Origin of the sequence: Hymenobacter sp. GOD-10R (genome assembly GCF_035609205.1) — a bacterium.
Taxonomy (GTDB): Bacteria; Bacteroidota; Bacteroidia; order Cytophagales; family Hymenobacteraceae; genus Hymenobacter.
In genome coordinates, this window is record NZ_CP141184.1 from 5,243,776 (window position 1) to 5,301,446 (window position 57,671).

51 protein-coding genes (1 of these 51 running past the window's edge) are annotated in these 57,671 nt (G+C 54.8%); 26 read left to right on the forward strand and 25 right to left on the reverse strand.

From position 1 onward, the window contains the following. A protein-coding gene (gene typA, locus SD425_RS20900; protein WP_324672002.1) for a translational GTPase TypA crosses the window boundary here: on the forward strand, positions 1-549 show its end. The gene continues 1,260 nt to the left of window position 1, outside the view; the window shows 549 of its 1,809 coding nt (coding positions 1,261-1,809); its start codon lies beyond the left edge, outside the window; its stop codon occupies positions 547-549. 76 nt (positions 550-625) lie between these two features. Here typA and SD425_RS20905 read toward each other — a convergent pair whose 3' ends face one another. From SD425_RS20905 to SD425_RS20925, 5 genes are all read right to left on the reverse strand, one after another. After that, positions 626-1,654 carry a cytochrome d ubiquinol oxidase subunit II gene (locus SD425_RS20905; RefSeq protein ID WP_324672003.1) on the reverse strand — a complete coding sequence of 343 codons (1,029 nt, stop codon included), beginning with the start codon at positions 1,652-1,654 and terminating at the stop codon, positions 626-628. 9 nt (positions 1,655-1,663) lie between these two features. Next, on the reverse strand, positions 1,664-2,995 hold the full coding sequence (locus SD425_RS20910; RefSeq protein ID WP_324672004.1) for a cytochrome ubiquinol oxidase subunit I: 1,332 nt from the start codon (positions 2,993-2,995) through the stop codon (positions 1,664-1,666). A gap of 178 nt (positions 2,996-3,173) precedes the next feature. Then, positions 3,174-3,449, reverse strand: coding sequence for an acylphosphatase (locus tag SD425_RS20915; protein WP_324672005.1), 276 nt, complete (start codon positions 3,447-3,449; stop codon positions 3,174-3,176). A 156-nt stretch (positions 3,450-3,605) separates the two neighbouring features. Further along, positions 3,606-4,424: a peptidoglycan-binding protein gene (locus tag SD425_RS20920; protein ID WP_324672006.1), complete on the reverse strand. Its 819-nt coding sequence runs from the start codon at positions 4,422-4,424 to the stop codon at positions 3,606-3,608. A gap of 365 nt (positions 4,425-4,789) precedes the next feature. Then, positions 4,790-5,617, reverse strand: coding sequence for an RNA methyltransferase (locus SD425_RS20925; protein WP_324672008.1), 828 nt, complete (start codon positions 5,615-5,617; stop codon positions 4,790-4,792). Between the two features lie 159 nt (positions 5,618-5,776). Here SD425_RS20925 and SD425_RS20930 point away from each other — a divergent pair, with 159 nt between their 5' ends. Together SD425_RS20930 and SD425_RS20935 are read left to right on the forward strand one after the other, a co-directional pair. After that, positions 5,777-7,264 carry a sensor histidine kinase gene (locus tag SD425_RS20930; protein ID WP_324672009.1) on the forward strand — a complete coding sequence of 496 codons (1,488 nt, stop codon included), beginning with the start codon at positions 5,777-5,779 and terminating at the stop codon, positions 7,262-7,264. 66 nt (positions 7,265-7,330) lie between these two features. Beyond that, positions 7,331-7,741: a response regulator gene (locus tag SD425_RS20935; protein ID WP_324672010.1), complete on the forward strand. Its 411-nt coding sequence runs from the start codon at positions 7,331-7,333 to the stop codon at positions 7,739-7,741. An 87-nt stretch (positions 7,742-7,828) separates the two neighbouring features. On the opposite strand, the gene SD425_RS20940 is transcribed toward SD425_RS20935, so the two are convergent. Continuing rightward, positions 7,829-9,076 carry a tol-pal system protein YbgF gene (locus SD425_RS20940; RefSeq protein WP_324672011.1) on the reverse strand — a complete coding sequence of 416 codons (1,248 nt, stop codon included), beginning with the start codon at positions 9,074-9,076 and terminating at the stop codon, positions 7,829-7,831. Positions 9,077-9,656: 580 nt separating this feature from the next. On the opposite strand from SD425_RS20940, the gene SD425_RS20945 reads away from it, so the two are divergent. The 4 genes from SD425_RS20945 to SD425_RS20960 all read left to right on the forward strand — a co-directional run bounded on the left by SD425_RS20945 (position 9,657) and on the right by SD425_RS20960 (position 11,950). Beyond that, positions 9,657-10,556 carry a hypothetical protein gene (locus SD425_RS20945; RefSeq protein ID WP_324672012.1) on the forward strand — a complete coding sequence of 300 codons (900 nt, stop codon included), beginning with the start codon at positions 9,657-9,659 and terminating at the stop codon, positions 10,554-10,556. A 35-nt stretch (positions 10,557-10,591) separates the two neighbouring features. Beyond that, positions 10,592-11,350: a Fe-S cluster assembly protein HesB gene (locus tag SD425_RS20950; protein WP_324672013.1), complete on the forward strand. Its 759-nt coding sequence runs from the start codon at positions 10,592-10,594 to the stop codon at positions 11,348-11,350. 49 nt (positions 11,351-11,399) lie between these two features. Continuing rightward, positions 11,400-11,609 carry a hypothetical protein gene (locus tag SD425_RS20955; protein WP_324672014.1) on the forward strand — a complete coding sequence of 70 codons (210 nt, stop codon included), beginning with the start codon at positions 11,400-11,402 and terminating at the stop codon, positions 11,607-11,609. 62 nt (positions 11,610-11,671) lie between these two features. Beyond that, a complete protein-coding gene (locus SD425_RS20960; protein WP_324672015.1) occupies positions 11,672-11,950 on the forward strand; it encodes a DUF167 domain-containing protein in 279 nt (92 codons plus the stop codon). 10 nt (positions 11,951-11,960) lie between these two features. On the opposite strand, the gene SD425_RS20965 is transcribed toward SD425_RS20960, so the two are convergent. After that, on the reverse strand, positions 11,961-12,557 hold the full coding sequence (locus SD425_RS20965) for a glycoside hydrolase family 19 protein (RefSeq protein WP_324672016.1): 597 nt from the start codon (positions 12,555-12,557) through the stop codon (positions 11,961-11,963). Positions 12,558-12,819: 262 nt separating this feature from the next. On the opposite strand from SD425_RS20965, the gene SD425_RS20970 reads away from it, so the two are divergent. The 7 genes from SD425_RS20970 (at position 12,820) to SD425_RS21000 (ending at position 19,475) form a co-directional block, all read left to right on the forward strand. Continuing rightward, positions 12,820-13,617, forward strand: coding sequence for a ZIP family zinc transporter (locus SD425_RS20970; protein ID WP_324672017.1), 798 nt, complete (start codon positions 12,820-12,822; stop codon positions 13,615-13,617). Between the two features lie 147 nt (positions 13,618-13,764). After that, positions 13,765-15,150, forward strand: coding sequence for an ATP-binding protein (locus SD425_RS20975; RefSeq protein ID WP_324672018.1), 1,386 nt, complete (start codon positions 13,765-13,767; stop codon positions 15,148-15,150). A gap of 12 nt (positions 15,151-15,162) precedes the next feature. Further along, positions 15,163-16,347: a tetratricopeptide repeat protein gene (locus SD425_RS20980; RefSeq protein ID WP_324672019.1), complete on the forward strand. Its 1,185-nt coding sequence runs from the start codon at positions 15,163-15,165 to the stop codon at positions 16,345-16,347. A 28-nt stretch (positions 16,348-16,375) separates the two neighbouring features. Next, positions 16,376-17,590: a tetratricopeptide repeat protein gene (locus SD425_RS20985; protein WP_324672020.1), complete on the forward strand. Its 1,215-nt coding sequence runs from the start codon at positions 16,376-16,378 to the stop codon at positions 17,588-17,590. Positions 17,591-17,700: 110 nt separating this feature from the next. Further along, the gene (locus SD425_RS20990) at positions 17,701-18,312 is read left to right on the forward strand and encodes a sigma-70 family RNA polymerase sigma factor (protein WP_324672021.1); all 612 of its coding nucleotides are present in this window, start codon (positions 17,701-17,703) and stop codon (positions 18,310-18,312) included. Beyond that, positions 18,302-18,595, forward strand: a complete 294-nt coding sequence (locus SD425_RS20995) for a hypothetical protein (RefSeq protein WP_324672022.1) — start codon at positions 18,302-18,304, stop codon at positions 18,593-18,595. Before SD425_RS20990 ends, SD425_RS20995 begins: the two co-directional genes overlap by 11 nt. A gap of 169 nt (positions 18,596-18,764) precedes the next feature. Further along, complete coding sequence (locus SD425_RS21000) at positions 18,765-19,475, forward strand: ATP-dependent Clp protease proteolytic subunit (RefSeq protein ID WP_324672023.1); 711 nt, start codon at positions 18,765-18,767, stop codon at positions 19,473-19,475. Positions 19,476-19,579: 104 nt separating this feature from the next. Here SD425_RS21000 and SD425_RS21005 read toward each other — a convergent pair whose 3' ends face one another. The 5 genes from SD425_RS21005 to SD425_RS21025 form a co-directional block, all read right to left on the reverse strand. After that, the gene (locus tag SD425_RS21005; RefSeq protein ID WP_324672024.1) at positions 19,580-20,980 is read right to left on the reverse strand and encodes an ammonium transporter; all 1,401 of its coding nucleotides are present in this window, start codon (positions 20,978-20,980) and stop codon (positions 19,580-19,582) included. 360 nt (positions 20,981-21,340) lie between these two features. Then, on the reverse strand, positions 21,341-21,877 hold the full coding sequence (locus tag SD425_RS21010; protein ID WP_324672025.1) for an alpha/beta hydrolase: 537 nt from the start codon (positions 21,875-21,877) through the stop codon (positions 21,341-21,343). 1 nt (position 21,878) lies between these two features. Then, entirely contained in the window at positions 21,879-22,853 is a 975-nt protein-coding gene (locus SD425_RS21015; protein WP_324672026.1) for a M28 family peptidase, read from the reverse strand. 144 nt (positions 22,854-22,997) lie between these two features. After that, positions 22,998-24,197, reverse strand: coding sequence for a threonine synthase (locus SD425_RS21020; RefSeq protein WP_324672027.1), 1,200 nt, complete (start codon positions 24,195-24,197; stop codon positions 22,998-23,000). Between the two features lie 73 nt (positions 24,198-24,270). After that, complete coding sequence (locus tag SD425_RS21025; protein ID WP_324672029.1) at positions 24,271-25,176, reverse strand: LysR family transcriptional regulator; 906 nt, start codon at positions 25,174-25,176, stop codon at positions 24,271-24,273. Between the two features lie 387 nt (positions 25,177-25,563). On the opposite strand from SD425_RS21025, the gene SD425_RS21030 reads away from it, so the two are divergent. Beyond that, positions 25,564-27,099 carry a SulP family inorganic anion transporter gene (locus SD425_RS21030; RefSeq protein WP_324672030.1) on the forward strand — a complete coding sequence of 512 codons (1,536 nt, stop codon included), beginning with the start codon at positions 25,564-25,566 and terminating at the stop codon, positions 27,097-27,099. Between the two features lie 5 nt (positions 27,100-27,104). On the opposite strand, the gene blaOXA is transcribed toward SD425_RS21030, so the two are convergent. Next, on the reverse strand, positions 27,105-27,923 hold the full coding sequence (gene blaOXA / locus SD425_RS21035) for a class D beta-lactamase (RefSeq protein WP_324672031.1): 819 nt from the start codon (positions 27,921-27,923) through the stop codon (positions 27,105-27,107). 209 nt (positions 27,924-28,132) lie between these two features. On the opposite strand from blaOXA, the gene proB reads away from it, so the two are divergent. Beyond that, positions 28,133-29,224, forward strand: a complete 1,092-nt coding sequence (gene proB / locus SD425_RS21040; RefSeq protein ID WP_324672032.1) for a glutamate 5-kinase — start codon at positions 28,133-28,135, stop codon at positions 29,222-29,224. 183 nt (positions 29,225-29,407) lie between these two features. Further along, positions 29,408-30,658, forward strand: a complete 1,251-nt coding sequence (locus SD425_RS21045; protein ID WP_324672033.1) for a glutamate-5-semialdehyde dehydrogenase — start codon at positions 29,408-29,410, stop codon at positions 30,656-30,658. An 88-nt stretch (positions 30,659-30,746) separates the two neighbouring features. Here SD425_RS21045 and SD425_RS21050 read toward each other — a convergent pair whose 3' ends face one another. The 3 genes from SD425_RS21050 to SD425_RS21060 all read right to left on the reverse strand — a co-directional run bounded on the left by SD425_RS21050 (position 30,747) and on the right by SD425_RS21060 (position 32,763). Further along, entirely contained in the window at positions 30,747-31,568 is an 822-nt protein-coding gene (locus SD425_RS21050; RefSeq protein ID WP_324672034.1) for a GNAT family N-acetyltransferase, read from the reverse strand. Positions 31,569-31,755: 187 nt separating this feature from the next. Further along, positions 31,756-32,235 carry a hypothetical protein gene (locus SD425_RS21055; RefSeq protein WP_324672035.1) on the reverse strand — a complete coding sequence of 160 codons (480 nt, stop codon included), beginning with the start codon at positions 32,233-32,235 and terminating at the stop codon, positions 31,756-31,758. Between the two features lie 87 nt (positions 32,236-32,322). Further along, a complete protein-coding gene (locus SD425_RS21060) occupies positions 32,323-32,763 on the reverse strand; it encodes a hypothetical protein (RefSeq protein ID WP_324672036.1) in 441 nt (146 codons plus the stop codon). A gap of 88 nt (positions 32,764-32,851) precedes the next feature. Here SD425_RS21060 and SD425_RS21065 point away from each other — a divergent pair, with 88 nt between their 5' ends. From SD425_RS21065 to SD425_RS21090, 6 genes are all read left to right on the forward strand, one after another. Further along, the gene (locus SD425_RS21065) at positions 32,852-38,392 is read left to right on the forward strand and encodes an alpha-2-macroglobulin family protein (RefSeq protein WP_324672037.1); all 5,541 of its coding nucleotides are present in this window, start codon (positions 32,852-32,854) and stop codon (positions 38,390-38,392) included. A 134-nt stretch (positions 38,393-38,526) separates the two neighbouring features. After that, complete coding sequence (locus SD425_RS21070; RefSeq protein WP_324672038.1) at positions 38,527-38,733, forward strand: hypothetical protein; 207 nt, start codon at positions 38,527-38,529, stop codon at positions 38,731-38,733. Between the two features lie 51 nt (positions 38,734-38,784). Next, entirely contained in the window at positions 38,785-39,084 is a 300-nt protein-coding gene (locus tag SD425_RS21075) for a hypothetical protein (RefSeq protein ID WP_324672039.1), read from the forward strand. Between the two features lie 116 nt (positions 39,085-39,200). Beyond that, positions 39,201-41,528: a penicillin-binding protein 1C gene (gene pbpC / locus SD425_RS21080; protein ID WP_324672040.1), complete on the forward strand. Its 2,328-nt coding sequence runs from the start codon at positions 39,201-39,203 to the stop codon at positions 41,526-41,528. Between the two features lie 184 nt (positions 41,529-41,712). Further along, positions 41,713-42,423, forward strand: coding sequence for a cytochrome b/b6 domain-containing protein (locus SD425_RS21085; RefSeq protein ID WP_324672041.1), 711 nt, complete (start codon positions 41,713-41,715; stop codon positions 42,421-42,423). A 4-nt stretch (positions 42,424-42,427) separates the two neighbouring features. Continuing rightward, entirely contained in the window at positions 42,428-43,234 is an 807-nt protein-coding gene (locus SD425_RS21090) for a molybdopterin-dependent oxidoreductase (RefSeq protein ID WP_324672042.1), read from the forward strand. A 75-nt stretch (positions 43,235-43,309) separates the two neighbouring features. Here SD425_RS21090 and SD425_RS21095 read toward each other — a convergent pair whose 3' ends face one another. The 4 genes from SD425_RS21095 to SD425_RS21110 form a co-directional block, all read right to left on the reverse strand. Continuing rightward, positions 43,310-44,218, reverse strand: coding sequence for a manganese catalase family protein (locus SD425_RS21095; protein WP_324672043.1), 909 nt, complete (start codon positions 44,216-44,218; stop codon positions 43,310-43,312). 171 nt (positions 44,219-44,389) lie between these two features. After that, on the reverse strand, positions 44,390-44,794 hold the full coding sequence (locus SD425_RS21100) for a DUF779 domain-containing protein (protein ID WP_324672044.1): 405 nt from the start codon (positions 44,792-44,794) through the stop codon (positions 44,390-44,392). A 36-nt stretch (positions 44,795-44,830) separates the two neighbouring features. Beyond that, positions 44,831-45,178, reverse strand: a complete 348-nt coding sequence (locus SD425_RS21105) for a hypothetical protein (RefSeq protein ID WP_324672045.1) — start codon at positions 45,176-45,178, stop codon at positions 44,831-44,833. A gap of 227 nt (positions 45,179-45,405) precedes the next feature. Continuing rightward, the gene (locus SD425_RS21110) at positions 45,406-46,932 is read right to left on the reverse strand and encodes an aldehyde dehydrogenase family protein (protein ID WP_324672046.1); all 1,527 of its coding nucleotides are present in this window, start codon (positions 46,930-46,932) and stop codon (positions 45,406-45,408) included. Between the two features lie 247 nt (positions 46,933-47,179). Here SD425_RS21110 and SD425_RS21115 point away from each other — a divergent pair, with 247 nt between their 5' ends. Then, positions 47,180-48,106 carry an AraC family transcriptional regulator gene (locus SD425_RS21115; protein ID WP_324672047.1) on the forward strand — a complete coding sequence of 309 codons (927 nt, stop codon included), beginning with the start codon at positions 47,180-47,182 and terminating at the stop codon, positions 48,104-48,106. A gap of 164 nt (positions 48,107-48,270) precedes the next feature. Beyond that, complete coding sequence (locus tag SD425_RS21120; protein ID WP_324672048.1) at positions 48,271-50,718, forward strand: alpha/beta hydrolase family protein; 2,448 nt, start codon at positions 48,271-48,273, stop codon at positions 50,716-50,718. A gap of 149 nt (positions 50,719-50,867) precedes the next feature. On the opposite strand, the gene rfbD is transcribed toward SD425_RS21120, so the two are convergent. From rfbD to SD425_RS21145, 5 genes are all read right to left on the reverse strand, one after another. Next, positions 50,868-51,719, reverse strand: a complete 852-nt coding sequence (gene rfbD / locus SD425_RS21125) for a dTDP-4-dehydrorhamnose reductase (protein ID WP_324672049.1) — start codon at positions 51,717-51,719, stop codon at positions 50,868-50,870. Positions 51,720-51,805: 86 nt separating this feature from the next. After that, positions 51,806-52,624, reverse strand: a complete 819-nt coding sequence (locus SD425_RS21130) for a TIGR03915 family putative DNA repair protein (protein WP_324672051.1) — start codon at positions 52,622-52,624, stop codon at positions 51,806-51,808. Between the two features lie 94 nt (positions 52,625-52,718). Continuing rightward, complete coding sequence (locus tag SD425_RS21135; RefSeq protein WP_324672052.1) at positions 52,719-53,588, reverse strand: alpha/beta hydrolase; 870 nt, start codon at positions 53,586-53,588, stop codon at positions 52,719-52,721. A gap of 48 nt (positions 53,589-53,636) precedes the next feature. Then, on the reverse strand, positions 53,637-53,801 hold the full coding sequence (locus tag SD425_RS21140; protein WP_324672053.1) for a hypothetical protein: 165 nt from the start codon (positions 53,799-53,801) through the stop codon (positions 53,637-53,639). A 169-nt stretch (positions 53,802-53,970) separates the two neighbouring features. After that, a complete protein-coding gene (locus SD425_RS21145) occupies positions 53,971-55,236 on the reverse strand; it encodes a putative DNA modification/repair radical SAM protein (protein ID WP_324672054.1) in 1,266 nt (421 codons plus the stop codon). A gap of 312 nt (positions 55,237-55,548) precedes the next feature. On the opposite strand from SD425_RS21145, the gene SD425_RS21150 reads away from it, so the two are divergent. Next, complete coding sequence (locus SD425_RS21150) at positions 55,549-57,483, forward strand: hypothetical protein (protein ID WP_324672055.1); 1,935 nt, start codon at positions 55,549-55,551, stop codon at positions 57,481-57,483. Positions 57,484-57,671: the final 188 nt, after the last annotated feature.

Sequence of the window (57,671 nt, forward strand, 5' to 3'; positions counted from 1 at the left end):
CGCAAAGGTGAGTTGACCATCATGGAGCCGAAAGGCGACTTGCAGCACCTAGAGTTCAACATTCCTTCCCGTGGTCTGATCGGTCTGCGTAACAACGTGCTGACGGCTACAGCTGGCGAGGCCATCATGAACCACCGCTTCTCGGCTTACGAGCCGTACAAAGGTGTAATTCCTGGCCGTATCTCTGGTTCGCTGATTTCGATGGATACGGGCCCCGGCACCGCATACACCATCGACAAGATGCAGGACCGCGGCGAGTTCTTCGTTGATCCAGGCGAAGAAGTATACGCTGGCCAAGTTATCGGTGAGCACACTCGCCCCAACGACTTGACCATCAACATTCAGAAAGGCAAGAAGCTCACGAACATGCGTGCTTCGGGCTCGGATGAAAACGTGAAGATCGTGCCGAAGCGTCAGTTCTCACTGGAGGAAGCCATGGAATACATCCAGAAGGATGAGTACCTGGAAGTAACCCCGAAATCGGTGCGGATGCGTAAGATTCTGCTCGACGAAAACGAGCGTCTGCGCTCAGCGAAGAAAGTAGACTAGTCTTCGTAGCTAAGTCACAAACAAAAGAGGCGCAACCAGTGGTTGCGCCTCTTTTGTTTGTAGTGGTGCCGCACTGTTACGCACTGGCTGCTTCTGAATGTTCTTTTGCTTCGTGTTGGAAGCTGTAGTAGAGATAAAACAAAGCCGGCAGAATAAGTACACTGCCTAACAGGAGTGCCCAACCTAGCGCGTTCATTGTGGCAGCAGGCGCCTGGTCTTTTAGTAGAGAAAGATTAGGTGCATTCTTTAAAACAACGAAATCGGGGAAGTGCCGGTAGCCAATAGCTAGCAGAATCATCGTCACTTGAAAACCGGCCAAGATGCGTGGTAACACGGTTTTCTCCTTGCTCACCGCGTACGCCATGGCGCCCAGCGAAATAGTAGCTAGCACCACCGCTCCCGTTCCAACTACGTTCCCGAAAACCCACTGCCAGAGCGGAATGTCTTCTACTTTGGCCGCCAGAAATACGCAGCCGCCAGCAGCAAACGCAATAACCGTCATCAATTGAGTTTTGCGGATGAAGTACCGCTTATCCGTTTCATTCTCGGCCTCACCGATGCTGTAAACGCTAGCTAGGTAGCCACAGAGCGCCACTGTAAACACGCCCACACCGACAGCAAACCAGTGCAGCCAACTGAATACATAAGCACTTAAAAAATTGGGAGCCGCGGGGTCGACGTAGCCGGCCAATACGCTGGCGGCAATAACCCCCAGGAAAAACGGCGTGATGGCGCTGGAAAGCACGAAAATGCGGTTGTATACCATCTGCATTTGATCTTTCACCGCATCGTAGTGCCGGAACACGAAAGCGGTGCCGCGTGCAATGATGCCAAGCAACATAATCAGCAGCGGAATATGCAAGCTAACCGACATGACGCTATAGATGCGTGGAAAGCCCACGAACAGAATAACCACGGCAATAATGAGCCACATGTGATTAGCTTCCCAGATCGGCCCAATAGCGTGCGACATGGTCTGGCGGGCGGTACGACGGTTCTTGCCACTCGTGAACAGCTCCATGATACCTGCTCCAAAATCAGCGCCCCCAAGTAGAAGATACAGCCAAATGGCCGCGCACAGAAAAACGATAACAACGTAGGACATGGCTGAAAGCTAGGCAGCGGCTAAGTGTTGAGCAGGGCGGTCGTAGAGTTCAGGCACCATCTTAATTTGCCGGTATAGTAAGAAGACCACAATCAGGCTCAGGGATATATATACGGCCGTAAATAGGTAAAACGAGTACGCAATACCAGGCATGGGCGTCACAGCGTCGGCGGTGCGCATGACGCCGTACATGATCCAGGGTTGCCGACCTACTTCCGTCACCGTCCAGCCAGCTTCCACGGCAATAAAGCCAGCGGGAATAGCGGCTACAAAGAGCTTCAAAAACCAGTCTGTGCGTAGCCACTGCTTCTTGCGCCACGAAGCCCAGAAATAGAGTACCGACAGCGCCATCATGAACATACCTAGCCCCACCATCAGCTGAAAAGCTAGGTGCGGCACCATCACCGGCGGGCGGTTCTTGGCCGGAATTTGGTCGAGGCCAGTAACTTCTTGCTTGAAGTTACCGTGCGCCAAAAAGCTCAGCATGCCCGGAATCTTAATGGCATAATCGACGCGCTGCTTGTCTTCATTGGGCAACCCACCTAGCACAAGCGACGCCGCCTTTTCGGTGTGAAAGTGCGCCTCCATGGCAGCTAGCTTCGCGGGCTGGCGCTTGGCCACGTCTTTCGCCGAGAAGTCACCACTGAGCGGCTGGAGCACTGCCGCGATAGTAGCAAAGAATGCTGCAATACGAAAGGCGTGCATGTGAAAGCGCACATTCTTGCGCTTCAAAATCATGAGGGCGTGCACGCCGGCCACGGCAAAACCAGTGGCCGCAAATGCCGCCAGCGACATGTGAATGGCCTGAGACAGCCACGCATCGTTGAACATAGCCCGCATTGGGTCGATGTTCAAGTACTTGCCATCAACGAAGTCGAAGCCGGCGGGGCTGTTCATCCAAGCATTGGCGGCAACTACCAGAACGCCAGAAGCAAGACCGCTAATGCCCACGACAACTCCCGTAAACCAATGAAACCAAGGGTTAAACCGATTCCAGCCGTATAAGAAGAAACCTAGGGCAATAGCCTCAATAAAAAAGGCGGTGCCTTCCAGCGAAAACGGCATGCCGAAGATCGGACCGGCGTGTTCCATGAAACGTGGCCACAGCAGACCTAGCTCAAACGACAACACCGTCCCTGATACCGCACCAGTAGCAAAGAAAATCGCCACGCCTTTACTCCAGGCTTTTGTGAGGTTCTTGTAGGATTCGTCGCCGTGGCGTAGCCACTGAAAATGTGACACCGCCATGAAGAAAGGCATCACCATTCCGATACACGAGAAGATGATGTGGAAGCCCAGCGACAACGCCATTTGCGAGCGGGCAGCAAGAAAATCGTCCATAATATAAGGCACTTAGCACGTGAAGCCATCCAAGTGATGGCAAGCGGGCTGGCATTATCACGACGAGGCTAGCCCGCTTTAACTACACGACTAAGGTAGGTACCGTTCTCTACGGAGCCTAGCTTTTCTTGCTGTTTTACAGCAGCTTTTTGCGGGTGCCGTTCCCGGTTGCCTACCACTAGTCACCACGGCGCACCTCAAAATTCTGGTAGCCTTGCACCGCCTCTTCCTGCACTTCTACCCTATCGACGCGCGCATTAGCAGGCCCTTTCCGACACCAGCTTTCGAAGGCTGCCAATGCTTCGACGGAGCCTTCTGCTTCAATCAGGACGGAGCCATCGGGTTCGTTGTGCGCGTAGCCGACGAGCCCGAGCTTCTGCGCCTCCTTCTGACTTGATTGGCGAAAGAAGACGCCTTGTACGCGGCCGTAAATGTGGTAGGTGCAATGCTTCATTATGCGGGAAAATAGCTTAACTAATCAGCTAGCTAGACGCACAATCTTAGTCGCAGGTTTGTAAAAACGTGTCATTCCGAGCAGCGCGAGGAATTTGGCTGCCCTCTTTTGAATGGCTAACCCAGATTCCTCCCGCTGCTCAAAATGACAGAAAAGCTAGGCTAACGCCTGCACGGACACCACATCAATAATGCTCTTTTGGAAGTTGCGGGTGCGGGCAAAAACGCCCGTGCCGTTACTGGAGCCTTGTTGATCAGTATTTCCCTCGATGGTTTCGAAACAGTCGCCTATTACGCGGCTAATGATGCCGGTATGATGCCAATCCATCGAGTTTTGGGCACTACGTAGCAAGAACACGTCGCCTGGCTTCGCCAAGCTAGGGCTCTTCCGTACCTCGGTGCTGCGCACCAACGACTTGTTCTGCGCAGCCGACGTGCCCACGGTATCGCAGCTTAGGCTCATGGGCATCAGATCAGTAAAGCGGCGGTTGCAGGTGGCACTAGCCTGATCCAATACGGTTTGCACGAAGCCCATGCACCATTTATAAGGGGTACCATCGGCGCCGTTGCAGTAGCTACGCACCCACGAACCTAGGTTCTGTTGGGCGTCGTATTGCAGCTCGCGCGGATGATTCTGCAAGTGGTTATCGGCATATTTCACTACCAAACTGCGCAATCCACTGGCGGCTGGCAGCTGCGTCCCGAATGCTTTTTGCAGCGGCTGCGTCAAGCGGGCAAATAACGCGGCATCAACAACACCGGTTGCGGGCAAACCAATGACTTTCTGGAAATTTTTGACTGCCAAAGCCGTAGCATCGCCATATGATCCATCAACGGCAGTAGCAATAGCAGCCTGCGGGTATTGAAACGCGTTGATGCACAACCACTCTTGGATCTTTTTTACATCCTGACCTTTTGAGCCCACCTGACACGTCGCCGTGAGTACCAACTCTTTCTTGTATTGAGTCTTAAGCATAGCAAAAATCAGTTTACGTATTTGGTAACTCGTGATAACTCGTTCTCGCACCTTGCTAGGGTCACTCCAAGTGCAGGTCAGGGCTTGAACACGCAGATAGTAGCGGAGGCAAAAAGTAACCTTCCGCCTAGTGGAACTAACCTAGCGCAGATCATCGATAAAAAAGCGAAGACTACATGGGCTGGTGTACGCGCCCAGGTATGAACCGCCGAAGCAGTAACATTGACCGGTAAAGTACTCGGCCGACGAATCAGGTTGTAGAGGAGTAGCTAGCTTGCGTGAAGCAAAAATAGTAGATACAACGGTACAGCGCCATCACATGAGTATGTGGTAGCCAACCGTTTACAATACTTTCTACGCGCTACCTAGCCACGCTGCCGCACGGCCTCGAAGGTCATAATTGCAGTGCAGGTGCTCACGTTGAGCGAGTCGATGTACCCCGCCATCGGTATCTTGATCTGCTCGTCGGCGGCGGCCAGCCACTGGTCGCTCAAGCCGGTAGCCTCGGTGCCCATCACTATTGCCGACGGCCCCCGAAAGTCCATGTTGGTGTACAAAGCCGTGGCCGCTGGGGTAGTGGCGTAGCTGCGAATACCGTGTTGACGCAACCAAGCCAGTACTTCTTCGGTGGGCGCGGCAACTACCTGATTGGTAAACACGCACCCGATACTAGCCCGAATCACATTTGGGTTGTACAAGTCGGTGCGAGGGTCGCAGACGATAACAGCGTTGACGCGGGCAGCATCGGCGGTGCGCAGCACGGCACCTAGGTTGCCGGGCTTTTCCACGGCTTCCAAAATGAGCAGCAGCGGGTTGGTGGGCAGTTGTAAATCAGCCAAGCGGCGACGTGGTGGCTGCGCAAGCGCTAAGATGCCGTCAGATCCCTCCCGGTAAGCCACTTTCTCAAAGACGGGCCGCGACACCGAAAACCAGTCAAGCTTAGTGCCCAGCATGGTACCTAGCTCACGCTGCCGGGCATCGTCGGCTAGCTCGGGACAAACAAATAGCGCGGTAATTTGCACACCAGCTTGGTGCGCAATGGTCAGCTCACGGTAGCCTTCGATGATGGTAAGATCCTGCGCCCGCCGTTCAGCCGGCTTCTGCTGAAGCTTCAGCAGGTTCTTGATGCGCGGATTTTGTGGGCTGGTGATGGGGTCGGCGGCAGGCATGGGACTACTTGAGGAGACGGGCACCGTTCCGAACAAGCTAGCCCGGAACGCGCACCTTCGGCGCGAAGATACGCCTGCCAAGCGCAAGACTGCCCACCGCCAGCCGCATACTTTTTTCGATGCCCTTAGCCGTACCTTTATCCTGCTGCTTGCTGCGAATAGCTAGCTCCTGCCTACCCAACGATGTACTTAAAGCTTAATACCAAAATCATTCTGGGCTTCAGCATTGCGCTGAGCATGCTCCTGCTCACCTCGTTAGCCGCGTACTTCAGCATTCAGCAACTATCATCTTCCACGCGCTTGGTGGAGCACACCTACCGGGTACTCCAGCACACTTCCGATCTGCGGATGCAAATCCGGGACGCCCAAAGCGGGGTGCGGGGCTACTTGCTTACCAACGACTCCTCTTACCTGCGTCACTCTGAAGGCTATCTGCCTACTGCGTTAGCCGATTACGACTCCCTACGCCGCCTTACGGCTGACAACCCAGCCCAACTCCAGCGCTTAGATACCCTGCGCCAGATCATCGACTACGAAGCCAAGTTCTTGCAGCATTGGCGGCAGGTAACCCCTTCTGCTGAAGCGGCGAAAGGGCTCCTACTCAGCGACCGCAGCACCCTGGAGCGGCTACGGAAAATTGTTCTACACATAAGAGCCGACGAAGAATCACTACTGAGTCACCGCAGTGCGCGCCAAAGCTTTTTTGAAATTACAACGCCTATAACCCTCATCATATCAGCGGTATTAGCTATCATCATTGTGCTTTGGCTCTTTATCAAAATTTCCAGTGAGCTCAAAGCGAATGCGCGGCTGCAAGTGGAATTGGCCCAGGTAAACGAAGACACTAAGCGACGCATTCAAATCATTGAAAGCCTGGCGGATAAAGTAGTACAGGGAGACTATACCGTGCGCATCCGGGATAAAGAGCAAGACAGCCTAGGCAACCTAGCTACTTCCCTCAACCGCATGACGCAAACGCTCGACAGTGCCTTCGACGCACTCGAAAATCGGAACAAAGAGCTAGATCAATTTGCCTACGTAGCCTCCCACGACTTGAAAGCGCCCTTACGGGGGGTGATGACCGTGGTGAAATGGATTGAGGATGAACTCCCGCACGAGCTATCGGAGCAAATGCGCCAATATCTAGGTATGATGAAAGGCCGACTCGCACGCCTCGAAGATTTGATTAACGGCATTTTGGCATACGCCCGTATTGGCCGCACGCAGCATCAGCGAGAACAGGTCGACGTGAAGCAGTTGGTAGAAGATATAAGTGAGTTAATCGTGCCTACCGATTTCGTAGTTCACACGCCCACTAACCTTCCCACCTTCGTCACGGACCGACTCAGCTTAGAGCAGGTCTTCACCAACTTGATGAGCAACGCCGTGAAGTATCATGGCTCGGGGTCTGGCAAGATCACCATCAGCTGCACCGAACAGCCAACGCACTATGAGTTTACGGTAGCCGATGATGGACCCGGTATTGCGCCAGAGTACCACGAAAAGATTTTTCTGATCTTTCAGACGCTACGTGACCGCAACACGGCGGAGAGCACCGGCATCGGGCTGAGTATCGTAAAGAAGATTATTGACGAGCAACAAGGAAGTATTCGAGTTGAATCGGCGCCCGGTGAAGGCGCAGCCTTTATCTTTACGTGGCCGAAAGAGTAACTGGGAGCTAGGTAAGGTTGTTCAGGAAATCTTGGTTGCTCTGTTACCCCGTTAGCCCCACTCCTCATGCGTTCTGTTTTGCTCCTCGAAGATGATTTCTTCGATACGATGGTCGTACAGAAATCCTTTGCCAAGTTTAATGTGCAGCATAAGCTCTACACGGCTTTCAACGGCATCGAAGGGCTCGATCTGCTCCTAGGTCGCGGCGGTGTGCCCGCTATCGATCCGCTACCCGAAGTAATTCTGCTCGACTTGAACATGCCGAAAATGAATGGGCATGAGTTCTTGGCTGAATTGCGCAACTACCCGCAGCTGCGCGACATCCCCGTGTTTGTCACGACTACTTCCTCGATGGATGTAGACCGTCTTAACGCCCAAAACCTAGGAGTGAGTGGCTACATTCTGAAGCCTATCGATTTCGAAACCAACAACGATATGGTTGATAGCATGAGCTTGCTGGAAAAGCTGCTGAAGTAGGCGTACGTGCTTTTTACAAAAGCTAGCTTATGAAAAAGGCTGCATCTACTTGTGCAGCCTAAAAGCATCTACCAGAAAATAAGCGATTTAGCTACGCTTGTTGTTGCTAAGGTAGGCGCGGGCCTCCTGGTACATCTCCGATTTGCGTTCCGCTTTATCATTCACCACTCGGTAGTAGCGCATGGCACTTTTAACGTCCCCATTTTGCACCGCGAAGTTGGCTAGGTTCAGGTTCGCATCGAGGTAGTAAAAGCTGTTCGTTTCACCAGTGCTTTCGGCAAATACAATGCACCGCTGGTAGTACTCCGTTGCTTTTTCGAGGTCCTTGTAGCGGTTCTGCATCACCCAACCTAGGTAGTAGGTTGCGTAGCGCCCACTGATGGCTTCGTAGCCAGGCATCCCTCGATTCAGTTTATCTAAAATCTCGCGACTTACCCGCTCGCATTCCCGAAAGTTGCGGGTATTAAAGCAGCTCAGTGCGTAGAAGCGCTGGAAATAGGCATTATCTGGAAAGTTGGTAGCTAAGTAACGGGAGACGGGCAACGACTCGGCCGGCTTATTCTCCTCGTTCATCAAGATCTTCATGAGGAAGTAACGAGCTTCCAAGCCTGTGTAGAAGCCTGTTTCGGCAACGGTTTTGAGCTGCTGCACACCTAGCTCTCGATTACCTCGTGGAAAGAAAAATAGCACGGGCTTAAGCAGCGGATAATTATCGCCGATCCACACAGCGTAGTAGTTTACCAGTGCCTGCCCAAACAAGAACTCTGGACTCAAGCCGTTCGCCTCTTGGCTTTTGTTTAAGTATTCTAGGGCTCGTTTGCCACCAACTACTGCTTTGGCCATATCACGCCGCTCGCCGTGCAAATGAGCCGTAAACCCATACGCAGCTGCAAGGAAGAAGCACGCTTCGTAGTTCTTGTGGTCGGCTTCGTACAGCTTCTCGCCGTTGACCACGGCCGTGTCCATGTACGCATAGAAAATCTTGTCGTACTGCTTCGTTTGGAGGTTCGTCGGGATGATCTTCCACCAAGTGCTGAGGCCTAGCAGAAAATAAGGCATCGGATGGTGCGGGTAGCGCCGGCGCAGCGAGCGGAACTGCTTTTCTGCCTTGTCAAACTTGAAGTTGTAGAGGTTCTGTACCGCTCCTTCTAGCTCCGTTTGAATATCTGTATCCGTTAGCAGCCAACCCTTCGTGTCGATAGCACCGGGCAGCACGTCTACGTTCCCGACTTCAATGGTCCGAATAGACGTATGAGCCGTGTCAGCGACTTGCTGCGCCTGCACACGTAGCGTGAGTAGGGCTAACGATATAATAGAAAGTAGTCTTAGGATCATATAAAGGCAGCTTACAACCTCTTGCTACTGATAACCTTATGCCACTGACGGATAGCAAAAATACTGGTTTATAATTATTTTTAGCGGTAACCCAGGCGTTTCTTCTAGCTGCAAACCTTGTACCGAGTACCAAAACCTAGCTCTATTCTATCAAAAAACGTTTTTCAGTTACTGTTTGTCCGTCTAATGCTCTTGGCATTAGTATAATTTATCTGTATAAAAATATAACTTTTTAAATCCAAATAAACCAATAACTATTCCGTATTCTGCTCATACATCGACATTACGCTATTCTAAGACGAATATAACGATACAAGTACCATCACTGCACAGCTATAGCAAGACAATAACCAACTTGCTTACCTAGGCCTAGCTTGTGCAGAACCTCAAAAGCATTGGATGCTCATCCCAACTTCCTACTCAGCAGTTTTACGGCGCTGTACGCACGAAATCTGCCACATTTCCCGTTAATTCAAGCGTGTTTAGCGGTGAGTTGACGCGCAGTATTTGTGCACTCTTTCACGCGGTACACATCTAAAGGCTCCTATTGTCGGAACCGTACTTTTCCTTTTCACTAGTTATGCGTCTTCACCCGCTCCTTTTACTTTTTCCTCTTCTTGCTCTCTACCCTAGCTTAGTGGAAGCGCAGGAAACTCCGCGGGAATTAAATAGCCTGCCTACTGCGCCCCCACCTGCGCAAGCACCTGCCCCAACTGCTCCTCGTCAACTTGGTACGGCCCCGGTTGTGCCAGACTCCGTACGCCAGCAACAACGCCAGCGCCAGATGGCCCCGCTACCTGCTGAAACAACTCGCTTTGCCGTAGGATTGAAAAGCGGGCAGGTACTACGTGCCTATGATGTCGAGGTAAAGCAACCCGTTTTCGGCCGAAGCTTCTTGCTAGTAGACGGGCTGCAACGCTACGACATGAGTGACGTGCGCTACTACGATGACGAAACTGGCCACTACGTGCGTACAACGCTGCCCAAATCACGTCGGGAAACTACGTTACGGCGTGACCGAGCGGGCCGCATTAGCTTGTACTCCATCACCAGCACGCAATACGCAGGCAATGGTTTCGGCTATCCGTATGGCGGTTACGGCGGGTTTGGCCGTTATGGTTACGGCGGATTTGGTCCGTCGTACCGCACGGTGAAAACTGAGTACTTCAGCAAGGACAACGGTCCGGTAGAAAACCTCACAATTCGGAACCTAGCCATTGCCACAGCGGACAATGCTGGTAGCAGCGCATTACTGGCAAAGGCTCGCAACTTTCAGCGCATTTCTACCTTGAGCTACGTAGCGGCGGGTGGTGTTATACTGGCCGGCTTGTTTACGACGCTTAATCCCAACAGCGCTGGCCCCTCCGTATCGCCCTTGGTTTATGCAGGGCTACCCTTGCTAATCGTACCTTTGATTGTGCAAGGCAAACAGCAAACTAGTATCCGGCAGGCTATTGCGCTGTATAACCGCGGATTATAGTCAACTGGAGCTAGGCAGGTTGCGTAAGCAATTACGTGACTCGCCCAGCTACTCCCCTCGCCGACACCGATTTAGAAGCACGCCGCACGAAGGCGCTGCTCGTGCACGAACGATTATGCACCGAATATGGTGCGCCTTTTCCGTTCTTCAGCACTAAAGACCCGCTGAGCGAACTGATCAGCGCCTTGTTGTCGCACCGCACGCGCAACCAGGATTCGCACCGCGCCTACCAGCAGCTCGTGGCCCGCTTCCCGACGTGGGAGCAAGTGCGCGACGCTCCTACGGATGAGGTACAAGCGGCCATCAACTCTTGCACGTGGCCCGAGCAAAAAGCCCCGCGCATCCAAGCCGTACTGCGCGAGGTAAGCGCACGTTGCGGCGGCCCCTGCGACCTAGCTTTTTTGGCCGAAAAGACGGTACCGGAGGCACGTGCCTGGCTTGAAACTATTCCGGGTGTGGGGCCCAAGACCAGCGCAGCTACGCTGCTTTTTAGCTCGCTGCGCTTACCTGCCATGCCCGTCGATAGCCACCACCACCGGGTAGCACAGCGCTTGAACTTGATTGGGCCGAAGGTGGGCACCGAAGCAGCACACGCCTTACTGGAAGCCCTACTGCCGCCTGGCTGGAGCGCGCAGCAGGTGTATGACCACCACGAAGCCTTGATGTTTCATGGGCAGAAATGCTGTTACTTCCATTCGCCGGCCTGTGGACGCTGTGTAGTGCTGGATCAATGCCCGTACGGTCAGGCCCGACTAAACGGTACACCGTTGCCGGTATTAGCTTACAGCAAATAAGCGTTTACCTGATTACTTACCTCAACCTAGCTACCTAGCTTTTCGCCTCATGAATACGATCAAAACAACCCACGGCGTACCCGCTCTGATTTCGTTTTTCATTCCGGGTTTAGGACAGCTCATCAAGGGTCAATTTCTGAAAGCCTTCATTATCTGGGCTGTCGGCGGCACGTTGAGCTTTTTGCTGGGCTGGACGATTGTCGTACCGTTTCTTATTTGGGCTTGGAACGTGTACGACGCCTACAACTCACCGGCCTAGCCTCCAAGAGCGAACAAGATAGGTTTAGGCTACTTTTGTACTCGTCCCTACTGTCCACTGCTATGCCCGCCACGTTGCACCTGAAAGCCAAGCCCAACAGCAAAGCCAACCAGCTAGTAGTGGCCGCCGATGGCAGCCTGACCGTGCGTTTGAAGGCGCCCGCGCAAGACGGCAAAGCGAATGCTTGCTTACTCGCCTACCTAGCTGAGTTGTTCGGGGTAAGCAAATCGAGCGTTACGCTAGTTACCGGCCACACGGCTCCGTTCAAGAAAGTAGTGCTTGAAACCGTCGATGCGATAAGGCTACAGCAAGTACTCGCGCAGCACCAGCAACAAAGCTAGCTAGGTACGTTCAACTAACTTGAGCCCGGCGTAAACCCTCCTCCATTTTGGCAGCGTAGCGCGCAATCGTGTCTGCTCGATCCACGCCGTTGATGATGCGGCGCGCATTGCGGTAATCGGTTACGGGGCCATGCAAGTAGTGCTCCAACGCTTTGCCCGTAAACAATCCCTGGCGCATCCCTAACGAGGCAATGCGGTAGCTTACCACGGGATCGAGGGCTAGCTCTGGATCTTGCTCCAAGCCGAGACTTAGGCGACGGCCGAACTGGCGGTAATTTGCCCGGCCAGTCAACTGCACGTAGCCGCGGCCTTTGTAGCGGGCACCATCTCCTTTCTCCACGTTGCCTAGCACTCGGCCCGTGTTGGTGGCCGGCTCGTACCGTTGAAAATACGTTTCGGAGCCTCTTTCTTCGATGGGCTGCCACGTATCGGCACATTCGTGCTTCACGGTAGCCAGCATATAAGCCACCCAGCGCAGGTCGGTCAGACCGGGGTCTTGTTCAACAAAATTGAGCAGCTTTTCAATGCCCGACACCTGGCTTGGGGTGAAGCGTAGGTTTGTTTCCTCGCGGTAGAGGTCGAATAAGTTTTTGTGGTCGAATTTCATGGCTTACTGAGCGTAATGTTCTCCTTACTCTAGGGCAATAGCGAGTCGATTGACCTAGGTAAATAAGCAATATCAACCTTGTGCGTCAATCACATAACCATGTGATAAACAAACAGAAGAGCCTTTATTAAGAAGCTAACGTCGAGCAAGTCAAGCCATGCAGCGAGGTCATCCGACTATTCACGACATACCTACAGCAACCTCGACCCGTGTAATCCGGTAAGGATTATCCTATTCCTCTCATCCCTTTCTATTTCCCCTCATGACATTTCCTACCTGGGCCCTCGCTGGTTTTTGGGGCCTTGTATCGGGCTCCGCTTTATTGTTAGGCGCCGGAGTCGGCTTCTTTTTGCGCGTGCCGCAGCGCCTCGTAGCCGCCGTTATGGCATTCGGTAGCGGGGTGCTCATCTCCACTTTGTCGCTGGAACTTATGGAAGATGCCTACCAAAAAGGCGGCTTCGATGCTACCGCTATCGGCTTTGTTGGGGGCGCAACCACTTACACGGTCGCCAACTGGTTATTAGCACGTCGGGGCGCAAAACACCGCAAACGCTCCGGCAGCCAGCAACATGAGGAAAGACAAAAAGTAAAATCCGGCGAAAAACCCAGCACCGACGCTGGCGACGATAATGGAATGGCCATTGCCCTAGGCGCCCTGCTCGACGGTATACCCGAAAGTATTGTTATCGGCCTAAGCATGTTGGCAGGTGGCGCTGTGAGTACCGTAGCTGTGGTGGCTATCTTCCTCTCCAACCTACCGGAAGGCTTATCAAGTGCCGCGGGCATGAAAAAGGCCGGACGCTCGGCAAGCTACGTCTTTTGGCTGTGGGCAGGTATTGCCATTATCTCGGGGCTAGCTTCGCTGGTAGGCTACGCCGTGTTCAGCCATTTTTCCGCTGATGTAGTGGCTGCAACAACGGCCGTTGCGGCCGGAGCCATTCTGGCCATGCTGGCCGACACCATGATGCCGGAGGCGTTTGAAGAGGCACATAATTTCACAGGTCTAATCACAGTGCTAGGCTTTTTAGCTTCGCTTTTCTTGAGTAAAATTGGTGATTAAGCGACTTATTATACCTAGGGGTCTAGGCTTGAGAGCCTTGGCATGGTGTTAGTCCAAGTTAAGATTTTGATTAGGTCTGTTACTTTATCCTCTCCTGTGATCCTGCTCTAAGCTTGTCGCTAGCAGTAGTTGCTTGTTAACGTTAGTATGTCCACTTTTTCCGATCCTGCTGCTATTCAACCTCTATTAGAGGCGCTTTCCTTCTCGCCCGACAATCTACCGCTGCGTAAGCATGTTGCAGCCCTGCTGCTTCAAGTAGGGCGCTTGGCGGAGGCCGAAGACACGTACCGCGCCGGTCTGCGTCAAGCCCCCACCGACCCCGACCTGCAGCTTGGCCTAGCCGAAGTATACGGAGCGCTACATAAAACTTCGGCTGCCTTTGTCGTTATCGAAGAGCTACTGACAGGCCAGCCCGAGCACGCGCGCGCCCACCTGCTGCATGCGCGCTTATTGGCGCGCACCGGCCAGCTGTCTGCCGCCCGCGAAGCTTACGAGACGGCCTTGCACTACAATCCCACGCTGGAGGATGCAGAGCTCCTAGCCCAGCTCCGCGAAAAGAGCCTAGCACAACCGGCGCAACCCGCCCACGGCGGCCCGCCCACCGAAATGCCGAGCAGTGCTGGGTTAGTTATCGACGAGCAAACGTTGTTCTCTGGTTTAGAAAAGCCTAAAATCAACTTTTCGGATGTGGGCGGCATGGATGCGGTGAAGGAAGAAATCCGCCTCAAGATCATTCACCCGCTTCAATATCCTGACCTGTACAAGGCGTATGGCAAAGCTACCGGCGGCGGCTTGCTGCTGTATGGCCCGCCCGGCTGCGGCAAGACGCACCTAGCACGCGCTACTGCTGGCGAAGTAAAAGCCTCTTTCATCAATGTCGGCATCAACGATATCTTGGATATGTGGCTGGGCAACAGCGAAAAGAACTTGCACCAGCTTTTCGAAATGGCCCGCTTGCAAGCGCCGTGCGTGCTATTCTTTGACGAAGTAGATGCCTTGGCCGCTAATCGCCACGACTTGCGCCAGAGTGCTGGCCGCTCCTTGGTTAATCAGTTTTTGGCGGAGCTGGACGGCGCTACTAGCGCCAACGACGGCGTGCTTATCATGGCCGCGACCAACGCGCCTTGGCACCTTGATGCCGCTTTCCGACGCCCTGGCCGCTTCGACCGCATTGTACTGGTGACGCCCCCTGATGAGCCCGCCCGCGCCGCCGTGCTGGAGGTGCTGCTGCGCGATAAGCCGCTGGCAACCAGCGTGAACATAGCCGCCGTGGCCGCTAAGACTCCCGGCCTCTCCGGCGCCGACCTTAAAGCGCTAGTAGACGTAGCCATCGAAGCTAGGCTGCGCGAGTCGATGAAGCTAGGTCGGCCTTTGCCCATCGAGCAGAATGACTTGCTGAACGCAGCAAAACAGATTCGGGCCAGCACGAAGGAATGGTTTGCCACGGCTAAAAACTACGCGCTGTACTCGAACGAAGGCGGTGTGTACGACGACATTCTGGTGTACATGGGAATTAAGAAACCGCGGGAATAGCGTTTTCTTGCCATGCAACAAACGCACGTTGACCAGTGGGAAGCAGCCGCCCAGCATTTGCTGGCGCTACACCGACCACAACAAGCCGAGCAACTTATACGGCGTCATTTGGCCGCGCATCCGCAGGAGGCTTTTGCCCACATTTTGCTGGGAGTAGCCCTCCTGCGGCAAAAGCGTCGGGGAGAGGCTTACCAAGCAGTAAAGCAAGGCATTGCGCTTGATCCTCAGCTTGGCGACGCGTATTACTTACTCAGCGTCATTCAGCTAAATGACTCACAGCCATTTGCCGCGTTGCAGGCGATACAAGAAGCGCTACAGCTTAACCCTTACAATGCCAAATACCTAGGTCAACAGGCATTGATTTTTAATACGCAGGGCAACTACCAAGATGCCTTGCAAGCTGCGTACGCTGGACTGGCCTTTGATCCTACCCATGCCGAATGTCTCGTACAGGCCGTGCAAGCCCTGCAGCAGCTTCGCCACCCGAAACGAGCTAGCAGCGTCTTGCAGCAGCTCCTTTCTTTTCATCCGACGCTGCCAGCCGCGCACATCCTCTGTGGGGAAGAAGCACTGAGCCGGCAAGACTTCCCTAAAGCGGAAATCCATTTACGGGAAACACTCCGCTTGGATCCGACGCACGCAAAAGCTGCAAGCAAGCTCCTAACGGTACTTCTGCACCTAGGCAAGGCAGCATTGAGTAACCACGAAACAACGCGGGCCCAACTCTACTTTCAAGAAGCGCGGCAGCTCGATCCGGAAAACCCGGAAGCCTACACAGGGTTGCGAAAAACCATCAAGCACTCTTTTCGTCTCAAGCGCTTTTTTGAACGGTTCGATGCCTACATGCATCATCTTCAGCGCAAGAACATTGTTCTGCTGCTGCTCCTGTGCATAGTCATCAGCTTTTTTTGTATTCCCCTGCTCGTCCTGTACGTGTATGCCTCTGTGCAATGGAGGCGCCACCCCGAAGCTAGGTTGCTACGTGGCACTACGGTCCGCCCCGAGCCTAGCCTTACTCCGGCAGGAACTCCAGCCAAGAAAGTAGTTGGCCTACTAGTGCTAACGGTTGTGCTAGGCGGAGCTTCCTGGCTGAATGCCGCTGACTCGCCTGGCCTTGTGTGGATGGCAGCCTTTGTGCTTGCTGTTGCTTGGCTGGAGTGGGCTGCTGCCAACGTAAACTATGCCAAGTCGTTCTAGCGGCTTTATCTACTAGTTGTCTGCCTCTATGGAACACGTTTCCTCGTATCATTGGTCCGAACGCATCTTGCTGCTGCTCCGCCAGGGCCGCGCCCCGCAGGCCGAGCAGGAATTGCGACGCATTCTGCAAACCGACCCAACCGATGCCCTAGCTCACGCTTGGCTCGGCATGTGTTTGCTCGACCAAGCGAAATTGGAGGAAGGCCAAGCCGAGGCAGAAACCGCCATTCACCTGGCACCCGAGTACGATTTTGCTTACTATCTGCTCAGCCTATCGCACCTGCGTCAGCATCGTCAACCAGCAGCTTTGGTCGCCATCGAACATGCACTAGCTCTCGACCCCACCGATCCAAACTATTATCATACCCTAGGTATTATTCGCTTCCAGCGTCATCAGTGGCAAGCGGCTCTGAAGGCTGCTGAAACCGGCCTCTCCTACGACCCTGAGCACGTTGACTGCCTAGGTTTGCGGGCTCGCTCCCTCACCCGCCTCGGTCGGCGTGATGAGGCTGCTGATGCCCTCGGCCGCGCCCTACACCACGACCCGGACGACGCCGGCACCCATGCCGACGCGGGCTGGGTAGCGCTAGAAACCGGTCAAGCCAAACCCGCTTTAGAGCACTTTCGACAGGCTTTGCGCCTCTCCCCTACCTCGGACTATGCTCGTGAAGGATTGGTCGAAGCACTCAAGACGCAGTACTGGGTGTACCGCAGCTTTATGCGCTTTGCCTATTGGTCCTCTTCGCTGAGTGACAGCGCACGTCGTGGACTCTTTTTGGGCCTATTTATCTTTTCGCGCTTTTTTCCGCTGCTGCTGCCGCTCTACCTCATATTGGTGTTTATGAGCTGGTTTGCCGATCCGCTGTTCAACACACTGTTGCGCTTCAACGCGTATGGTCACCATGCGCTGAGCGCCACACAAGTGCGGCAGTCAACGCAGTTTTCGGCACTATTGGGCACGGGGCTGCTACTGCTGGCAGCGGGCTTTCTGACCAAGGTAGAGCCTCTGAACACGCTAGGTCTTGTAGCAATGGGGCTACTTTTTCCGCTCGTTGGCACTTGGCGCTTGGCGGTGCCTGCGCAGCGGCAGCGCTCCTTTTGGTTTGGCGTAAGCTTGGCCGTACTTGGGCTCGTCGCGGTTGGTGTTAGGGCCCTGCACCTAGGCCCTCCTTACGAGAATATCTTCTTCGGTGGCTATATAATCGGTACGGTACTTTACGTTTGGTTTTACGCCTTGCGCTGAGCATTTTACCCTAGGTTCGTTCCTTCCTGTAAGGAGCAGACAACCTATTTTTTGCTGGCAGGGGTGATAGTTAGGCAAAACGAAGATTAATAGTCAGAACTTCCGTTTGCATGAGAACTCCACCTGCTCCATTCGCCCCGTCCGCGCCTGATCTAGGTATGCAGCAAGCCCTGCGCACCGACCGTGAGCGGACGCTCACGCAGCTGTATCGCCAAACTTTTCCCTTGGTGCGGCGGCATGTGCTACGGCACAGCGGTTCTGCCCAAGATGCACAAGATGTCTTTCACGACGCGCTCATCATCTTTTATGAGAAAGCGGTGCATGGCTCTTTGACCTTAACGGCTGCTCCGAGCACTTATCTGGTAAGCGTCTGCCGCAACCTCTGGCATCGGGAGCTAGCCCGCCGCAGCCGCCAACCCAGCGCTGAGCTACACGAAGACCACCTCGACTTTACTGAACCGATAGCCGCTGAGCCCGAAACGGCTACTGCCTCCGGGGCAGAGCTGGTACTAGATTATGTGGAAAAGCTAGGTACGAAGTGTAGGAGCATCCTGGTCTCTTTTTACTACTTCAACGAGCCGTTGGAGCAAATTGCGGCTACTCACCAGTACAGCAGCGTACGCTCGGCCACGGTGCAGAAATTCAAGTGCTTAGAACGCCTGCGCAATGCCGTGCGCAAAGTTGCCACCTCCATATTTGCCCACCAAGACCATGCGGCCTGAGCTAGAACGTCTGCAACGCATTGAGCATCATCTGCTGGGCCAGCCCTCAGCTGATTGGCACGTGCAGGAGCTATTAGATGCTGACCTTGCGGCAGATACCGACCTTCAACGTCAACTCTACCAAGGCCTATACGTAGCTGGGCGACAGCAGCTTCGCAGTGAACTGGTTGCCATTCATCGCCAACTTTACGGAACGAAACGCCTCGGTCGGGTGGCGCAATTTCAGGCAGCTCTCTCCAACCTAAGTCAGCAGCTGCGCCGCTATTTTACCCACCTAGGCTAAGTCGCATCTGCGCCCTCAGCGTCTCCTCTGCGCCTTCTGCGGGAACCCGGAACTGCCCCGTAAGCCGCTATTCCCTTAATGTATTGTCTCACTTGCAAGCGCTTTTCCGAGCGTCGGGCACGCTATTGCCCGGACTTTGGAAGATGCCTTGCGTCTTTTTCCTTCTTTTATGCTCACCAAACAAGAATTTCGCAAGTTCGCCGTGCACGGTCAGGGCTTGAGTGGCTTAGGAGTAGATCAGTATTTGCGCCGCTTAGAGAGCCAAGCATACCCCTTAGTTACGGCCATGACCCGTTCGGTTATCGAGGAACGCCCTACACGCTTCGCCGAAATCGACGTGTTTTCGCGCCTGATCATGGACCGGATTATCTTCCTGGGAACGGCCGTGGACGACCAGATTGCCAACGTCATTACGGCCCAGCTCTTATTTTTGGAATCAGTTGACGCGCAAAAGGATATTCTACTATATGTCAACTCGCCGGGTGGCTCGGTGTACGCGGGCCTAGGTATCTACGACACGATGCAGTACATCGGGCCCGACGTGGCTACTATTTGCACGGGCGTGGCGTTGTCGATGGGTGCGGTACTGCTGGCTGGCGGTGCCGCCGGCAAACGCTCCGCTTTGCCCCACGCCCGCGTGATGATTCACCAGCCATCCGGTGGCGCTCAGGGCCCGTCCGCCGACATTGAAATCACGGCGCGCGAGATTCTGAAGCTTCGGGCCGAACTGTACAACATCCTAGCTCACCACACTGGCAAAACCTACCAGGAGATTCACGACCACTCCGACCGTGATTATTGGCTTCGGGCCGATGAAGCCAAAGCATATGGCCTAATCGATGAAGTGCTGGAGCGCAAGGACATGCCGCCGCTAGCCTAGCCCCTTAAATATGCCGAAGAGCACGGGCCAGCGCTGAGCAACAAACACAAAAAAGCCGTCAGCTTGTGGCTGACGGCTTTTCTTCCTAGGCTAAATTACCCAGCTTAAGCAATTTGCTCAACGCGCTCGGCTACGGTGTCCTTCTCCTTGCGGTAGGTTTTTTCAAACTCCTCATCCACATGGTAAGTCGATTCTTCGTGCTGGCTCAGGTCGAGGCCTAGCTCTTCTTCCGATTGCTTCACACGCAAGCCGAATAGCTTGTCGGTTACTTTTAGTAGGACCCAGGCGCCAACGAAGCAGTAGGCAATGACAATCACCAGCCCGAGCATGTGGTAGCTGAACAGCGTGGTAGTACCATGCACGAGGCCACCATCTTTGGCGAACACGCCCGTCAGAATCATACCCACAATGCCACCTAGGCCGTGGCAAGGAAACACATCAAGCGTATCGTCGATGTTAGTGCGGCTGTTTTTCCAGTGTACGGCCGCGGCGCTAATCAACGACGCTACCATACCAATCAGCACGCTCTGACCGTAGTCGACGTAGCCGGCGGCGGGCGTGATGGCTACCAAGCCTACCACTGCCCCAATGCAAGCGCCCATCGCCGTAGGTTTGCCCCCGCGAGCCACTTCAATCAGCAACCACATCACGAGCGCCGCCGCCGAAGCTAGGTTAGTATTGGCGAAAGAAAGGGCCGCTAATTCATTGGCTCCTAGAGCCGAACCCGAGTTGAAGCCAAACCAACCCATCCACAAAAGGCCCGTTCCGAGAAGCACGTACGGCACGTTAGGCGTCGAGAAAGACGTGTTGCGGCCTTGTGCCACACGGGGTCCTAGCACCATGGCACCAGCTAGGGCGGCGATGCCTGCCGAAATGTGCACTACCGTGCCGCCAGCAAAGTCGAGGACGCCCCACTTGCGCAGGAAGCCTTCAGGGTGCCACGTCCAGTGGGCCAGTGGGCAGTAGATGAACAGGCAAAACAGCACCATAAAGGCTAGGTAGCCCTTAAATCGTACTCGCTCGGCAAAAGAACCGGTGATGAGGGCCGGCGTGATAATGGCAAACTTCAGCTGGAAAGCGAAGAATAGAATCAACGGAATCGTGGGCGAAAGCAGCGGGTGCGTGGCCGTACCCACGTTGCGCAGCATGGCGAACGTGAACGGATTGCCAATCAGCCCGTGCCAGCTGTCGCCATACGCCAGCGAGAAGCCCACAAAGTAGAACACTAAGGTGATTACCCCCATCGCTACGAAGCTTTGCAGCATGGTCGAAATCACATTCTTGGGCCGCACCATGCCTCCGTAAAAGAACGACAAGCCGGGCGTCATGATCAGGACGAAGGCCGTAGCCGTTAGCATCCAAGCCACATCGGCGCCATTGATGGTGCCGGGTGCTGCTGCTGGGTGATTAGCCGGCACGAAGGCCGCTACGGCTCCGAGCCCTAAGCAAGCAAGGAGCGCAAACAAACTCAGACCAGGCCGGAAGCCAGTGGAAGAACTAGACATAGTGCTTTGAGTGGGTAAACTTTTGAGATGTGGCTACTATGAAATCTTATGGCAAGATACCAGATACATTAACAATTATCCAAGATACACCTCAAAAAACAGAGTACTTTACTCAAAAACAGCTCGTTTTTTACCAAACTCTTCTACAAAACACAGTCACATGCCCGGGAATTGATTTTATTGAAAAAGCCTTCTTTTCACAAAAAGTACCTTTTGGAGAAAAGGCCACCCTCAATACCTCTCCCACGCCCCCAGCGTTGTGGATGTTGCTTCCACGTTGCTGGCCTGCTTTTTTCGGGCACGAAGTCTCAGCCGGCTACCATAGGCTGCTAGCCGAATACATAGGAAAACTACAAACCTCTATACCTGCTGTAGCAGCTTTTGCAGTAAGGCATAGCCAGTGGGCCAGTTACCTAGGTTTGAAGCGACATTGAGGTGGCCTTGCGCCCCAACATCAACAAACTCGCTACCCCAAGCCGCCGCAAACGCCTGAGCACGTGCTATGGACACGTACTCATCGTTGGTAGAAGCCACTACAAGGCTCGCAAATGGTAGACGCTGCTGGGGCATGGGCGCAAAGCCCGTGGCTTCAGCCGGGAAATCGGGGCGTTCGGTGTCGGCGGGGGCTACGAGCAGCGCACCAACGACTGCCTCAGTCGGGTACTGATGGGCCCAGTGCCCGATGGTGCTGCACGCCAAGCTATGGGCTACTAACACCACCGGTGACTCGGCGCGCTGAATTGCCTCGTTCAGTCCTTGTACCCAGTCGGCGCACCTAGGGTGGTCCCACTCCTGCTGCTCCACGCGCGGATGGTGATAAAGCGTCGCCCAGATGCTCTGCCAGTGCTGCGGCCCTGAGTTGCCCAAGCCAGGCACAAGCAAGATGGTTAGTTTCATATCACAGCCCTACGATGGCACCATAAACTCCGTTCACGACTTCCGCCATACGCTTGAAATCGAGCGTCTCGATGGTGTCGGTGCGTTCGTGGTAATGAGGGTTGCGCAGAAAGGACGTGTCGCTGATCATCACGGCTTCGTAGCCATAGTGCCAATAGTTGCGGTGGTCTGACAGTCCAGCCAAGCCTTGTGAGGCGGGCAAGTTGATACTTTGCACGTCGATCTTGCCGTGCGCTTTCATCAGCGTTTTGACTTGCTGGGTGAATGCTTCTTGGCCCTGTTTGCCAACTACCGTAATAAAGTTGCCGGTATTAGGATACAACGCCGCTAGTCGCGGATCGGGAAAGTTCTGAGAGCCGGGCTCGTCGCGGAAGTAGCCGATCATCTCGTAGCAGATCATGGCGCGCACGGGTACCTTTTCCGCGTGCAGCGACTTAGCGTGCACGGCGCTGCCCATGTCGTCGGTAGCGAAAAAAGGCGGCTCTTCGAGAGAATAAGCCACAAAATCGATGCGGTGCTTGAGCGCAGGCGCTTGGGCTTGCAGCAGCCGGGCTGTTTCGAGCAAACCCGCTACGGCGCTGGCATTGTCGTCGGCGCCAGGCTGGTCGCCGCACACATCGTAGTGCGCCCCCACAATGAGGCGTTCCGCAGCAGGCGGCCCGAAGGAAGCAATGATGTTGCGGTACTCGTGCCCTCTCACCTTAAACTTCTGCTCTTGCACCGGGCAGCCTAGCTTTTCAAGTTCGGCGTGAATGTAGTCGGCGGCTTTGTTGAGCGAAGCTAGGTTCTGGTAATTGCGAGCGGGCTGGAGCGAAGTCAGGAACTTCACATCCGCGTGCAGACGGGTTTGGCTGGCAGCAGTCATGGTTAGTGGCGCTTGAAAGCTAGCAGGCAGGCTAGGTCCTTGTGCATGCAACTCGGCGCCTGCCAGCAACATCAGCGTGCATACGGCGGCAAATAATTTGCGTTTTGTCATCCTCCCTAAGATAAGAACGTCCTGCTGCGCTTACCAAGCATCTCTACCGCAACAGTAACCCTAATCATTAGAATTACTCTGGCCGTAGAAATGCTGTGCAAGCGCAGCAGGACGTCCTCTTCTATTCGCTGGCTCCCTACTATTTTACTGATCGTAGCGACCTTCCACGTTCTCTAAGTACTTCTGTCCGGAACCGGTGTTGAGCAACAAGATCTGCTCATCGGCACTAATCCAACCGCTCGCCAGCAACTGGCGCGCAGCCATCCAAACCGCAGCGCCTTCGGGCGCTACAAACAAACCCTCCTGCTTACCTAGCTCGCGCATACCTTGTAGCATCTCGTCTTCGCTAATACTCACGGCCGTGCCATGCGACTCGCGCAACACGTCCAGCATCAGCGGCTCGCCGATAGGGCGCGGCACGGCCAAGCCGTTGGCAATGGTGGGGCGACCGTTGTACTGCTGCGAATTAGCCTGCCGGCCTAGGAATGTTTCCACCAATGGCTGACAGTTTTCGGCTTGCACAGCTACCATGCGCGGCAGCTTCACATCGGCCGACAACCAACCAAGCGCCTGCATTTCGTGAAAAGCCTTCCAGATGCCAATCAGGCCGGTGCCACCACCAGCGGGATACAGCAGTACGTCGGGCAAGTGCCAGCCTAGCTGCTCGGCAATTTCGTAGCCCATCGTTTTCTTCCCTTCTATCCGATAGGGTTCTTTCAGCGTCGATACGTCCAACAGGTGATTGTCGGCGTTGGTTTCGCGCACCCAAGCGGCGCAGTCGTTGATGAGGCCATCGATGAGATGCACTTCGGCGCCATACCAGTAGCACTCTTCTTTGAAGGCTTTGGGGGTGTGGCGCGGCATGGCTACCACAGCGCGCATGCCAGCTTTGGCGCAGTACGCAGCCATGGCTACGCCCGCATTGCCAGCCGTCGGGATAATACAGCCTTGTACCCCTAGCTCTTTGGCTTTGGAAATGGCCATGCTCAGGCCCCGCGCTTTGAACGAGCCCGTTGGGTTCTTGCCCTCGTCCTTCAGCAGGAGCGAGCGAAGGTTATAACGGTTGGCTAGGTTTTGCAGCGTGATAATGGGCGTAAATCCCTCTCCAAGGCTGACCCGGTTTTCATCATCGAGCAGCGGCAGCAACTCGCGGTAGCGCCACATGCTGCCTTCTACGAAGTGAATGCTCGCTTTTGGCAGCGGATCTTGCAAATCGTAGCGGGCAATGAGCGGCATACCGTGGCATATCGATAGGCGCTGTAGCTTAAATGCAGAATGAGGAGCGCCACAAACCGAGCACTCAAGGTTTGTGATTCGACTAGAAGTTTCGGCGCAGATGGTCATGACAAGCCCAGGTTTAAAATCTGAGCAAGTAGGAAACTCGTTATACCGAAATCAAATAGTGATTCGGAATAGGCTATTCCTTTCCGGAATACCAACGTTTCGTATACCGCACAAAGTCATGGTAAGGTTGGTTGTTCTCCGTACCCTTCCGCTGAATGAAGTTGAACTGGCGCGTAAGTTTCAGATTGCGAATACGTACTTCCACCAGTTCGCCCGACTCTAATTCCTTCACCACAGCCTGCCGCGGCAGAAAGGCCAGGCAGGTGTCTACGCGCACAAAATTCTTCAGAGCCTCGGTCCCCCCTAGCCTCACTTTCACGGGCAAGTCCACTAGCTTGACCTGTTGCCGCTCCAGGGCTTCTTCCAATACCGCTAGCGTGCCAGAGCCGTATTCCCGCAAAGCGAGCGGCGTTTCGTAAAGGTCTTTAATATCTAACTCTGCTTTCACCAGCGGGTTGCGGGCTGAGCGCACCGCCACTACATCATCGGTGAGGAAGGGCGTGTAAGTCACGTTGCTGACTTTGTTGATGCCCTCAATAATACCTAGGTCTATTTCGTGCTCAATCAGCGCCTTCAGAATATTCTCGCTGTTGCGGTTGCGAAGCGTGAGTTGCGTGTTCGGATTTTGCTGCAAGTACGCCGACAATACCGGCGGCAATACGTACAGCGAAATGGTCGTGCTCGCCCCAATCATCATCTGTATTTGAGGCGAGAAGCTGGTACTGATGCTGGCAAACTCCTGGTGCAATTCGTGTTGCAGCTGCTTCGCTAACAGCAATTTATCATACAGCAACTTGCCGGCCGGCGTGAGCGACACACTATTACCAAGCCGTTCAAACAAGCCGATCTTATAATACTCTTCCAGTGCTTTCACCTGCTTGCTCACCGCCGATTGGCTCGTAAATAGCGTTTGGCTGGCCTTGGTAAAGCTCAGCTGCCGCGCGACTTCCAGAAAGATTTCGTGTTTGTGGGAAAGCATGTGCCTGCAAGGTATTTCAAAGTTGCGGTTCCGAGTCTAACAGTGCTCAGCCGTCCGACCAGTTGTTGCGTGCTGACGCTTGCACCGAGCTAGGTGCCCGATCATCGTTTTGTCCGTGAGCAGTAGGGCGCCATAACATTCGACCGGCAAGTATACGCTGGTCAAGGTTCACTGGAACTGCCAATTTAGACCTAGCTTTGCGTACCGTTTCGCATGACCGGCACCCGCTCCCATATCGCCCTTACGCCACCGTGAGCTCCTAATGCTCGGCGGCGCTTGTTACACAAGCGCGTTATCGTCATGCCTTTTACAAGCTAGCTGCTGCACTGCATTCCGGCGGGCGCAGGCTATGCTTTGCCTTTTCCAAACGGAATCTATTCCTCTCAGATGTCTTTTATTGAAAATTTAACTCGGGGCGCTAGCCTCAAGGATGAAGTATTAGCGGGCCTCACTACGGCCCTCGCCCTCGTACCCGAGGTAGTAGCCTTCGCACTGCTCGCCCACGTCAGTCCGCTCGTGGGCATCAGTTCAGCTTGTATTATCTGCCTAATCACAAGCCTTTTTGGCGGCCGACCGGGTATGATTTCTGGCGCGGCCGGCTCCGTAGCCGTGGTTATCGTGAGCTTGGTAGAGCAGCACGGCGTGGAATACCTATCCGCCGCCGTCGCGCTGATGGGCGTTATTCAGATAGCCATTGGCTTACTGCGGTTTGGCAAGTTCATCCGGCTGGTGCCGCAATCGGTAGTGTTTGGGTTCGTGAATGGGCTGGCGCTCATCATCTTCATGGCGCAGCTAGAGCAGTTTAAGGTGGTTGATACGACGGGCGCTACGCATTGGCTCAGCGGCTCTTCTTTGTACCTGATGCTAGGTCTGGTGGCGCTCACCATGGCCATTATCGTTTTGCTACCTAGGGTCACGAAGGCCGTACCGCCTTCGCTAGTGGCTATTTTGATTGTGTCGGGGCTGGTTATTTTCGGCAACTTACCCACCAAGTCGGTCGGCGACATTGCTTCTATTGCGGGCGGATTGCCGCAGCCGCATCTGCCACAAATACCGTTTACCTGGCAGACGCTCAGCATCATTTTTCCTTATTCGCTCATCATGGCGTTGGTGGGCCTCACCGAAAGCTTGCTCACCCTGACCGTAGTAGATGAAATCACGGAGACGCGTGGCCGCGGCAACAAAGATTGCGTGGCTCAAGGCCTAGCCAATATCACTTCTGGCTTCTTTGGCGGCATGGGCGGCTGCGCCATGATCGGGCAGACAATGGTCAACATCGAGTCGCGGGGGCGGCAGCGGCTGTCGGGCGTGGTGGCGGCGGTGGCGTTGTTGCTGTTTGTGGTAGTGGGCTCATCATTGATCGAGCGGCTACCGCTGGCGGCGCTGGTGGGCGTAATGTTCATGGTGGTCATTGCCACCTTCGAGTGGGCTAGCCTGCGCATCATCGGCAAAATGCCGCTTACAGATGTCGTTGTGATGGTGCTGGTGACGCTCATCACGGCCATTTCCCAAAACCTAGCCTTGGCCGTGCTCATCGGCGTGGTTATTTCGGCGCTGGCGTTTGCTTGGGAAAATGCCGTCCGCATCCGGGCCCGCAAGTTCGTAGACGAGCAAGGCATTAAGCATTACGAAATCTTCGGCCCGCTCTTTTTCGGGTCAGTAGCCGCGTTCAACGAGAAGTTCGACCTAGCTCATGACCCGCAAGAAGTTATCATCGATTTCCGCGAGAGTCGTGTGGCTGATCTGTCCGCCATTGAAGCCTTGAACAAGCTCACGGAGCGCTACCACAAGAGCGGCAAGAAGCTGCACCTGCGCCACCTCAGCCCCGATTCGCGCCGCTTGCTCGCCAATGCCCAAGCGCTAATCGACGTGAACTATTGGGAAGACCCGACTTATAAAGTTTCGGTGGATGCTATGGAGTAGCTAGGTCACGGCATCAGGCTAAACTCCTGACGCAAAATCTTTTCTGTAATCAGCCGGCGGCCCTGCACGAATTTTTCCGTGGCGGGGCCGTTGTTTTTGGGCTCCATGTTCAGAGCGAAGAAATACAGGCGCCCCTCTTGCTCCAGCCAACCCACAAACCAGCCGTTGTGGGTCTTTGGAGCGTTGCCGCGCGAGTAGCCCGTCCAGCCGGTTTTGCCCCGCAACGTCCAGTTGCTGCCTTTGTTTAGCACCAATAGCGCCTTCACAGCTTCTTGGTTGCGCACGGCCACCGGCAACTTATTAGCCTGCAAGCGGCGCAGGAAATCGACTTGCTCAAACTGCGTAATCCGGGATGCCCCTGCCAGCCAAAACGTATCGACCGTTGCCGTCGTGACAAGCATGCGCCCAAACCGCAACCTAGGTAGCCACAGGTTGTACGTCTTCGCCCCAATGCGGCGCGCCAGTTCCTGGTAGCACGGCACGCACGATACGCGCAGAGCCTGGGCGTAGGTCATGTCGGCGTTCCAAGCGGCTACCTCCCGCGTCACGTCATCCCAGCGGCAAATCTCGCTGGTGTCACGCAGCGCACCGGTTTCTAGGCCGATCAGCGTGTTGGGAATTTTGAAAGTAGAAGCAGGTAAAAAGCCTTGGCGGCAGCGCGTTTCATTATAAGCGGTGTACTGGTTGGCTTGCGCGTCGAAGAGCAAAAAGGAACCCTGCACACCCTGCTCATCGAAATACTTTTTGAAGTCGCGCGGCACAACACGTTGGGCCGTTACCGCGAAGGAAGCCAGGAAAAGCAACAGTAGAAGGCAGGAGCGCATAGCTAGGTTATGTTGAAAATGCAGGTGGCTAAGATAAACAAGTCATAAGAACGTCATGCTGAGTTTGCCGAAGCATCTCGCGTGCAATGCTAATCCTAATTTCAGGGATTATAGCACGGCACGCGAGATGCTTCGACAGGCTTAGCATGACATAACGCCCTCGTTGTGCTAGCTTCTAACTAAATTTCGCCCGCTCTGCTTTCCGTCATATGTCGCTCGCTTACAAAAGAATCATCGTTAAAATCGGCTCCAACGTGCTGACGCAGGATAATGGCTTGCCCGACACCGCTCGCATTCAGCACTTGGTAGACCAGCTCGCCGCGCTCAAAAAGCAAGGCCGAGAAGTCATTGTGGTGTCGTCGGGTGCAGTGGCGTCGGGGCGCAGCTTGGTGCAGGTTTCCGACAAAGCCGATGCCGTAACCAGCCGCCAGTTGCTAGCCGCCGTAGGGCAGGTAAAGCTGCTCACCACCTATGCTACGCTATTCAGCCAACACGATTTGGTATGCGCACAAGTGCTCGTTACGAAGGAAGATTTCCGCGACCGGGTACACTACCTGAATATGCAGAATTGCTTCGGCGCGCTGCTCCAAAACAACATCATCCCCATTGTAAATGAGAACGATGTGATTTCCGTAACGGAGCTGATGTTCACCGACAACGATGAGCTAGCCGGCCTCATCGCCTCCATGCTGAATGCCGACGCGCTGCTCATTCTCAGCAACGTGAATGGCATTTACAACGGCAACCCCAAAGACCCTAGCTCCGAGCTAATCCAGGAAATCGAGCCGACCACGACTAGTTTCTCGTCGTTCGTCACCACGCAACGCTCGCAGTTTGGCCGCGGCGGTATGATTACGAAGTGCCACATGGCGCACAAAGTTGCGCAGCTGGGCATTGCCGTGCACATTGCCAATGGCAAGACGGAGAACGTGCTACCCCGCTTGCTCAGCGGCGAAGTAGAAAACACGCGCTTCATCCCGAACAAAATTGCCTCGGGCAAAAAGAAGTGGATTGCGCACTCCGAAACGGCGGTGAAAGGCGTCATTCACATCAACGAAGGTGCGAAAGCAGCCCTCACGACGCCCGGTAAAGCCATCAGCTTGCTGCCCGTAGGCATCACGCACATCACCGGTGAGTTTCAGAAAGGCGACATTATTAAGCTGGTGGATGAACACCAGAAACCTGTCGGCCTAGGTTTAGCCGAGTATGGCTCAGAAAAGGCTATGGAGCGTATTGGGCAGAAAAATCAGAAGCCGCTCGTGCACTATGATTACTTGTTCCTGAACACAGAAATTAGCTAAAACAGACTAAGGTTAGTAAGCTCCCCTCCTTTTTTAAGGAGGGGTTGGGGGTGGTTGGATAGAGCTAGAAAATTAGAGCTAGTTTTCGTTCAACGGCTTTTACCACCCCCAACCCCTTCTTAAAAAAGGAGGGGAGCTTTAGACCTAGCTTCTAGTTTATTGAAAAGAAGAAAATTACTCCGCATGAACTTGCAACCCGTATTCGAAGCAACCCAAAAAGCTAGCCGCGGCTTGGGCGTTATAACGTCCGATAAGATTGACGCCTTGCTGCGCGACCTAGCGGATGCTGCCGTAGCGAAAACACCTTTTCTGCTCGCCGAAAACGAAAAGGACCTAGCCCGCATGTCGCCGGACGACCCGAAGCATGACCGACTCAAGCTGACGGCAGCGCGCATTGAAGCTATTGCGGAAGATATTCGAAACGTGGCCGGCCTCACGTCGCCGTTGGGGGAAATGCTATTACAGCGAGAATTACCTAATGGCTTGCAGCTCTCCAAAGTGCGGGTACCGCTGGGCGTAGTCGGCGTCATCTACGAAGCCCGCCCTAATGTGACGTTCGACGTGGCAGCGCTGTGCCTGAAAACGGGCAACGCCAGTATCTTGAAAGGCGGCAGCGACGCTAGCTTTTCCAACGAAGCTATCATTTCCGTTATCCACGATGTGCTGCGCCAGCACAACCTAGCTCCGGAAGTCGCCACCCTCCTACCGGCAGACCGCCAAGCCACCGAAGCGCTGCTCAACGCCGTCGGCTACGTGGATGTGCTGATTCCGCGCGGCAGCCAGGGTTTGATTGACTTCGTGCGCCAAAACGCCAAAGTACCCGTCATCGAAACCGGCGCAGGCGTCGTGCACACCTTCTTCGACGAATCGGCTGACTTAGCCAAGGGCCGTGCTATTATTTTCAACTCCAAAACGCGCCGGCCCAGCGTCTGCAATACGCTGGACTGCTTGCTCCTGCACCACGCCCGCCTTATTGATCTGCCGGCCCTTACCGCGCCGCTGGCCACGGCGCAAGTGCTCCTCTACGCCGACGAACCTAGCTATGCAGCCCTGCGCGGATTGTACCCCGCCGAGCTGTTGCAACACGCTACGCCGGAGCACTTCGGCACCGAGTTTCTATCGCTCAAAATGGCCATCAAGACGGTTAATAGCCTGGATGAAGCCTTACACCACATTGCTGAGCACAGCTCTAAGCACAGCGAAGCTATCTTGTCGGAGACGCCCGAGCACATTGAGCAATTCCTGAACAGCGTCGATGCCGCTGCCGTGTACGCGAATGCCTCTACCGCTTTCACCGATGGCGCGCAGTTTGGCCTAGGTGCCGAAATCGGCATCAGCACGCAAAAGCTGCATGCCCGCGGCCCCATGGGATTGGAAGAACTCACCAGCTACAAGTGGCTCGTGCGCGGCAACGGACAGGTGCGGACTAGCTAAGTTGAAGTCCATCCTTCTTACGAACAAGGCCGTCAGCAATTCTGCTTTGAGAATTGCTGACGGCCTTGTTCGTAAGACTAAAGTTGAATCAAGAGCCCGAGCGTAATTGCCACTTAATGCGCGTATAGGCGATGCGGAAGCCATTCTTCTCCGCGTTTCGCTGCGACTGACTGCCGGGTGATGCGCCCATCATGGCGATAGTACAGCCTTGCTCAGCCGCATATTGCAAACGGGCATTAAGCAACGCCATCTGGGCGCCTTGCCGACGCCCCTCAGGTGCGGTGCTAGCTCCCGCCAACAGCGCCACGCCATCGTAGATAAAGAGGCCACCCGCAGCAATTGGTTCGCCAGCCAATTCGGCAATGAAGGGGAATGCGCCTGCGCTGCTCGCCGTGATTTGACCAAATTCGAGCATGAAGTCAGACAAGCCAGGTACTTCGGTGCTCCACCCGCGAGTTAAGGTGTGGGCCCAAAGTGTCGTTTCTTCCGCCTTAATAAGGCGCGCCTTAAGGCGAGGGGTTCTTGAAACTTGAATTTCAAAGTCTTGCGTAAGCTCACGGTATAGCACGCTTGTCAATTCCAGAGGCTGATATTTCCTCTCGTTCAACAAGCTCAAGAGCGAGCTATCTGCCATGGGACTAACTTCATGAAAAACAGGCGCGTTCTGCTCTTTGAAAAAAGCTTCCAGCTTGTCTAAATGATGGGGCGTGACTTCTTCAAAAAGACCTAGACCAAAGGTCTGCGTCAGTGGTGACTCGGGCCCATCAAACATGGCATATGCACCGGCCACCTCCAGCCATTGAGCCCTGCTTCCCGGAAAAAGCCTTGCTCGTGCGTCAACACAGGCTGCATTTGCGCGGGCTTCAGTGCGCTCAAGCCGGCAGGCTAGCTTTTGATCAGAATATACCATTCAAGTGTCAATAGAGGGTAGACTTAAGATAATAGTGAGTAGCAAGTACTCACTTGCAAAGCGAGCAGCTGTATACCAATGATGAATCTAAAGGTGAGCGCGAGTAGATTATGAATTTGCAGCCCAGAATGACTTAACCAGATAATAATATCGCTTCAATAGATATTCTACACAAACTAAAGTACAATTATAAATCATTTTTATCTGCATTTTTTTCGTAAGCTGCTATCATCTCATTTAAATCTTCTGCTTCCCTGGTTGTAATTTTTCCTTCTTGTTGATAGACAAGAAGGACATCTATCACAAAGTCATACTCATCACTGGATTTTATTCTTTTCCTCTTTAGTATTTTAAGCATCTTGTTTTGGCGCCTGTATCCTAGCCTTGCGTCATCTACTTGGCGCCAAAAATAATCCACTGTTTTCCCGGAGCTTTCTTGAAAATAAGTAAGAGCGCTTACTTCTGAATATTTCAAGGATTTAAGATTCTTGTACATTGGCTTAGGATATAGAACTTCATCTTTGAGTGACAAGTAATAATTTGTAATAGAATTTATATCATGATCATTCCACCCATCTGGAGGGAGCAATCTGATGGAATTAATAGCAATGTCTATTGCCGCACTTAGTTTACTAACTTGTTCTAAATAGTTTGATTTTACTGCCATATATTTATTTTATAGGTTTCTTACTTGTTTAATACCTCTACTCACATCAGCAAAATTACAGAATTGACTAATTGCTTATTAATAATTTTAAAAAACATGTATTTCTTGTAATTCAAGCGATACACAATCTGGTATAAATAACACATCAAACGTAGCAGTCAGATCACTCCAAACTCCATTCAATGGAAGGTCAAACCATATTTCAGCAACTACAACTACCAAGGTTTGGTCAATTCTATGCTTCCGAGGCATGTGAAAGAATACTTCTGCACGGGGTGAGCTACCATTCTCTACTGCGAGTGCTATAGGAGTTACTTTAAATACTTCTTCCCCATCTATATACGGGAGACCATACCCATAAATCATACTCTTAATTAAATCAGGGCTCCACTCAAAATAAGGATCTTGATATGTGTATTGATATGCCTCATCGTAGCGTTCGGAAGCTAATAGCCTGACCCATGCGCGAACTGCGTCTAAGAGGTCCTCATCTGAAGCTTCATGGCTCAATTTGATAGGTTCATTCATGATTAAAGTCAACTAAACTCAACCGCAGCAATATACCTATTCCTCTTTTCTCTATACCTTCCCGCGTCCATTCGCCATCTCCTTTCATATGCTTTCCCGCTCCTTATTTCGCGTGCCACTACTGGTGCTGCTGGCGTCGCTATGTGCTTGCTCCAAGCCTGATCCGAACTCCGAAAAAGCCGCGGCAAGCACCGAGGGCGAGGAAATCGACCCGTACCAGAACGTGGTGTTCACCTTCGACGAGGACGTAGTGGGCGACGGGCAGCAGAACCGTTGGGATACGGTGCAGTACCTGAAGTTTGAGCCGGCCGTGCGTGGTAAGTTCAAGTGGACCAGCAACCGCGAGCTGACCTTTTCGCCCGCCGAGCCGTTTCGGCCGAGTACGGCATTTGAGGCCAAGTTGCGCTCGGAAGCCATGCCGAGCGGCAAGCAAAAGCTAGCCCTCAGCCGCACCAAGTTCCACACGCCTTACCTGGAAATGAGCGCGCCGCAGGTGTTCTGGGGCCGGTCGCGGCGGGTGAGTGGCTCGGCAGAGATGCGCGCCAACCTCGTGTTCAACTACTCGGTGCGGCCCAGCGACGTGCGCGGCAAGCTGCGCGTTACGCAAGATGGGCAGCCGGTAGCCTTCGAGGTCGTATCGGCCGAGCCAGACAAGCTGGTAGGTATCAGCTTTACCCAGCAAGTGCGGCCCTACTCGCCTTTGACGCTGACCGTGGAGCCGGGCCTGCGCGCCGTGGGCAGCGACCGAGCTACCACCAAACCACTCACCGCCGACGGCGACGTGCCCGACCAGCAAACCCTGCAAGTGCGCGAACTGACCGGCTCCTTGCAAGATGGCGAACCCGTCGTGACGGTGCTCACCAACCAGCCCGTTTCGGCGGATGATATTCGGGAGCAGCTGAAGGTGTCGCCGGAGGTGCCGTTTGCGGTGGAGGCGTTAGAAAGCGGCTTTGCCCTGAAAGGCGGTTTCGAAGTGGGCCGCAGCTACCAGGTGAGCCTAAGTGGCGGCACGCGCGGCGCCCTGGGCGGACAACTCGCCGAGCCTTTCAGCCAGACCGTAAGCTTCGGCGACGAGCAACCTAGCCTCTCGTTCGCCAACGGCGACAAAGCCATGTACCTCGACGCGCTGGGCGCCCGCAACCTAGGTATCCGCATCAACGAGGTGGAGAAGGTGAAGGTGACCATTGCCAAGGTGTACGCCAACAACATTCAGCAACTAATGCGCGGCGGCAGCCAGTACGGCTACCCCGAATACAATGAGGATGAGCCCAGTACCGACGACGAAGGCGGCTACATCGACCGCTCTTTCCAATACTACGACGTCGAAAACCTAGGTAATGTGCTCACCGAGCGCACCTACACCGTGTCGGGTTTGCCGAAGCAGCAGGGTTTGCGGCTGCTCAACCTGAGCATGAAGGACCTGGAATTTACGGGGCCGCTGAAGGGGCTGTACATCGTAAAAATTGAAGACACCGAGCATCAATGGCTGCAAGTATCGAAGCTGGTAGCAGTGTCAGATATCGGGCTGATTGTGAAACAGGGCAAGGCTGGCAGCACGCTGGTGTTTGCCAACTCCATCCGCAATGCCAAGCCGCTTTCGGGCGTGTCGGTGCAGTTTGTAAGTTCTAATAACCAAGTTATTGCGTCGAGCACGACGAACGGCGACGGCCTAGCGAAATTCGACAGCACGGCCGCCACGAGCCGCTTCCGCCTGAGCATGGTGACGGCCCAACGCGAGTCGGATTTTACGTTCCTCGACTTGCCGCGCAGCCGCGTTGAGACGTCGCGGTTTGAGGTGGGCGGTTTGCAGAGCAACGCAGCCCGCTACCAAGCCTTCCTCTACGGCGACCGGGACCTGTACCGCCCCGGCGACACGATTCGCACCAACACCGTTATCCGGACCGAAAACTGGAAAACGCCGCCCGCCAACTTGCCGGTCAAGATTCGGCTGCTGTTGCCCACGGGCAAGGAGTACGCGAGCTTGCGCAAGAAGCTGTCGGCGGCGGGCTCGTTTGAGTCGAGCTTCATTCTGCCGCCGAGTATCATGACGGGCCTTTACACGCTGGAAATCCTCACCGGAAACGACGTGCTGCTCACCTCGCGCCAGCTCAGCGTGGAAGAATTTATTCCCGACCGCCTGAAAGTGACGGTGAAAGCTAGCCCCGCCGTCGTGCGTCCGGGGCAAACGGTGACAGCCAACATCACGGCCACCAACCTGTTCGGCCCGCCCGCCACCGACCGCAAGTTTGAGGTGGAGTTCTCGCTGAAAGAGAAGTCCTTCAACCCCAAGAAATACCCTGATTACGACTTCCAAATCAGCACCGGGGAAGAGCGCCGCGCGAGCTACGAAGAGGAATCGGAAAGCACGTCGGCCATTTCGAGCCGCTTTGAGAAAGCCGTGCGCGAAGGCAACACCGACGCGGCCGGCCGGGGGGCGGCCACGTACGAGGTGCCGGGCTACTCCGACCTAGGTATTCTGGAAGGCGCGGCGTTTACGACGGTGTTCGACGAAACCGGCCGGCCAGTTAACCGCTTGGCCACGTTTGAGGTACAAACCCAGCCGGTACTATACGGGCTCCAACGCCTCAGCGACTTAATCAGCACGCGCCAGCAATTGCCGGTGCGCATCGTGGCCCTCACGCCGGCCGGTCAGCCGACGAATGCCAGCGCGCAGGTGACCATTGTACGACTGTTGTGGGAAACGGTGATTGAGCGCCGCGGCGGTCGTTACCTCTACAACTCGCAAAAGCGCGAGCAGGTGGTGATGAACCGCACCATTCCGCTGTACGCGGGCGGCAACCCCGATGCGAACCTAGGTTTTGCGCCCACCTACTCCGGCGAATACGAAGTGCGGGTGAGTCGGCCCGGCGCCCGCACCTACGTGGCGCAACGCGTGTACGCCTATGGCTACGGCGATACGCAGAGCAATTCCTTCGAAGTAAACAACGAGGGCGAGGTGACCATTGAGGCCGACAAGGCCAAGTACCAACCTGGCGAAACCGCCAACCTGCTGCTGAAAACACCTTTCCCCGGCCGCGTGCTCGTGACGGTGGAGCGCGACCGGGTGCTCGACCATTTCTACGTGACCACCGACGAGAAATCGGCCCGCGTGCGCATCCCGATTCGCGGCAACCACGTGCCCAATATCTATGTGACGGCCACCGCCATCCGCGAAATCACCGACAACCGCCTGCCGCTCACGGTGGCCCGCGGCTTCGTGCCGCTCACGGTGGAGAAGCCTGAGGCCCAGCTGCAAGTCGCCCTGAACGTGCCCCAGCAAAGCCGCTCCCAAACCTGGCAAACCATCGAAGCCACAACCGCGCCCGGCGCCAACGTGACCCTGGCCGTGGTGGACGAAGGCATTCTACAACTCAAGGATTACCGCACGCCCGACCCCTACGGCTACTTCTACCAGAAGCGCGCCCTCGAAGTGCAGGCCTACGACGTGTACCCCTTCCTGCTGCCCGAGCTAGGTACCAGCAGCTCCGGGGGCGACGCCGCCGACCTCTCGCGCCGCACCACGCCCGTGCCCTCGCGCCGCGTGAAGCTGCTCGCTAAATGGAGCGGCGTGCTGAAGGCCGATGCCAGCGGCAAAGTGCGCTACAAAGTGCGCATTCCGCAGTTCTCGGGCGCCGTGCGGGTCATGGCCCTCGCTTACAAAGACGACGCGTTTGGCTCCGCCGAAAAAACCATGAAAGTGGCTGACCCGGTGGTAATCAGCACCGCGCTACCTAGGTTCCTAAGCCCCGGCGACACGATTGACGTGCCGGTGACGCTGACGAACACGACGGGGAAAGAGATGCGAATTGTAGTTAATGCTCAGACAGGAAGCTTACTCCAATTGATTGACAACGGATCAGCAGAGCGTGGAGGCAAGCTAAATTTCAAGTATATGAACCTTAAGCCTAACACTGAAGGGCGAGTTCTTTTCCAGCTTAAAGCTTTACAAGCATTAGGCAACGAGAAAGTAACAATCGTAGCTCAATCTGGTCAGGATGCTGCTAATAAAGGAGAAACCTTCACCGAAACTATCGAAATACCCGTCCGACCCGCCTCACCGCTTGAAAAGCGCAACGGCTCCGGTGTCATAGCAGGTGGTAGCGACGCGACGTTGAACCTGAAAACCAACTTCCTGCCGTCGTCGCTGCGGAGCCAGCTGGTGGTGAGCCGCTCGCCGATGACGGAGTTTGCCAAAGACCTGCGCTATCTACTGCAATACCCTTACGGCTGCCTGGAGCAAACCGTGTCGGCCGCTTTTCCACAGCTCTATTACGGCGACCTAACTGCCACGCTTCAGCAGAAAACCGGGCAGGCCGCCAAGGCCCAGCGCTACAACCCAAACTACAACGTGCAGGAAGCCATTCGCAAAATCGAGTCGATGCAGCTCTACAACGGCTCGCTCAGCTACTGGCCCGGCGGCGACTACGACAACTGGTGGGCCACCGCCTACGCCGCGCACTTCTTGCTGGAAGCCCAGCGCGCCGGCTTCGACGTGAATAAAATCGTGCTTGACAAAGTGCTGCGCTACCTGCAATTCCGCAACCGCAAGCGCGAAACCGAGCCCTACCAGTACTTCGACGCCAATAACATTGCCCGCCAGAAAACCATTGCCAAAAAGGAAATCACCTACAGCCTCTACGTGCTAGCCCTGGCCGGTCGGCAAGACCCCGTGGCGATGAACTACTACAAAGCCAATCGGCCGCTGCTCGCCCAGGATGCTCGGTTCCTGTTGGCCTGTACCTTCGCCCTCAACGGCAACGAGCGCAGCTTCCGCGACGTGCTGCCCACTAAGTTCGGGGGCGAAACCGCCGCGGCCCGCGCCCTCGATGGCTCGTTCTACTCCCCCATCCGCGACGAAGCCCTGGTACTCAACGCCCTGCTCGCCGCCGACCCCGGCAACGCGCAAGTCGTGAGCCTCACGCGCCAGCTGAGCCGCCAGGTAAAGCAAGCGGGCTGGCTCAGCACCCAAGAGCGGGCATTTGCCCTGCTAGCCCTCGGCAAAGTAGCGCGCCAGAACGCAGGCAGCACCGTCACGGCCTCCCTCCTTGCTGACAGCAAGAAGATCGGAGAGTTTTCGGGCAAAGACCTCACGGTGAATAACGTAGCCAATCGGCAGCTAGCCTTGCGCACGGCGGGCAGCGGTAGCCTCTATTACTTCTGGGAAACGGAAGGCATTTCGCCCACCAACACCATCCGCGAGGAAGACGCCTACCTGCGCGTGCGCCGCCAGTTCCTCGACCGCAACGGTCAGCCCCTAGGCTCGCCCACCTTCCGCCAGAATGATTTGGTAGTCGTAAAAATCACCCTGCAAGCCGCCGACGCGGCCGGCGAGGTGAAGAACGTCGCCGTCACCGACCTACTGCCCGCCGGCCTCGAAATCGAAAACCCACGCATCGGCGCCGTCCGCGACCTAGCCTGGGCCACCGATGCCGCCCAACCCGACTACCTGGATATGCGCGACGACCGCATCAACCTATTCACCACCGCCACAGGTCAGTCCAAGTCGTTCTACTACCTGGCGCGGGCGGTGAGCAAAGGTACTTTCAGGCTAGGTCCGGTGAGTGCTGATGCGATGTATAACGCGGAGTACCATAGCTATAATGGAGCTGGCGTAGTACGAGTGAAGTAGAGACACATACTTGTGTCTCGTCGTTGAACGATCGACCTTGCGCCGTATGGTTGCATTCTTGCAGAAGGTGCCTGACAAACAACATCAGCAACGATTGAGACACAAGTATGTGTCTCTACACGCAGTGTCGGGCTATGGAACAGGAGCTCTACCAAGATAAATACCGCACGCAGTCAATCCGCCTCGCGGGGTACGACTATGGGCAAAACGGCGCTTACTTCATCACGATTTGTACCAGCAACCGAGCTAAGTCGTTCGGCGAAATCATCATACCGAACCAAGATTGGGATCAAGCCTACCTTCGGTCTACGGAGCTGGGCATTGTGGTGCAAGAATGTTAGCAGTCTATTCCACAACGTTTTTCTTTTGCCTGCTCAGATGCTTTTATCCTGATGCCAGATCATCTGCACGCTATTCTCATCTTTGACAAATCAGCCACAGTCACTTCTAAATTATCTTACCAAAGCAAATTTGGACCGCAGCGCGACAACCTAGCTGCTATCGTGCGCGGCTTTAAGGCGGGAGTGAGTTCATGGGCACGCAGCAAAGCACTGGATTTCAAATGGCAACCGGGCTTTTATGATCGAATTATTCGCAATGAAACTGAGTTCGATAAAATCCGCCACTACATTGCTACTAATCCCAGCCGCTGGCAGCACGAGCAGTTCAGCGAGGAGAACCTGTACCGGTAGAGACACATACTTGTGTCTCCTCGTTGAACAATCGTTGCTGCGCCGTATGAAAGGTTATCTGATGAACGTTCAACGATGACTGTTCAACGCAAGATGTTCAACGAGGAGACACAAGTATGTGTCTCTACATTGCACCTATGAAGCGGCGCGTCAGCATACGTTTTTTTGCAGGGCTAGGGCTGCTAGTGCTTTTGCTGGCTGGCCTCAACCTTGCCTTTCCGCTGCCGCATGCGCCGCAATATTCCCCCATCGTCACAGCTGCTGATGGCTCGGTGCTCCATGCCTTTCTGAACCCGACGCAGAAGTGGCGCATGAAAACCGAACTGCGCGAAATCACGCCGGCGCTTCGCAAGGCCATTATTGCGAAGGAAGACCGGTGGTTTTATTATCATCTCGGCGTCAATCCGCTGGCGATAGTGAAAGCAACGGGGCGCAACCTGTTCGGCCAGGGTCGCACGACGGGCGCCAGCACCATTACGATGCAGGTGGCGCGTTTGCTGGAGCCCAAGGAACGCACCCTCGGTAATAAGCTGCTGGAGATGCTGCGCGCTGTGCAACTCGAAGCGCATTACAGCAAAGATGAAATCTTGCAGCTTTACCTCAACCTAGTGCCCTACGGCGGCAACGTGGAAGGCGTGAAGTCGGCCGCACTGCTCTACTTTCAGCAGCCGCCTGATTACTTATCACTGGCACAAACCGTGACGCTCGCCATTATTCCAAACCGACCTAGGGGTTTGGTCTTAGGGAAAAACAATGCGGCCGTATTGCAAGAGCGCAACCGTTGGCTGCGGCGCTTTGGCAAGCTAGGTTTGTTTCCTGCAAAGGATATTGTAGACGCGCTATTGGAGCCGCTCGATGTGCAACGCCATGCGGCCCCGACGCTCGCACCGCACCTCGCCCGCCGGTTGGTACGGCAGTTTCCCCACGAGGCCATTATTGCTTCCACGCTAAGCCGCAGCAAGCAGGCCAAAGCCGAAGACCTAACGCGCAACTATGTGCGTCGTCTGCACGAGCTAGGTATTTCGAATGCGGCGGTGCTGGTCATCAACAACCGCACTCGGGCCGTGGAAGCCTACGTCGGCTCGGCAGATTTCCGGGATGCTTTCAACCAAGGGCAGGTTGATGGCATTCAAGCGATTCGCTCGCCGGGCAGCACGCTGAAGCCATTCCTCTATGCCCTCGCCATGGACCGTGGCCTGCTCACGCCCAAGCTCGTGCTGCCCGACGTGCCGACCAACTTCGACGGCTACCGGCCCGAGAACTTCGACAAACACTGCAACGGCGAAGTGACGCTGGAGCGCGCTCTGGCGTATTCGCTCAATATTCCGGCCGTGCGTGTGCTCTCCGAAATGGGCGTGCCGACGTTCACGGACAAGCTGCGCGAAGCGGGTTTTCAGCGAGTCAGTCGAGATGCACCTCGGTTGGGTTTGTCCAGTATCCTAGGTGGTTGTGGCGCCAGCTTAGAAGAGTTGACGGACCTTTATGTGACGCTGGCTAATGCCGGGAAATATGCGCCGTTACGGTGGACCTCGAAGCTAGGGCATAAGGTCAAAGAAATTCCACTCGTCTCCGACGCTTCCGCCTTCCTCGTCACCGACATTCTCAGCCAACTCACCCGCCCCGATTTACCCATCAACTACCAGAGCAGCACGCGCCTGCCGAAAGTGGCCTGGAAAACCGGTACGAGCTACGGCCGCCGCGACGCCTGGAGCATCGGCTACAACCGCGAGTACACTATTGGCGTGTGGGTGGGCAACTTTAGCGGGCAAGGCGCGCCGGCCCTCACCGGCGCGGATGTGGCCACGCCGCTGCTCTTCGACTTGTTCAACACCATCGCTTACAACTCGCCTAACGATTGGTTTCAGCCGCCCGCTTCGCTCGATTTCCGCCTAGTGTGCGCCGAAACGGGGTTGCTGCCCGGCGAGCATTGCCCCAACCAAATCATCGACTATTTCTTACCCGGCACCTCCTCCACGCAACGCTGCCAGCACCAGAAAGAGATACTTGTTTCGGGTGATGGGCAATATGCTTACTGCCGCGCCTGCGCCCCAGCGGCGGGTTTTCGGCGCGAGCTATACCCGAATTTGCTACCGGAGGTGCTAGCTTATAAGGAGACGCAGGGCATCCCCTACCGTCGTTTGCCGCCCCACAACCCTGAGTGCCAGTTGGTGCGCAGCAGCGCAGAGCGGGCACCCAGCATCACCTCGCCCCTAGCCAATACCGAATACGTGCTCAACCGCCACGAGCAGCAACAGCTCCTGCTCAGCTGCGCCGCCGACAACGAGGTGCGGCAAGTATATTGGTACGTGAACGACCGGTTCCTGCGAGCCGCCGCCGCTTCGGAGCGCGTGTTTTTCAAACCATCACCTGGCCCGCTGAAAATATCCTGCGCCGACGACCACGGCCGGAACACCAATATTCAAGTGACGGTTACAGAGATGTAAGCCAAAGACAAAGCAAGAACGGTCACGGTCATGCTGAGCTTGCCGAAGCATCTCTACGGCAGTGCTAACTCCAACAGTTCAACGAAGCGGTAGAGATGCTTCGGCAAGCTCAGCATGACGTTCTGATGATAAACTTTCAACCGGCACAAAGCTGAGCTTGCTTGAATTACGTACAGTTCACCCTATGAAACAGCTTAAAGAAAAGCACCCCCTAGCCATTCGCTGGTTTCACTGGGTCAATTTTCCAGTGTTGATGTTGATGATTTGGAGTGGCTTGCTCATCTACTGGGCCAACGACATTTACCGCATTGGCTGGGGCAAAACCACGCTTTTCCGCTTTTTCCCCGATTCCTTCTACAAAGCGCTGAATGTGCCGTTTCGTTTGGCGGAGGGCATGTCGCTGCACTTTGTGTTTATGTGGCTGTTTGTCATCAACGGCGCGCTGTATGTGCTCTACACGCTGATTTCCGGCGAGTGGCGCTACTTGCTGCCCGACCGGCACTCTTTCCGTGAGGCTTGGCAAGTCACGTTGCACGACCTAGGTCTGCGAAAAACGGCGCCTCCTGTGCGCAAATACAACGGGGCTCAACGCATTGCCTACACCGCCGTCGTGCTGATGGGCTTCGGTTCATTGCTCACAGGCCTAGCTATTTACAAGCCCATTCAAGTGGCGTGGCTGACCCAGGGGCTCGGCGGCTACGAAGCGGCACGCACCCAGCATTTCGTGCTCACCATCGGCTACGTTCTCTTCTTCGTAGTGCATGTGTTGCAAGTGATACGAGCGGGCTGGAACAATTTCCGCTCAATGATTGCTGGCTTTGAAGTAATCGACACGCCTGCTCCCACTCCCTCTACGGCCCCCGCTGCCGACCGCCCTGCCCCTTCTTCGATCTAGCTTTATGGCCGATACTCCACAAGAACCCACTTCCCCCTCTGACGAGCAAGTACAGCGCGAAGCTACGCGCCGTTCGCGTCGTGCCTTTTTGGTGGCGGGCGCGGCAGCCGTGGCGAGCCTAGGTGGCTGGCGCTGGTTGGTTTCGCAGCCAAAAGAGGCGGGCATTCCGCGCCCGTTACGCAGCGTGCTCGATGCTAACGGTAAGCTAGCCGGCGAGTATTTCAGCAATGCCCACCTAGCCCCTGTGTTTCCGAAACACTTGGTGCGAGAGCCACGCGTGAATGGCAAAATCGGGATGCGCGGTGAGTTCGACCCGGCCGCGTGGCGCTTGCAGGTTAGCTCTTACGCCGAGCCAAAACAGGTCCGTACCTTTTCAATCGACGACATCAAGGCTCTCCCGCGCGTCGAAATAACGACGGAGCTAAAGTGCATCGAAGGCTGGAGCGTAGTAGTAAATTGGGTCGGCGCCCGCTTCTCCGATTTTGCCACTAAGTACGGCCTAGCTACTCCCAACGGCAGCGCTACGGCTGCCAGCGCCGATGCGCTAGCTCCCTACGTGCGCGTGGCCACCCCCGATAATGCCTACTATGTCGGTCTTGATATTGCCAGCGCTATGCACCCCCAAACGCTGCTCTGCTACGAAATGAACGGAGAGCCGCTCAGCATCACGCACGGCGCCCCCCTACGTTTGGCAATGCCAGTGAAGTACGGCATCAAATACCTCAAACGAATTGGTACCATCCAGTTTATGGACCAGCGCCCCGCCGACTATTGGGCCGACCGCGGCTATGACTGGAACGCGGGCCATTAAGTTTCTCTCAAAACAAAGCGCCCCGACTACCTAGGTAGTCGGGGCGCTTTGTTTTGTAAAAGCTAAGCTAGCTGCTTACACACCGTCGCTATTATGGCTGCCGCTGCCGCTCAAAGTGCCTCTTACTTTGTCGCTGATGGTACCCGCTATCGAGTCCGTAGTGGTCATTTGCTCTTTCTGGGCGTGGCCGCGTGGATCCGGGGGAGCTAGCACGGGCACACCACCGAGGGGAGCGGCTTTTTCCAAGTGGAACTCACCCTTGCCATCAATTGATGGGCCCGATACCCAACGACCAGCCGGCGTAGGCTCGTTGCCAACGTAGGTGCTTACGAAGGCATAATTGAAGCCTTGTACTTCTTCGCTCTGGGGGAAGCTATTGGGAATGGGCATGGCGTTGAGGCCGCCGTTCTCTTCAATCACCGCCATCCACTGGTTCTGGTGCATGGTATCGCGGGCGATGAGGAAAGCTAGCATGTCTTTCATGCCGGAGTCGTCGGTCATTTCCCAAAGGCGGGTAGCGAGGGTACGGCCGGTGCTTTCGGCGGCTACGTTGGTGTACATATCGGCTACGATGTTGCCGCTACCTACTACCCAAGAGCCATTGAAAGGCACGCCGTTCGCATCGGTAGCCAGTGCCGACATACCAGCCGACAGGATATGACGGGGGTCCATGCCACCCATGATAGCACCTACTACTTTATCTTTTGCAAACTCATCCTGCATGCTCATCGGAGCACCTTCTAGGTTGAGCGCCACGGCCGTAGCCAGCATTTCGATGTGGGCAATTTCCTCCGTGCCCGTTTCGAGCAGCATGTCGCGGTACTTCACCGGGCCGCGCGAGCCCCAAGCTTGAAAGAGGTACTGCAAACAAACGCGAATTTCGCCTTCGATACCGCCAATGGCTTGTTGCAACATGCGGGCAAATACGGGATTGGGCTTATCTACCCGCACTTTGTACTGGAGTTCTCGGTCGTGATAAAACATGGTGAGAGGGTGTGGTGTGTGAAAGAATCACCGTTAGTATGTATGCCAACGGGTCTGCTTTCTATACGCCCTCGTGCTTTGCTTCAACAATCCGATAAATACGGATTTTAACAATAGAATCTTGGGGCAGCATTTGCGTATAAATCCGGTTTGCTGCGGAGTTATACCCAATTAGCTTGCAAGATTTGGGTATTCTTCCCCGTCAAACACCGGCTCCAAGTTGGATTCTTCCTCCTGCGTAAACATGCGTGAGCGAATTAGAAAGCGGACGCCGTGCGGAATTTCCAACGAAAAGCTAGCTCCGCGGCCTTTGGTCACGTCGACGGTGAGCTGCGTGTGCTTCCAGTACTCAAACTGGCTGGCGCTCATGAAAAAGTCGCAGCCGTGAATGCGCCCTAGCCACACGTCGTTCGTGCCCACTTTGAACTCGCCCGCCGCAAAGCACATGGGTGAAGACCCGTCGCAGCAGCCGCCACTTTGGTGGAACATCAGCGGGCCATGTTCGTCGCGGAGAATATCGATTAGAGCTTCAGCGGCGGTAGTTACTAGCACGCGGGGCACAGGGTTAGTAGGCATAGGGTGGGAAGAAAAGCGTGAAAGTGGTTATAGCAGTTACTCCTTGCGCGTAAATGTGTACGTCGTACCCGTTCGCTCATCGCGCACTAGTAATTGTTTATCAGGAGCTATGCTGCCGCTGCTGGGTTGACTCAGCCAGGCGTAAGCAAGTTGCTGCTGAGCATCCCAGTGATAGTGACGGTTACCGCTGCTCGAAATACTTTTCAGGCCATTGGGCATGTAGTCGGTGGCAGGTGGCAGTTGCTTAAATACGTCACTGTTAGTTGGCGCCTCTACTTTCTGAAGCGTCCAATTTGGGTTCTGTTTGCCCGGAATAGGCAGCACTTGAGCGTGAGCAGCAGAGCATACGAAACCCAGCGCAAGAGCAATAAACAACCGTTTCATAAGCAGAGAATGTTAGTTTACAACAGCTTAAGACAAAGACGCAATCTATTATCAGAAAGATGCTGCTATTCTCGCTCCTAACATAAAATGCCATCCTGAGCTTGCGAAGGATCTTATCACGCGAGAACAAGTCGTTTGCGAACGTTATGTTCTTGCGTGATAAGATCCTTCGCAAGCTCAGGATGACAAGAGGTTTACATTAAACACTCAGATTCTATGGCTAGCTCCTAGAAGAAACCTAGCTTTTGCTGGCTGTAAGAAATGAGCATGTTCTTGGTTTGGCGATAGTGCTCGAGCATCATCTTGTGATTCTCGCGACCAAAACCCGACTTCTTGTAGCCACCGAAGGGCGCACCAGCGGGATAGTCGTGGTAGCAGTTCACCCACACGCGGCCGGCCTGAATGGCGCGCGGCACTTGGTACAGCTCGTGCGCGTCGCGGCTCCACACGCCGGCCCCTAGGCCATAAAGCGTGTCGTTGGCAATTTCCAAGGCTTCTTCCACCGTCTTGAACGTGGTGACGGACACTACTGGGCCGAAGATTTCTTCTTGGAAGATGCGCATCTTGTTGTGGCCGCGGAACACGGTGGGCTGGATGTAGTAGCCTTCCGCTAGGGCGCCGTCTTCCTGGTGGTAGGCGTCGCCGCCGGTCAGTACTTCGGCGCCTTCGTCTTTGCCAATTTCCAGGTAGCTCAGGATTTTCTCAAACTGGTCGTTGCTTGCCTGGGCGCCCATCATGGTTTCCTTATCGAGCGGGTTGCCTAGCTTGATGGCCTTCACGCGCTCAATGACGCGGGCAATAAACTCGTCGTAGATGTCTTCCTGAATCAGCATGCGCGAGGGGCAGGTGCAGATTTCGCCTTGGTTCAGGGCAAACATCACGGCACCTTCAATGGCTTTGTCGAGGAAGTCATCGTCTGCATCCATCACGCTCTTGAAGAAGATGTTAGGCGACTTACCGCCTAGCTCCATCGTCACGGGGATAATGTTTTCGGAAGCGTACTGCATAATAAGGCGGCCCGTGGTGGTTTCGCCCGTAAACGACACCTTCTGAATGCGCGGCGACGAGGCCAGCGGTTTGCCTGCTTCCAGCCCAAAGCCGTTCACTACGTTTACCACACCGGCCGGAATCAGGTCCCCGATCAACTCCATCAGCACCATAATGCTGGCAGGCGTCTGCTCGGCGGGCTTCATCACCACGCAGCAACCGGCGGCCAGCGCGGGGGCTAGCTTCCAGGTAGCCATCAGCAGCGGAAAGTTCCAGGGAATAATCTGGCCAATTACGCCCAGTGGCTCATTGATATTCAGCGACAAGGTACTCTCATTCAACTCAGTGGCCGAACCTTCCTCGGCCCGAATAACGGCCCCGAAGTAGCGGAAGTGGTCGACGACCAAAGGCAGGTCGGCGTTCAGGGTTTCGCGGATGGCTTTGCCGTTTTCCACGCACTCCACGGCAGCTAGGTGCTCTAGGTTCTGCTCGATGCGGTCGGCTATTTTCATCAGCATATTGCTGCGCGTAGTCGCCGACGAGTTTTTCCAAGTCTTGAACGCTTCGTGCGCCGCGTCGAGGGCTAGCTCGATATCTTCTTTGGTGGAGCGCGCTACCTTGGTAAAGGCCTTGCCGTCGATGGGCGAAGGATTATCAAAGTATTGGCCTTTCACCGGGGCGACCCATTTGCCACCAATAAAGTTATCGTAGTGCTCTTTGAACTGCGGGCGGGCAACGAGGGTGGTGCTTTCTACTAAGGTTTCCATGAGGTAGAAGTTAGAACGTAAAGACTAGGTCCAAGGTAGCTCTCGTTATAGCTTCAAGAGGTGTAGTATCCTCTCAACATCCTCTTCGATAATTGCAAACGTTTTAGAACCACCTCCGCTGGGTTTTTCACCTTTGTCGCGTTCGAAAACTAGGTCTAAAGCGACTGGTGCAAACGTTTGTTGTCGAGGCTAGTTATATTGCATAGTCAGTCGAAGTGTTGTCGCGTTTTCCCAAAGCCACCTGTTCATGCCTCGTACTTCCCTCTCGAACGCCGTTGCGCTGCACCGTCCCGATCAGCTCTTGACCTTAGTTGAAAACCGCACCGTCTACTCTCTCGACGCTTTCGAGTTGAACATCTTTGAGACCCACCAAACGGCCAACCGCGTTCCGCTCAACATGGGAAGCCTCGTACTCACCACCATGCTGCGCGGCAAGAAAGTGATGCACCTAGCTGGCCGCGACGCCTTCGAGTACCTGCCCGGCGAGTCGGTGGTGGTGGGCGAGCAACAGACCATGGAAATTGATTTTCCGGAAGCCAATGAGGATAACCCCACGCAGTGCCTAGCCGTCGCCATTCCCGCCGACACCATTCGCTACACCGTCGATTTACTAAATGAGCGGTTTCCACTAGCCGAAGACCACAAGCCCTGGCACCTCAACGACTCGGATTCGGCCCACCTTACCAACACCCCCGAGCTAACTGGCACGCTGGAACGCCTTGTGCATCTCTCGCAGGAAACCCACGCCGCCAAAGATGTGCTAGCTAGCTTCACGCTTCAGGAGTTGCTCGTGCGCCTGATGCAAACTCAGGCACGCGAGCTAATTTTCCGCAACTACGCCCAGCATCTCACCTCCCACCGCTTCGCCGCTGTGGTGCAATACATCAAGCAGCACCTCACCGAGCAGATTACGGTGGAGAAGCTGAGCGAGCTAGCCTGCATGAGCAAAGCCACGTTCTTCCGCATCTTCAAGCGCGAGTTTGGCCTTACACCGGTCGAATATATTATTCAGGAGCGCCTAAGTGAAGCAAAACGCCTGTTGCGCAACCCACTAGCGACAGTAGCTGATGTTTGTTTTCGGGTGGGCTTCAACAATACGAATTACTTCCAGGTGCTTTTCAAGAAGTACGAAGGCATCACGCCGGGCTTGTACAAGAAGCGTTGCGCGCTGTAAAAACCCGTCGCGGCGCGTTCTCGCTTGAACGACCGAGCAAGCATAACTTAGGGGCCTGTTCCATGGGCGCAGGTGAGAACGCGCCGTGGCATGCTCCTACAAGCAACCCCAAGGCTGGTGTTTTGTCTTCTGCTAACTTAGCCAGAACCAAAACTCTATAGTCTATGCAAAAGCTCTCCGCACTCACCGGAGCGTTGTGGTTGTCTGCCTTGGCGGCCCAAGGCCAAGACGCTACCTACCAAACGCCTCCTAAAACTATTGTCGATCTAGTCGACGCGCCCGCCACTCCCCGCGTGAGCCTTTCATCCGACGGAAAATGGATGGTGCTCATGCCCATTCAGGATTTCCCATCTATTGCGGAGCTGTCGCAGCCGGAGCTGCGTATCGCGGGCCTGCGCCTAAACCCGCGGACCAACGGGCCAAGCCGCGTGAGCTACTCCACCAACCTTATGCTGAAGCGCCTCGGCAACAGCAAGGAGATACCTGTACAGGGCTTGCCCAAACCCGCTAAAATCAGCGAGGTAAGCTGGTCGCCCGATAATACGAAGCTAGCTTTTGCTCTCACCACCGACGCCACGCCTACCGACAGCCGCATGGAGCTGTGGTTGGTAGACGTAGCCACCGCGAAGGCAAATAAGCTGATGAATCTGCCATTGAATGGTGTGTTCGGCAGTTCCTTCGAGTGGGTTGCCGATAGCCGCACCCTCATTGCGCACACGGTGCTGCCCAACCGCGGTGAGGTGCCCGCCAGCAACGCCGTTCCGACTGGCCCGATTGTGCAGGAAAACGTGGGCAAGAAAGCGGCTGCTCGCACCTACCAAGATTTGCTGAAAAATCCCAGCGACGAAAAGATCTTTGACTACTACGCCACGACTCAGCTCGTGAAAGTCAACCTTAATGGCAAAACGACGCCTCTCGGTCAACCCGGCGTGATCCAAGTAGCTAGCCCCTCGCCCGATGGCAAGTACGTGCTGGTAAAAACCCGCCACCTTCCCTACTCTTATCAGCTCACGGTGGGCAGCTTCCCAGTGAAAGTCGATGTGCTCGACATGAGCGGCCAGCCGGTGAAAACCATCGCCGACCTTCCTCTTGCCGATAACGTACCCACCAATTTTGACGCCGTTGCCACCGGCCAGCGTCGCCATGATTGGCGGGAAGATGCCCCTGCTACCCTTTACTGGGTAGAAGCGCAAGACGGCGGCGACCCCAAAGTACAAGCGCCCGTGCGCGACAAGATCTTCACGCTGGAGGCGCCCTTCTCTGCGCCTGCCCAGGAGCTAGCGGCCTTGCCGTTGCGCTACAGCGACATCTACTGGGGCACTTCGTCGCTGGCGCTGGTGCAAGGCTACCGCTGGGCCGACCGTAAGGAGATGACCTGGACGATCAACCCATCGGCGAAAAGCGCACCGGCTGTTCTCTTCGACCGCTCGTCGCAGGATACCTACAACGACCCCGGCGCTCCCTACCAGCACCGTAACGCTGCTGGTCGCTACGTGCTGGCCACCGACGCCAAAAGCCAGACGATTTACATGGTCGGCAATGGCGCCTCACCCGAAGGCGACCGGCCGTTCGTCGATCAGCTCGATTTGAAAACCAAGAAAGCTAGCCGCTGGTGGCGGTCGGAGGCACCGTATTTCGAAGTGCCGGTAGCCATTCTTGACACCGATAAGCGCCTGCTCGTCATACGTCGCGAATCGCAGAAGGAAAACCCGAACTACTTCCTGCGCGACGTCAACAAGAAGAAGCTCACGGCGCTTACCAAGTTTCCCAACCCCTACGCATCGGTAGGCAGCCTGCAAAAGCAAGTGCTTAAATACAAGCGCGCCGACGGTGTCGACCTAACGGCCAACCTTTACCTACCCCCAAACTATAAGAAATCGGACGGCCCGCTGCCGACGCTCATGGAGGCCTATCCGGTAGAGTTTAAGGATAAGAGCGACGCGGGTCAGGTAAAAGGTTCGCCCTACACCTTCACGCGTCTGAGCTGGGCTTCGCCGATCTTCTGGGTCACGCAAGGGTATGCCGTACTGCAAGGCACTTCCATCCCGATTGTAGGGGAAGGCAACAAAGAGCCCAACGACACTTACACCGAGCAGCTTGTAGCCAGCGCTAAAGCTGCTATCGACGAAGGAGCTAGGCTAGGTGTAGTAGACCGCAACCGCGTGGGAGTAATGGGCCACTCCTACGGCGCCTTTATGACCGCCAACTTACTTGCCCACAGCAATTTATTTAAGGCAGGCATCGCTCGGAGCGGCGCTTACAACCGCACCCTCACGCCCTTCGGCTTCCAAGCGGAGGAGCGCACCTACTGGCAAGCTCCCGAGGTGTACAATGCTATGTCCCCTTTCAACTACGCCGACAAAGTGAAGACTCCCATCCTGCTCATTCACGGTGAGGCTGATAACAACTCCGGCACGTTCCCACTGCAAAGCGAGCGTTTCTACAATGCCCTGAAAGGCCACGGCGCGACCGTGCGCTACGTAGTGCTGCCCTTCGAAGCACACAGCTACGCTTCGCGTGAGAATATTATGCACATGTTGTGGGAGATGAATACATGGTTGGATAAGTACGTGAAGAGCGCACCTGCTGCGCCAACCCAACCAGCGCAGTAATTCGGTAACTGTGTTAAAAAGCAGGTTTGCGTCTCTTTACACGATAGGCCAACTTTTGCCCAATACTTGAACAATTTTATCCAATACAAAAGGCGTCATCCGTGTGGATGACGCCTTTTGTATTTATAAGCTTAGAAAGACCAAAAGGCTTATAAACGACCCAAGCACACTTTTAGGCTGTCGCGCCAATGCGGAATGGCGATACCTAGGTTAGTCTTCGCCTTTGTCTTATCCATTACGGAAAAAGCTGGGCGCGTGGCTTTCGTGGGATATTCAGAAGTGCGAATTGGTACAGTGCGCACCACTGTGTTGCTCAGCTCAAAAATAGCCGTGGCAAAGTCGTACCACGACGTCACGCCTTCATTGCTGTAGTGATAGATGCCGTATTGCTGATTCTGGCGTTCAATGATGCTGAGAATGCAGCCGGCTAAGTCAATGGCATAGGTGGGTGTACCAACCTGGTCCCAAATGATGCGAAGCTCCTCCCGCTCCCGGCCCAGCTTCAGCATCGTTTTCACGAAGTTGTTGGCGTATTCAGAGTAGAGCCAGCTAGTACGCAAGATGAAATACCGCTCTGCATGCGCCGGAATGACCTGCTCACCTTCCAGCTTCGTGAGGCCATATACGCTAATAGGTTCGGCCGCATCCGTTTCCACGAGAGGCTGATTACCGGTGCCGGCAAACACAAAATCGGTGGAAATATGGATGAGCGTAGTACCAAATTCACCGCACAGTCGGGCTAGGTTCTCGGCACCGTCCTTGTTGATTTTTCGAGCTAGTTCTACCTCGTCCTCAGCCTTGTCAACGGCGGTATAAGCTGCGCAGTTGATACAATAAGCTGGCTTATGCTGCTCAAATACCGTCCGCAGCTTATCTGTATCTAAGATGTTGGCTTGGTCTTCTGCTGGGAAAATAATGCCATCCATGTTTCGCTCTTGTGAAACATGGCGAAGGCACTGACCTAGCTGGCCGGAGGCCCCAAAAACCACTGTTGAACTCATATGCTATGTTGGGTTAATAACGCAAGTTGGTATTGAGCCCGAAAGTAGTTCTTTTGCGGGAACGCACTGTGGTGCCTTCTCACTCCTTACAAAGACGAGCGCTTATTTTTGATCGGCTCGAAGCGCTGCTCACGCGGTTGCTTTTCACTCAGATACTTCCAATACCGCAGCGGAATATGACGTCGGTGCAGCTTCAGGTTTTTACGCTCCGGGATATTAGCGTGGTCGAAATACGTTTGCCAGAGCAGCTTGAACAAGGGCTCCCGCTCATCCAGCACCGTCGCCGACACATCGGAGCGGCGCTGGGGCGCTTCTGTTTCAAACTCGACAATGTCGGTGCGAGCTAGGTCGTAGTAAAGGCCGTAGCGGCGGCGCTGGTCAAAAATAAGCCAGCGCTGGTCAGCGTAGCGCTTGGTGAAATGCGGCGCAATGAGCGGCAGCACGTCGAAATCGGGCTCAATGGTAGCGTGGAATAACTCTTCGGAAGTTTTCTCAAAGCGCACGAAGGCTTCCATCCGGTGCTTCTCACGCCCTAGCTGCTGACTAATGTGGTGCACGAGCCGCACCGTATCGTCGGCATAATTCTCTGAAACATCTACCCGTCCGCGTGCCGTTACGGCTTGCTGCACAAAGCGGCAGATAAGCATTTCGCGGTCGGGGCGCTCAGAAAGGAAGACATGATACAGCTTCGTGCGCGTGTCGTTATCCATGTACTTTAGCATGCCCTTCCAGACCCGTTCCGCCTTTTCCTCGTTCGTTTGAATGGGTACTGTAGCGGTGAACAGTCCGCCCTGCACGGCGTCGGCTGGCTGGATGCTGTTTGGCTGCACTTTGCGCTCGTACATCTCCAGCAGCACCGTTAATAAGCCATCAAAAGAGCCGTCGTACGTATAGTCGTGGGTCATGGGCAGGGAGTGTCACAGCTCATTTGGCGTTGAATGAGGCCGTGCAGGCTACTACTTTCAGGTGATACGGAGTATTTCTAAGTTACGCGGCCACTTAATACGCCTTTGCGCGTTCCTTGGCCTGCAAAAACTTGATAAGCAACTCATTCACTTCAGTGGGTTTTTCTAATTGCACCCAGTGCGTAGCGTCGGGGAAGTAGTGCAACTCTCCGTTTTCGCATAGCTTGAAGCTCAGTTCCGCTAGCTTGGCATTCAGCGTCACATCTTGCTTGCCCCAAATAAGTTGAACAGGCGTTGTGACCCGTGGCTCTTTGTCTTTGTTGCCTAATGTATAGCGGAAGGCGCGATACCAATTGATCATGCCCCGCATTGCATTAGGGCGCATCCAAGCCGCTCGGTAGCGCTGCAAATCGGCTTGGCGGAAGGCGCCCCGGTGGCTAGTGCTGGTCAGCAGACCTAGGTTGTTGAGCATAAATTGCTCAGGTAGCCAGGGCAGTTGAAAGAAGAACATGTACCAACTTCGCACCACCTGATCGGGGATGCGAAGAAATGCGCTTGGCAGCACCGCTGGATGCGGTACATTCAGAACAGAAGCATTAAGAATGCGGGTTTCGTGATACGTAGCCAGGTACCATGTCACGATACCGCCCCAGTCGTGGCCGATGAGGCTAGCTTGCTCACGGCCCGCTGCATCAATTAACCCCACAATGTCGTGAGCAAGCGTCGGCAAGGTGTACTCACGGATGCGCGACGGTTTGTCGCTCAGGTTATACCCCCGCTGATCGGGTACCCACACGCGGTAGCCAGCCGCGGCCAATGGCTCAATCTGATGCCGCCACCCATACCAAAAATCTGGGAAGCCGTGCAGCAGAATCACGAGTGGGCCCTCCTTGGGCCCACACTGCACCACATGCAGCGTGACGCCGTTGGTCCAGATGTAATGATGTTCGAGTTCATAGCGCATACCTGCTATACCGAGGCCTACGCTAACGAGTTGCGGCTGAGTTGTACCTTAAGCCGCCTTGGCAGGATTGGTAGGCGGTGTCGGCGACGACTGCGTGAGCTGCTTCACATGCGGAATCAAGTCATCAAGCTTACAATAGCATGACAGCGGCGCAAGTTTCACGGGCTTGGCAGCAGTTGGCATTTCGGCGGGAGAGCGATGCGAGATGTTCATGGGTAGAAGTGCTACTGTAATCAATGCGTTAAAAAGTTGATTTACTGAGGAGTTAACCAACCTATGTACAAACACTATATTTTGTGCGCTGAATATCAATAAGCTAGCCAGAATGCTTCTTGGCCAAAAACTTGTTCATTCACCTAGCTCCTTACAGCAGGTCAGCACGTTAGCCGGCCTGCGCAAAGAGGTCGAGTTGCTGCGTCACCAGAGCCGAGCGGACCGAACCAGCCCCAAACAGGATTTGGCGGCGGATGCTTTGCTCATCGAAGTCGCGGCGTTCGAGGGCTTGACCACGGCAGGTAATGAAGAACTTAGCCCGCTTCATCACCACCCCAAACTTCTGCAAATGATCGAGCGCAAGGCTGGTGAAGCGGCGAGCTGCCACAATCCGTTTCGCTGACTTTGCTCCGATACCTGGCACGCGCAGAATCATCTCGTAGTCAGCCGTATTCACATCAATTGGAAACACGTGGCGGTTGCGTAGGGCCCAAGCTAGCTTTGGGTCAATTTCCAGATCCAAGTGCGGATGTTGCGGGTCCAGAATTTCGTCGGCTTGGAAACCATAGAAGCGCATCAACCAGTCAGACTGATACAAGCGGTGCTCCCGGATAACTGGCGGCTGGGTAAGCTGCGGCAAACGGGCGTCGTCGGTAATAGGCACGTACCCAGAGTAGTACACGCGCTTCAAACCGTAACCTTTATAGAGGGAGTCGGAAAGCTGCAAGATCTGATGGTCGGTTTCGGGCGAGGCACCTACGATCAACTGCGTGCTCTGACCAGCGGCAGCAAACTGCGGCACCTTCTTGAACAACGCCTTTTCTTCCTTATTCTGCACGATGTTGTCGCGGATCTGCTCCATCGGCGTCAGAATCTCCTCGTAGTTTTTCTCGGGAGCTAGGTTGGTCAGGCTCATCTCCGAGGGCAACTCGATATTCACACTGAGGCGGTCGGCGTAGAGGCCCGCCTCCTGGATGAGTTCGGGCGAAGCACCCGGAATCGTCTTGACGTGGATATAGCCGTTGAATTTGTGCTCGGTGCGCAACTTCTTAATGATGCGGACGAGGCGCTCCATGGTGTAGTCAGGCGAGGAGAAGATGCCCGAACTTAAGAACAAGCCCTCGATGTAGTTGCGACGGTAGAAGTTCATGGTAAGGTCCACAACTTCATCCACCGTGAAGGCAGCCCGCTTCACATCGTTGCTCTTGCGCGACACGCAGTAAGCACAATCGAAGATGCAATGGTTGGTGAGCAGAATCTTGAGCAGCGACACGCACCGCCCGTCCTCTGTGAAGCTGTGGCAAATGCCCATGCCCTCCGCATTACCGAGGCCACGGTTCTCGTTTTTACGCTTGCCACCGCTGCTAGAGCACGATACATCGTACTTCGCTGCGTCTGCCAAAATACTTAGCTTTTCCTGAATCCGCTCGTTCATTTTGAACTAATTTTGCCTTAAAAATAGAAGCTTGTTCTCAAATAAGCACCATATTACTAAGCTAATTTTTTTAGGAAAAGTTTCTTCTCTCCAGCTTCTTTTCTACCGTAAAAGCCTTACTTCCGCTCACACGAAATATGTCCTCCTAACGTTAAATCTAGGAGTAAGCTAGCCGGCCTACGCTAGGATGCACGCAGCAAGGCTGTGGCTTTCCACTCCCCCGATCAATTCGTACCTTGCTTGTTGTCTAGCGGCCGCTATTACTTGTTAGCAGAATGCTTTGGTTTGTCCTTCTCGATAATGTCTTGCTTTGTGTCTGCTCCTCGCCTGCTTGGCCAATTCCTGTTAGGGTTGGGTTTGCTGCTGTTGCTAGTCACAAGCAACCCGCTGCACGCGCAGCAAACCACAAAGCCCGTCATCACCGATTCTGTACGGACGCAGCCCGAGACACGCCCCGACTCCCTGCGCCGACGCTTTGACCAAGAGCGTGTGCTAAACGGCTTGAAGGCATACACGAAGCGCAAAACAATAGCTGGGAAGGCAGCAGCGGCGCTGCTAAACTTTCGTACGCGCCAAGAAGACCGGGCGGGACTCGATGTGGCGCTACTCGACCGGCAATTCGATCAGCACAACTACAAGATTGTGCGCAGCATCAACATCACCACGCTCGATGCGTTTGGCTTCAGCATTGCCGACCCGAATCGGGAGCCGCGCAACATCCTGGAGAAAAGTGGCAATATGCTGCACATCAAAACCTCACGGGCCCGCGTGCGCCAGGTGCTGCTCTTTCGGGTTGGCGACGAGCTAGAGCCGCAAGACCTATCTGAGTCAGAACGCTTGTTACGGCAGACCTCCGAAATTTTGGATGCGCGTGTGTTCGTGAACGAAGCCACCACCACCGCCGATAGTGTCGACGTGCAGGTTATCACGAAAGACGTATTCAGCATTAGCGGTACGCTGCAAGTACGCGACGTAGCGGCAGGCGTCATTGGGCTGCGCGACAACAACTTCTTAGGGCAGGGTCACCAGTTTCGCAACCGCTACGAGTATGGTCGGGGCAAAACGCAAAGCTGGAGCTACCGAGGCAGCTATCAGGTGCCGTTTCGCAATTTTATCTACGCTCAAGCGCGCTACCGCAACGAAGACCAGTACCGGCAGGGTGGCTTTTCGGTGTTCCGCGACTTTGCTTCTGTTAATACCAAATATGCGGGAGCTTTCTCCATGGAGTCGTATTATCAGGGTGTCGCCTTCATTCCCGCGCCCGGTACTTCAGACCAGGAATACGTGTTTTACCCGCTCCGCTACAACACGCAAGACTTGTGGCTTGGCCGAGCGTTCCACTTGCGTAGCTACGACTTAGGTTATGAAAATCCTGGCCGCATGATTGTATCCGGGCGCTTGCTGCGTACACGCTACACCGAAGTTGCCGATTCGATTAAGGCTAATCCGGATTATCAATACGACAATGCCTTATTGGGTATAGCTACTATCGGCTATAGTGTGCGTCGCTATTACAAAGACAGATATCTTTTTGGCTTTGGTCGCACCGAAGATATCCCAACTGGCTCCCTTGTGAGCCTTACCACGGGGTATGAGCTAAATGCGCGGCAGAACCGCCGCTACGTGGGCCTACGCACGGCGTATGCCGGCTACAGCTTACGCCATGGCTATCTGTATATAAGCGGCGAGTTTGGTAGCTACGTGCGCACCGGAGATAATGATTGGCAGCAAGGCTCGCTCAATAACGAGCTACTATGCTTCACCCGGCTTTATCACGCAGGTAACTATCAATGGCGCAGCTTCTTGTGGGTGCGCTCGCTCATAGGTTTGCACCGGCGCCCAACTGACTACTTAATCTTAGACACGCGGCGCGGCGTCCGCGGGTTTTCAATTGATGGGCAGTTGCAAGGGCAAAGCCGTTTTTTGCTCAACTACGAAGCTACCGTCTTCACTCCTGTTTCTGTTTTAGGTTTTCGGTTAGCCGGAGTAGCCTTTATCGATGCGGCTTGGCTAGCCACCAAGCCTGGGCGTTCCAACCCTTTTTACGACAAGCCATATACTGGTTTTGGTATTGGCTTTCGCTTCCGCAATGAGTACACAGCCATCCGAACTATTCAGATTTCGCTTGGCTTCTACCCGCGCGGTCAAGTCAGCGGCAGCGGTTTTCGGCTGTTTGAAAACACCTCCAACTACTACAACTTCAGCGACTTTAGCTTCGCGCAGCCTGGCGTAGTGCGCTACGAATAACCTTTATTAGCGACCAGTTGGTAGTTGCCAGCTAATAGAGGCTCGACGGCAGAATAGCCTTTGCACATAACCTTATCTTCTTTCTGACGCGTTGCCGTATATACGATATGCGCTTGTTTAGAACGTGTTACTTGTGGTATGCACATGTGTTTATCGGCGTACCTTGCTGCCCCAAACCTGATAACTGG

Excerpts from the sequence above, each read along its gene's own strand:
- SD425_RS20905 (WP_324672003.1), bottom strand. The coding sequence starts at position 1,654 with ATGTCCTACGTTGTTATCGTTTTTCTGTGCGCGGCCATTTGGCTGTAT.
- SD425_RS20910 (WP_324672004.1), bottom strand. The coding sequence starts at position 2,995 with ATGGACGATTTTCTTGCTGCCCGCTCGCAAATGGCGTTGTCGCTGGGC.
- SD425_RS20915 (WP_324672005.1), bottom strand. The coding sequence starts at position 3,449 with ATGAAGCATTGCACCTACCACATTTACGGCCGCGTACAAGGCGTCTTC.
- SD425_RS20920 (WP_324672006.1), bottom strand. The coding sequence starts at position 4,424 with ATGCTTAAGACTCAATACAAGAAAGAGTTGGTACTCACGGCGACGTGT.
- SD425_RS20930 (WP_324672009.1), top strand. The coding sequence starts at position 5,777 with ATGTACTTAAAGCTTAATACCAAAATCATTCTGGGCTTCAGCATTGCG.
- SD425_RS20935 (WP_324672010.1), top strand. The coding sequence starts at position 7,331 with ATGCGTTCTGTTTTGCTCCTCGAAGATGATTTCTTCGATACGATGGTC.
- SD425_RS20940 (WP_324672011.1), bottom strand. The coding sequence starts at position 9,076 with ATGATCCTAAGACTACTTTCTATTATATCGTTAGCCCTACTCACGCTA.
- SD425_RS20945 (WP_324672012.1), top strand. The coding sequence starts at position 9,657 with ATGCGTCTTCACCCGCTCCTTTTACTTTTTCCTCTTCTTGCTCTCTAC.
- SD425_RS20955 (WP_324672014.1), top strand. The coding sequence starts at position 11,400 with ATGAATACGATCAAAACAACCCACGGCGTACCCGCTCTGATTTCGTTT.
- SD425_RS20960 (WP_324672015.1), top strand. The coding sequence starts at position 11,672 with ATGCCCGCCACGTTGCACCTGAAAGCCAAGCCCAACAGCAAAGCCAAC.
- SD425_RS20965 (WP_324672016.1), bottom strand. The coding sequence starts at position 12,557 with ATGAAATTCGACCACAAAAACTTATTCGACCTCTACCGCGAGGAAACA.
- SD425_RS20970 (WP_324672017.1), top strand. The coding sequence starts at position 12,820 with ATGACATTTCCTACCTGGGCCCTCGCTGGTTTTTGGGGCCTTGTATCG.
- SD425_RS20975 (WP_324672018.1), top strand. The coding sequence starts at position 13,765 with ATGTCCACTTTTTCCGATCCTGCTGCTATTCAACCTCTATTAGAGGCG.
- SD425_RS20980 (WP_324672019.1), top strand. The coding sequence starts at position 15,163 with ATGCAACAAACGCACGTTGACCAGTGGGAAGCAGCCGCCCAGCATTTG.
- SD425_RS20985 (WP_324672020.1), top strand. The coding sequence starts at position 16,376 with ATGGAACACGTTTCCTCGTATCATTGGTCCGAACGCATCTTGCTGCTG.
- SD425_RS20990 (WP_324672021.1), top strand. The coding sequence starts at position 17,701 with ATGAGAACTCCACCTGCTCCATTCGCCCCGTCCGCGCCTGATCTAGGT.
- SD425_RS20995 (WP_324672022.1), top strand. The coding sequence starts at position 18,302 with ATGCGGCCTGAGCTAGAACGTCTGCAACGCATTGAGCATCATCTGCTG.
- SD425_RS21000 (WP_324672023.1), top strand. The coding sequence starts at position 18,765 with ATGCTCACCAAACAAGAATTTCGCAAGTTCGCCGTGCACGGTCAGGGC.
- SD425_RS21005 (WP_324672024.1), bottom strand. The coding sequence starts at position 20,980 with ATGTCTAGTTCTTCCACTGGCTTCCGGCCTGGTCTGAGTTTGTTTGCG.
- SD425_RS21010 (WP_324672025.1), bottom strand. The coding sequence starts at position 21,877 with ATGAAACTAACCATCTTGCTTGTGCCTGGCTTGGGCAACTCAGGGCCG.
- SD425_RS21015 (WP_324672026.1), bottom strand. The coding sequence starts at position 22,853 with ATGACAAAACGCAAATTATTTGCCGCCGTATGCACGCTGATGTTGCTG.
- SD425_RS21020 (WP_324672027.1), bottom strand. The coding sequence starts at position 24,197 with ATGACCATCTGCGCCGAAACTTCTAGTCGAATCACAAACCTTGAGTGC.
- SD425_RS21025 (WP_324672029.1), bottom strand. The coding sequence starts at position 25,176 with ATGCTTTCCCACAAACACGAAATCTTTCTGGAAGTCGCGCGGCAGCTG.
- SD425_RS21030 (WP_324672030.1), top strand. The coding sequence starts at position 25,564 with ATGTCTTTTATTGAAAATTTAACTCGGGGCGCTAGCCTCAAGGATGAA.
- blaOXA (WP_324672031.1), bottom strand. The coding sequence starts at position 27,923 with ATGCGCTCCTGCCTTCTACTGTTGCTTTTCCTGGCTTCCTTCGCGGTA.
- proB (WP_324672032.1), top strand. The coding sequence starts at position 28,133 with ATGTCGCTCGCTTACAAAAGAATCATCGTTAAAATCGGCTCCAACGTG.
- SD425_RS21045 (WP_324672033.1), top strand. The coding sequence starts at position 29,408 with ATGAACTTGCAACCCGTATTCGAAGCAACCCAAAAAGCTAGCCGCGGC.
- SD425_RS21050 (WP_324672034.1), bottom strand. The coding sequence starts at position 31,568 with ATGGTATATTCTGATCAAAAGCTAGCCTGCCGGCTTGAGCGCACTGAA.
- SD425_RS21055 (WP_324672035.1), bottom strand. The coding sequence starts at position 32,235 with ATGGCAGTAAAATCAAACTATTTAGAACAAGTTAGTAAACTAAGTGCG.
- SD425_RS21060 (WP_324672036.1), bottom strand. The coding sequence starts at position 32,763 with ATGAATGAACCTATCAAATTGAGCCATGAAGCTTCAGATGAGGACCTC.
- SD425_RS21065 (WP_324672037.1), top strand. The coding sequence starts at position 32,852 with ATGCTTTCCCGCTCCTTATTTCGCGTGCCACTACTGGTGCTGCTGGCG.
- SD425_RS21070 (WP_324672038.1), top strand. The coding sequence starts at position 38,527 with ATGGAACAGGAGCTCTACCAAGATAAATACCGCACGCAGTCAATCCGC.
- SD425_RS21075 (WP_324672039.1), top strand. The coding sequence starts at position 38,785 with ATGCCAGATCATCTGCACGCTATTCTCATCTTTGACAAATCAGCCACA.
- pbpC (WP_324672040.1), top strand. The coding sequence starts at position 39,201 with ATGTGTCTCTACATTGCACCTATGAAGCGGCGCGTCAGCATACGTTTT.
- SD425_RS21085 (WP_324672041.1), top strand. The coding sequence starts at position 41,713 with ATGAAACAGCTTAAAGAAAAGCACCCCCTAGCCATTCGCTGGTTTCAC.
- SD425_RS21090 (WP_324672042.1), top strand. The coding sequence starts at position 42,428 with ATGGCCGATACTCCACAAGAACCCACTTCCCCCTCTGACGAGCAAGTA.
- SD425_RS21095 (WP_324672043.1), bottom strand. The coding sequence starts at position 44,218 with ATGTTTTATCACGACCGAGAACTCCAGTACAAAGTGCGGGTAGATAAG.
- SD425_RS21100 (WP_324672044.1), bottom strand. The coding sequence starts at position 44,794 with ATGCCTACTAACCCTGTGCCCCGCGTGCTAGTAACTACCGCCGCTGAA.
- SD425_RS21105 (WP_324672045.1), bottom strand. The coding sequence starts at position 45,178 with ATGAAACGGTTGTTTATTGCTCTTGCGCTGGGTTTCGTATGCTCTGCT.
- SD425_RS21110 (WP_324672046.1), bottom strand. The coding sequence starts at position 46,932 with ATGGAAACCTTAGTAGAAAGCACCACCCTCGTTGCCCGCCCGCAGTTC.
- SD425_RS21115 (WP_324672047.1), top strand. The coding sequence starts at position 47,180 with ATGCCTCGTACTTCCCTCTCGAACGCCGTTGCGCTGCACCGTCCCGAT.
- SD425_RS21120 (WP_324672048.1), top strand. The coding sequence starts at position 48,271 with ATGCAAAAGCTCTCCGCACTCACCGGAGCGTTGTGGTTGTCTGCCTTG.
- rfbD (WP_324672049.1), bottom strand. The coding sequence starts at position 51,719 with ATGAGTTCAACAGTGGTTTTTGGGGCCTCCGGCCAGCTAGGTCAGTGC.
- SD425_RS21130 (WP_324672051.1), bottom strand. The coding sequence starts at position 52,624 with ATGACCCACGACTATACGTACGACGGCTCTTTTGATGGCTTATTAACG.
- SD425_RS21135 (WP_324672052.1), bottom strand. The coding sequence starts at position 53,588 with ATGCGCTATGAACTCGAACATCATTACATCTGGACCAACGGCGTCACG.
- SD425_RS21140 (WP_324672053.1), bottom strand. The coding sequence starts at position 53,801 with ATGAACATCTCGCATCGCTCTCCCGCCGAAATGCCAACTGCTGCCAAG.
- SD425_RS21145 (WP_324672054.1), bottom strand. The coding sequence starts at position 55,236 with ATGAACGAGCGGATTCAGGAAAAGCTAAGTATTTTGGCAGACGCAGCG.